This window comes from Arthrobacter sp. UYCu512, from assembly GCF_040547075.1.
Classification (GTDB): domain Bacteria; phylum Actinomycetota; class Actinomycetes; order Actinomycetales; family Micrococcaceae; genus Arthrobacter.
In genome coordinates, this window is sequence record NZ_JBEPPA010000011.1 from 57,672 (window position 1) to 114,431 (window position 56,760).

Here is a 56,760-nt window from a genome sequence, read left to right on the forward strand (position 1 = left end):
CGCGGAAGCCGAAGCCAAGGGCCGCGCCGGCGTCGCCATAGCCGCCCGGACCGAACCCCTGCAGACCCGGGTGGGCATTGGGGACGACTACTTCGCCACCGCCGGCCGCTGGGTCGAAGCCGACTTCGCGGTCCGCAACGCCGCTGGCGAAGCCTCGCAGCTGACAGTCGTCAGCGCCTACGTGCACTCCGGCGAGGCCGGGACCCCAAAGCAGGACGACAAGTTCCGGTTCCTTGACGTGATGCTCAACCGGCTTCCCGAGCTGGGCAAACACAGCGACCACGCCCTCGTGGTGGGCGACCTCAACGTCGGCCACACGCAACTGGACATTCGAAACTGGAAGGGCAACGTCAAACGTGCCGGCTTCCTGCCGGAGGAACGGGCGTACTTCGACCGGTTCTTCGGCGCGGACATCGGCTGGAAGGATGTCCACAGGGGCCTGGCGGGCAACGTAGACGGCCCCTACACTTGGTGGTCGCAACGGGGACAGGCCTTCGACAACAACACCGGCTGGCGCATTGACTACCACATGGCCACGCCCGCTCTCGCGGCGGCCGCAGTCTCAGCCGTTGTTGACCGTGCACCGTCCTGGGACACCCGCTTCTCCGACCACGCCCCGCTGGTAGTGGACTACCGGCTCTAGTCTTAAGGCCCCACGAATGACTTCTCCCTCCACTGTGACCCCGGTCGACGATGCTGCCGCCGAAACCGCCGCCCCTGCCTCCGCCGCCCCCACTACCGGGGTCCGGCAGCGCATCCTCTCCGGCATGCAGCCTTCGGCAGATTCCCTGCACCTGGGCAATTACCTCGGCGCCCTGGTGAATTGGGTCCGGATGCAGGATGAGTTCGACGCTATCTTCTTCATCCCGGACCTGCACGCAATCACGGTTCCGCAGGACCCGGCCGAGCTGGCCCACCGCACCCGGGTCACGGCCGCGCAGTACATCGCCGGCGGCGTGGACGTGGACAAGTGCACGCTCTTCGTTCAGTCCCAGGTACCCGAGCACGCCCAGCTGGCCTGGGTGCTGAACTGCATCACCGGCTTCGGCGAGGCCTCCCGGATGACCCAGTTCAAGGACAAGGCCTCACGGCACGGCTCGGACCAGGCCAGCGTCGGCCTGTTCACCTACCCGGTCCTGCAGGCCGCGGATATCCTCCTCTACCAGCCGCACGGTGTGCCGGTAGGAGAGGACCAGCGGCAGCACGTGGAACTCAGCCGCGACCTGGCCCAGCGCTTCAATTCCCGCTTCGGCGAGACCTTCAACGTTCCGGCGCCCTTCATCCAGAAGGAATCGGCGAAAATCTACGACCTGCAAAACCCCACAGCCAAGATGTCCAAGTCGGCCGAATCACCAGCCGGGCTAATCAACCTGCTGGATGAGCCCAAGGTCATCGCCAAGCGGATCAAATCCGCGGTCACGGACGCGGAGACGGAGATCCGGTTCGACCGCGAGGCCAAGCCCGGGGTTTCGAACCTCCTGACCATCTACTCGGCGATCACCGGGCAAAGTGTGGATGCCCTTGTCGCTGCGTACCAGGGCAAAATGTACGGCCACCTGAAGGTCGACCTCGCCGAGGTGGTGGCAGATCGACTCACCCCCATCCGGGACCGGGCGAACGAATTGCTGGATGACCCCGCGGAGCTGGACCGGCTGCTGGCACTCGGCGCCGACAAGGCCCGAGAGATTGCCTCGGTCACCCTGCGCGACGTGTACGCCAAGGTGGGGTTCCTGCCCTACGCCGGAGCCCAGGGAGTCCGCTAGCGCAATGTCCTCCGTCAGCAGAGTCACCGCCAGCGAGCCGGCACGTGCCACGGCGCGTGCCGGCAGCGGCACGGGTTCCGGGAGCCAGGACGCCGAGGGCAATGGACACCGCGGCGAGGGCATCAGTATCGGGGTGATCCTGGGGTTTCCGGAGGCTATCGCCGAGGAACTTCAGCGCTGGCGGGCGTCCTTCGGTGACCCCATGGCGGGTGTCATCCCGGCACACATCACGCTGGTGACGACCACCACGACCCGGGACTGGGACGCGACCCGGAACCATGTCCGGGCCATCGCGAGCAGGCAGGAGCCCTTCCACGTGACCATCGCCGGGACGGGCTCCTTCCGGCCGGTGTCCCCGGTGGTCTTCCTGAACGTCGAGGATGGATTCGGCGATTGCGTTAGCCTGCACGAGCGGCTTCAGGCAGGTCCGTTGGAGCGGGAGCTGCCATTCGAGTACCACCCGCACGTTACTGTGGCCCATGACGTCGCGCCGGAAAGCCTTGATGAGGCCGAAACGGCGCTCAAGGATTACCGGGCGACGTTCCCGGTCGCTAGCATGGGACTCTACGAACACGACCAGAACGGTATCTGGCAGCTACGGGAAGAACTGGACTTTGGGACCGAATTCGACATCGACCGAGGCGAGGACGGGGCCCCAGACGCCCGCTGAACCACCCCTTCCGACCGATCTGGCCGGGCTACGGCTGGAAGTCATCCGCAAGAGGCTCGAGTGGGGCAAGGCGCGGCGCTCCGGCGGCGGGACGGCGGCGCTGCTGGCAATGCTGCCGTGGCTGATCGCCCGGCTCAACACCCTTCGCCCGCTGCGTGCGTTCCAGCACTACAACCGCCAGCACGGGCCGCTGATGAGCGCCGGCATCGGGTTCCGGATGTTCTTCTCCATCACCGGTCTGCTGGCCACCGGCTTCTCCCTCGCGGGCCTGTTCCTAAGCGGACAGCCCGCGCTGCTGGACCAAATCATCAAGAGTGTGGCCACAGCCGCACCGGGCCTGCTGCAGGTCGACGGCGGCGAGGGCCTGGTGGATCCCAAGAAACTGCTGAACCCCTCCGGCCTCGGCTGGACTGCTGTGATCGCCGCCGGGGTGACCGTTTTCACCGCCCTGGGCTGGATCAGCGGCATTCGCGACGGCGTGCGCGGCATGATGGGATGGGGTCCCCGCACTATCAACCCGGTCCTGCAAATACTGCGCGACGCGGGCATCCTGCTGCTGCTCGGAGTGGCCCTTGTGATCAGCTCGGCGGCCTCGCTGGTTTTCGGCACCGCTGCCGACTGGGTGGCCGAGCAGCTGAGCCTCGATCCGCTGATCGCCTGGCCGCTGACGACGTCCGTAACGATTGTGGTGCCGCTGCTGCTGGGTTGGGGCACCGCCTTGATTATGTTCCGGCTGGCCGCGGGGCTTAAAGCGGCCCGGCGCTCACTGCTGGAAGGGACCCTCATCGCAGCGGCCGGCACCACAGTGCTGCAGATCTTCAGCACCCAGCTACTGGCCAGCGCGGGAAAGAACCCCATCCTGGCGCCCTTCGCCATCATCATCGGCCTGCTCATCTGGTTCAACCTGGTCAGCCAGGTGTACGTTGTCAGCGCCGCATGGGTGTCGGTCCGGGAGAAGGACCTCAAGCTGCAGCCGGCCAGCACCAGGACCGGGTGGGGCGCCCGCCGGGTCCAGCCGGGCAAGACGCCCGTGGACCCCGGGGAAACCCGCCGCCCGGTCCCGGCTACGAGGTGGCGTCGAGGTACTGGTCGGCCCAGGCTGAAATAATCCGCGCCGCCCGCGCCGCCTGGCCCTTGCCGGTCAGGAGGTGGTCGCTTCCCTCCAGCGACACGAAGCTGCGCGGGTGGCGGGCCGTCTGGAAGATGGTGCTTGCGTTTTCGATGCCCACGGTGTTGTCGGTGGGGGAGTGCAGCACCATCAGCGGTTTGTGCAGCTGCCGGATGCAGTCCGTCAGGTCCGCCTGTTCCAGGTCCTCCACAAAATGCCGGCGGATCTCCACCCGTTTGCCGCCCAGGTCCACTTCGGCACTGCCCTCGTTGAGGATCCGGTCCAGCGCCGAGTCAAAGACGTGTGCCACATGCTTGGGCGAGAACGGGGCGCCCACTGTGGCAACGGCGTCGAGTTCCGGGATCTCCCGCGCGGCCGCCAGCACAGCGGCCCCGCCAAAGGAATGACCCACCAGCAGCGACACCGGACGGCCCGCCAGGCGCATAAACTCGGCCGCCTTGACGGTGTCCGCCACCTTGTGGCTAAAGGATCCCTCCGACCATAAGCCTGCGGATTCGCCCAGGCCCAGGTTGTCGAAGCGGAGCATGCCCACCCCGTTGTCCGCCAGCTCCTTGCACATCCTCGACGCCGAGGGGCTGTCCTTGCCCAGCGTAAAGCCGTGCGAGAACACACCCCAGCCTTTCACCGCGCCGTCGGGGACATCAATGATGCCGGAGAGGGTTTCCCCGGTGGAACCTTGGAAGGAGACCTTTTCGGAGCGGGACACGGGAACCTTTCGATGGTGGGGCCGACGACGACGGCGCCCCCAACCGCAAAGGTGGGAGGCGCCGTCGTCGTTTGTGCTGTGAAGCGGTTGCTAGATCTTGCGGGACAGGATTGCCTGCTTGACCTCGGCGATTGCCTGCGTGACCTGGATGCCGCGCGGGCATGCCTCGGTGCAGTTGAAGGTGGTGCGGCAACGCCACACACCTTCCTTGTCGTTGAGGATCTCCAGACGCATGTCGCCTGCGTCATCCCGGGAATCGAAGATGAAGCGGTGCGCGTTGACGATCGCTGCCGGGCCGAAGTACTGGCCGTCGGTCCAGAAAACCGGGCAGGACGAGGTGCACGCGGCGCAGAGGATGCACTTGGTCGTGTCATCGAACCGTTCGCGGTCCTCGGCCGACTGCAGGCGTTCCTTGGTGGGCTCATGGCCGCGGTTGATCAGGAACGGCATCACCTCGCGGAAGGACTGGAAGAACGGTTCCATGTCCACAATCAGGTCCTTTTCCACCGGAAGACCCTTGATCGGCTCGACGGTGATGGGCTTGGAGGTATCCAGGTCCTTCAGCAGCGTTTTGCAGGCAAGGCGGTTGCGGCCGTTGATGCGCATGGCATCGGAGCCGCAGACACCGTGTGCACAGGAGCGGCGGAAGGAGACGCTGCCGTCGATTTCCCACTTCACCTTGTGCAGGGCGTCCAGGACGCGGTCCGTGCCGTACATGGTGACGTGGAAGTCGTCCCAGGTGGACTCGTCGGAGACCTCCGGGTTGTAGCGGCGCACCCGCAGGTGGACGTCGAAGGACGGAATGTCTCCGCCGCCGCCGATGTGGGCGGGCAGTTCGATCTTGGAAGCTGGCTCAGCGAGTTCAGCGGTCATCTTAGTACTTCCTCACCATCGGCTCGTAGCGCGTAAAGACCACCGGTTTGGTGGAGAGACGGATGCCCGCAATAGCCTCCGCGGAACCATCCGCCGGAGCATGCTCATCCTTGTACGCCATGGAGTGTTTCATGAATTTTTCGTCGTCGCGCTCGGGGAAGTCCTCGCGGAAGTGGCCGCCGCGGGATTCCTCGCGGTGCAGGGCCGCCACGGTCATAACCTTGGCCAGTTCCAGCAGGAAGCCCAACTCCACGGCTTCGAGGAGGTCCAGGTTAAAGCGTTTGCCCTTGTCCTGGACACTGATCCGCTGGTACCGCTCCTCGAAGGACGCAATGTCAGACAAGACCTGGTTCAGGGTCTCTGCGGTGCGGAACACCTGCATGTTGGCGTCCATCGTGTCCTGCAGTTCCTTGCGGATCGCAGCAACCTTCTCAGTGCCGTCAGCGGTGCGGACGTGGTTGAGCAGGTCCAGTGTGTAGGCCTCCGGGTCGCCGGGAAGATCAACGAAATCGGCGGTCTTGGCGTACTCGGCGGCGGCAATGCCGGCGCGCTTGCCGAAGACGTTGATGTCCAGCAGCGAGTTGGTGCCCAGGCGGTTGGAGCCGTGCACCGAGACGCAGGCGACCTCGCCGGCCGCGTAAAGGCCCGGGACAACGGTGTTGTTGTCCTGGAGCACTTCGGCGCTGATATTGGTGGGAATGCCGCCCATGGCGTAGTGCGCCGTCGGGAAGACCGGTACCGGCTCCGTGTACGGCTCGACACCGAGGTAGGTGCGGGCGAACTCGGTGATGTCCGGCAGCTTGGCGTCGATATGTGCCGGCTCAAGGTGCGTCAGGTCCAGCAGGACGTAGTCCTTGTTCGGGCCGCAACCGCGTCCCTCACGGACTTCGTTGGCCATGGAGCGGGCCACGATGTCGCGGGGTGCGAGGTCTTTGATGGTGGGGGCATAGCGCTCCATAAAGCGCTCACCTTCGGAGTTGCGCAGAATCGCTCCTTCGCCGCGGGCGGCCTCGGAGAGGAGGATGCCCAGGCCGGCGAGGCCTGTCGGGTGGAACTGGAAGAACTCCATGTCCTCCAGCGGGATGCCGCTGCGGAAGGCAATGCCCATGCCGTCACCGGTGAGGGTGTGGGCATTGGAGGTGGTTTTAAAGACTTTGCCCGCGCCGCCCGTGGCGAAAACCACCGACTTGGCCTGGAAGACATGCAGTTCACCGGAGGCAAGGTCGTAGGACACAACGCCGGAAACGCGCTTTTGCTTGTACGGCGTGCCGTCTTCGCGGACAGCGTCTTCCTCGACGGTCAGGAGGTCAAGGACGTAGTACTCGTTGTAGAACTCAACGTTGTGCTTGACGCAGTTCTGGTACAGGGTCTGCAGGATCATGTGGCCGGTGCGGTCAGCGGCGTAGCAGGCGCGGCGGACCGGAGCCTTGCCGTGATCGCGGGTGTGGCCGCCGAAACGGCGCTGGTCAATCCGGCCTTCGGGCGTGCGGTTGAACGGCAGGCCCATCTTTTCCAGGTCCAGGACGGCGTCGATTGCTTCTTTGGCCATCACCTCGGCCGCGTCCTGGTCAACCAGGTAGTCGCCGCCCTTGATCGTGTCAAAGGTGTGCCATTCCCAGTTGTCTTCCTCGACGTTCGCCAGGGCTGCGCACATGCCGCCCTGCGCCGCACCGGTGTGGGAGCGGGTGGGGTACAGCTTGGTCAGTACCGCTGTTCGGGCGCGCTGACCGGATTCGATCGCCGCGCGCATCCCGGCGCCACCGGCACCGACGATGACGACGTCGTACTTATGGACCTGCATACCAGACGCTCTTTCTCTCAAAATTCGCTTACAACACCGGCCGGCGGAGCCGGGCCGGTGACATCTCGTGGACCTGCCGTACCTGCACCGGGCAGGGACGGGTCGGTTGCCGCTGGGGCCGCGCCGTTAGGGCGCCGGGCAGAAGCCGCCGGGCAGCTGGACACCGTTGACCACAGGGCACGGATCAAAGGTGAAGATGACCAGGGTGCCCAGGATGATGATGGCGGTGGTGGCGGCGTACAGCACGATCTTCAGCCACAGTCGTGTGGCGTCCTTTTCGGCGTAGTCGTTGATGATGGTCCGCACACCGTTGGTGCCGTGCAGCATGGCCAGCCACAGCATCGCCAGGTCCCAGATCTGCCAGAACGGGTCAGCCCATTTACCGGCCACAAAACCGAAGTCGATCGCGTGGATTCCCTCGCCCACCATCAGGTTGACAAAAAGGTGGCCGAAGATCAGCACAACCAGGACAACGCCGGAAAGCCGCATAAAGAGCCAGGCGATCATTTCGAAGTTGCCTTTTGAACTGCCGTTGCGGCGGTACTGCGGCGCAATCCGGTTGCTGCCGACCTTTGGGCTGCGCGGGCTCTGAATCTGCGTTGCACTCATGGCTAGTGGCCTCCAAGGGCGAGGGACAGGTGGCGGATGGAGAAGCCAACCATAACGACTGCCCAGAGGATGAGCACCGTCCATAGCATCTGGCGCTGGTACTTGGCGCCCTTCTTCCAGAAATCGACGGCGATGACCCGCAGGCCGTTAAAGGCGTGGAAGACGATCGCTGCGACGAGGCCCGTTTCACCCAGGGCCATCAGGGGGTTCTTGTAGGCACCGATCACGGCGGTGTAGGCCTCGGGGGATACACGCACCAATGAGGTGTCCAGTACATGGACCAACAAGAAGAAAAAAATCACTACACCAGTTATGCGGTGTCCAACCCAGGACCACATGCCTTCACGGCCGCGGTACAAGGTGCCAGCTGGTTTTGTCGGCACTGAATAAACCTCCCTGCAACACAGCGGCGCTGGCATGGGATCCACGCGGGGGGAACGCCTGCTGCGAGAGCACTCGTAAGCTCAAGCCTAAATCTAGGCTTCGCTCGCAGCTTATTCAATTCAGCCACCCGCTGGTGACGTCGCCCATCGGGGTTTTGGTCCGCTTTTGAGACGAACGGCACATTCCGCGCGGGAGTGAGGCGGGAGTGAGGCAGAAGTGTGGGCGGGGCCCGGACTGCTTCGGATCAGTGCCCGCAGCGGTGCCCGTTGCCTGCTCCGGCGCCGGTTCAGGGCTCTGTGCGCCGGTGTCGGCTAAAGTAGCCGTGATGACTACAGACAAAGTGACAAGCCAGGACGCGCTGCAGGGTACGGCTCAGGGCCCGGCCCTGAGCCGGTTTATTGCGGTGATTCCGGCAGGCGGAGTGGGGACCCGCCTCTGGCCCCTGTCACGAGCGGCAGCCCCCAAGTTCCTTCATGACCTCACGGGCTCGGGCAGCACGCTGCTGAGATCGACGTACGACCGGCTGGAGCCGCTCGCCGGCAAGCACATGCTTGTGGTAACCGGGAAGGCGCACCGGGATGCAGTCTGCCGGCAGTTGCCCGAGATCGATGACGCGGACCTGGTGCTGGAGAGCGAGCCGAAGGACTCCGGCGCCGCCATCGGGCTGGCCGCCGCAATCCTGCACGAACGCGATCCGGACACCATCATGGGCTCCTTCGCCGCGGACCAGGTGATCAGCCCCGACGAGCTGTTCCATGCAGCCGTGCGGGAAGCCATCCATGCGGCCGCGGCCGGCAAGATCGTTACCATCGGCATTAAGCCAACCCACCCCTCCACTGGCTTCGGTTACATCCGGTCGGGCAAAAACCTCGGCGTCGACGGGGCCCCCAGTGCCCAGGCCGTTGTTGAGTTCGTGGAGAAGCCCAGCGAAGAGGTTGCCCAGGAGTACCTCGACAGCGGCGACTACGTCTGGAACGCCGGGATGTTTGTGGCTCCCGTCGCGCTGATGCTCAAACACCTCGAAGCCAACCAGCCCGAGCTCTACGCCGGCGTGCAGGAAATCGCCAAGGCCTGGGACACCCCGCAGCGCGACGAGGTCCAGGCCCGGGTCTGGCCCACCCTGCCCAAGATCGCCATTGACTACGCCGTGGCCGAACCGGCAGCCGCCGCGGGCGACGTCGCCGTCGTTCCCGGTACTTTCCGCTGGGACGACGTCGGTGACTTCGCCTCGGTGGGCCGGCTCAACAGCGCCAAAGAAGTTAAGGACGTGACAGTGATCGGTGAGGGCGCCCGCGTCTTCACCGAGGACGCCAGCGGTGTGGTGGTCTCCGACACCAAGCGTGTGATCGCCCTGATCGGGATCAAGGACGTGGTGGTGGTTGACACCCCGGATGCCCTGCTCGTGATGCACAAAGAGCATTCGCAGCGGGTCAAGCAGGCCGTTGATGCGCTCAAGGCCAGCGGCGACACGGACGTCCTCTAGCCTCGGGATCCGTAACGCACCGGCCGCGATGCAGCTATTTTATCTGCGCTCGCTAGAGTTATTGGGTGCGTAACTACTCTACTGAAGCTGAACCCACCACACTGGTGGGGCCGTGGCTCGAGCCTCTCCTGCCGGAGCTGATCGCCTTCCGCCGGGACCTGCATGCGCACCCCGAGCTTTCGTTCAAGGAGTTCCGCACCACGGACAAGCTGGCGCAGCGACTCGAGCAAGCTGGCCTCAAGCCGCGGCGCCTCGCCGGAACGGGCCTGACGGTGGACATCGGGGAGGGCCCGATCGCCACGGCCCTGCGCGGTGATATTGATGCCCTCCCCATCATCGAAGAGACGGGGCTTGCCTTCGCCTCGAAGAACCACGGTGTCACCCACGCCTGCGGCCATGATGTGCACACTGCCACCATGCTCGGCGCGGCGTTGGTCCTGCAGCGGATGCACCAGGAGTCGCCGCTGCGCGGCACCGTGCGGATCATTTTCCAGCCGGCCGAGGAAACCATGCCCGGCGGTGCGCAGAGCTGTATCGAGCAAGGCGTCCTGGAAGGGGTCCCCCGGATCCTGGCCTTGCATTGTGATCCCCGGATTGAGGTGGGCAAGATCGGCACCCGGATCGGCGCCATCACCTCCGCCTCGGACACGATCAAGATCGAACTGACCGGCCGTGGCGGCCACACTTCACGGCCGCACCTGACCGAGGAACTCGTCTTTGCCCTGGCACAGATCGCCGTTAACGTCCCGGCGGTGCTTTCCCGCCGGGTTGACGTGCGCAGCGGGGTGTCAGTGGTCTGGGGCCATATCTCGGCCGGTTCCGCGCCCAACGCAATCCCGGCCAGCGGCTACATGGCCGGCACCATGCGCTGCCTGGACCGCGACGCCTGGCACAGTGCCGGCGAGATCCTCGACGAGGTCATCCAGCAGATCGCGGCACCGTACGGCGTTGATGTGCACCTGGAACACACCCGAGGCGTGCCTCCCGTGGTGAACTCCGAACACGAAACCGCACTGATTGAAGCCGCGGCCCGTGCCGAAATCGGCGAAGGCGCAGTCGTCCTGACGCCCCAGTCCATGGGCGGTGAAGACTTTGCCTGGTTCCTGGCCGACCTTCCCGGCGCCATGATGCGGCTCGGCACCAAGACCCCCGGCGGCGAGGAGTACGATCTGCACCGCGGTGACTACATCCTGGATGAACGTGCCCTGGGCCTGGGTGTTAAGGTGCTTACGGCCGCTGCGCTGCGAACCCTGCGCGACCTCTAGCCGGCAGGCTTCCAAAGCCGGAGGTGGACACCTCGTTCCGGGCCGGGTAGATCGGCGGGAGCGAATGGCCACCAGGCCGGTTGAACGCAGTTAGCTTTCCCGTATTTGAATTGCGCACAATTGAGTTGTGCACAATTGAATTGTGGAGTATGTTTATTTCATGAGCGAAACACAGCACTCCGCGGACGCGGGCAGCCAGACCGCCGCACCCGACGCCGCTGGAATCGACGCTCCGCGCTTGAACCGCCAGGTGTGTTTCGCCATGTATTCCGCAACACGGGCCACGACGGCGGCGTATCGGCCGATGCTCGAAGAGCTTGGCCTGACCTACCCGCAGTACCTCGTCATGATGGTGCTGTGGGAAGCGCAGCCGCGCAGCGTGCGCGAGTTGGGGGCCGAGCTCGCACTTGATTCGGGAACGCTCTCGCCGCTGCTGAAGCGGCTTGAAGCCCTTGGCCTGGTGCGGCGTCTGCGCTCTTCGGCCGATGAGCGCCGCGTGGAGGTCTTCCTCACCGCTGACGGCGCTGCCCTGAGCGCGAAAGCCGCGGAAATCCCGCAGCGGCTCGCGGCGGCCGCCGGCCTGTCGGCTGTTGAACTCGACCAATTGCGTGACACCTTGGGCCGGCTCACCGCCGCACTGCAGGCACCCCGCTAGCCCGCACAATTTTTCCCGAATTTCCCGCCAACAGATTGGACCGCGCATGAAGACTCTATACACCGCCGAGGCGCTGGCCTCGGGCGAAGGCCGCGACGGCACCGCCGTCACCAAGGACGGCAAACTTAACGTCGCGCTGGCAAGCCCGGTGGAACTGGGCGGCAGCGGCGAGGGCACCAACCCCGAGCAGCTCTTTGCCGCCGGCTACGCAGCCTGCTTCCACTCCGCGCTGCGGCTCGTTGGCCGCCAGCAGCACGCCGACCTCACAGACTCCGCCGTCGCCGCGAAGATCCACCTGGGCGCGCTGGCCGATGGAGCCGGCTACGGCATCGCCGCAGAACTCGAGATCGCCCTGCCCGCCGTGGACCGGGCCACCGCCGAGGCCCTCGTGGCCAAGGCGCACGAAGTCTGCCCCTATTCCAATGCCACCCGTGGCAACATCACTGTCGACATCAACATCATGGAGGTAGCCGCATGAGCACCGACACCGAAACCACAGTCCTTCCCGCCGCCACGCGGGAGATCCAGCTGGCATCCCGGCCGCACGGCCGTCCCGTACCGGAGAATTTCCGCATCGCCGAGACGGCGCTGCCCGAACTGCAGGACGGCCAGGTCCTGGTCCGCAACCTCTTTATCTCCGTGGACCCCTACATGCGCGGCCGGATGAATGACGTCAAGTCCTACTCGGCGCCCTTTGCCTTGGACGTCGCGATGGAAGGCGGCGCCGTGGGCGAAGTAATTGCCTCCCGCTCCGCGGACCGTAAGGTGGGCGACGCCGTCGTCCATTCACTGGGATGGCGTGAATACGCCGTGCTCGACGCCGGAGCCACCTCGCCGGCCCGCACGGACCTGGCACCCGCCTCCGCGTTCCTCGGCGCGCTGGGGATGACCGGCCTGACGGCGTACGCGGGCCTGCTCAAGGTGGCCGATTTCAAGGCCGGCGACGCCGTTTTCGTCTCCGGCGCGGCCGGTGCCGTCGGCTCGCTGGTGGGACAGATTGCCAAGGCCATGGGCGCTTCCCGCGTGATCGGCAGCGCTGGGTCCCCGGAAAAGGTGGCCCGCCTGCTCGAACTCGGCTTCGATGCCGCCTTCAATTACCACGACGGACCCGTTGTTGACCAGCTCACCGCCGCCGCAGGCGAAGCGGGCATCGATGTGTACTTCGACAACGTCGGCGGCGAACACCTCGAAGCAGCCCTGAGTGTGCTCAACGTCGGTGGCCGGGTCGCCATGTGCGGCGCCATCGCGCAGTACAACTCAACCGAGCCCGCGACGGCCCCGCGCAACCTTATGCTCGCCATCGGCAAGCAGCTGACCCTCAAGGGCTTCCTGGTCGGCGGCTACTGGCAGCACATGAGCGAGTTTGTCCAGACCATGTCCGGTTGGATCGCGGACGGCACTGTCAGCTACGACGAGACCATCGTGGACGGACTCGAGAACGCACCGCAGGCCTTTATGGACCTCCTCGATGGTGCCAACACCGGCAAGATGCTGGTCCGGCTCTAACCGCACACCCCGCCTGCCCGCAGGCCGCAAGCCCCGCACCGGAATCCACCCGGTGCGGGGCTTTTTGTCTACCGCTTGGTAACAAGTTCTCAACAATCTGGGAAATCCCTGTGAACTGCGGTACACGGACGTGTTAGAGGACACTAAAGTTGCTTTCATCAGTGCGCTTCGGCGCAGTGCTGCGAAATCCATCAGTGAAAACAGCGTTTCAGCGGCAACCCCGCCAACAGACACTCATTGAGCTTCCGTCGTAGCGCCTACTCTTTTCTCCTGGAGGAAAATTGAAGAACTCTCTGCGTGCAACCTTCAAGCGCGGTTCGGTGGCAGGAGTCGCCACCGCCGGCGCGGCTGCGCTGCTACTCACCGGTTGCGGGGCCGCACCGACAGCCAGCAGCAGTGCCTCCGCCTCGGCCAGCAACTACACCGGCTGCATCGTGTCCGACTCGGGCGGATTCGACGACCAGTCATTCAACCAGTCCTCCTACGAGGGGCTGAAGAAGGCCGAGAAGGATCTGGGCATCAAGGTCAACCAGGCCGAGTCCAAGACCAATAACGACTTCGAGCCCAACCTGCGGGCAATGGTCACGGCCGGCTGCGACCTGACAGTCACTGTCGGCTTCCTGCTCGGCGACGCCACCAAGGCCCAGGCCACGGCGAACCCGGACAAACACTTCGCCATTATCGACTTCGGCTATGACACCCCGATCAGCAACGTCAAGCCGATCATTTATGACACGGCCCAGGCCGCCTTCCTGGCGGGCTACCTCGCAGCCGGCACCACCAAGACCGGAACGGTCGCCACCTTCGGCGGTATCAAGATCCCCACCGTCACCATCTTTATGGACGGCTATGCCGACGGCGTCAAGTACTACAACGAGAAAAACGGCAAGACCGTGAAAGTGCTCGGCTGGGACAAGGCCAAGCAGGACGGTTCCTTCACCGGTGACTTCGAAAAGCAGGACAAGGGCAAGCAGTTCACCCAGAACTTCCTGGACCAGGGCGCTGACATCGTGATGCCCGTCGCCGGTCCGGTTGGCAAGGGTGCCGGCGCGGCCCTGAAGGAAGCCAAGGCAGCAGGCAAGGACGTTAAGCTCATCTGGGTTGACTCCGACGGCTTCCTCACGGCACCGGACTACAAGGACATTATGCTTTCCTCCGTGATGAAGCAGATGGGCGAGGCTGTCGAGACCGTTGTGAAGGAAGACAAGGACGGCAAGTTCACCAACACGCCGTACGTTGGCACCCTCGCGAACGACGGCGTGCAGCTGGCGCCGTTCCACGACCAGGACTCCGCGGTCCCGGCCGAAGTGAAGACCCAGCTGGAGCAGATCAAAAAGGATATCGCCGACGGCAAGCTGAAGGTTGAATCCGCAGCCAGCCCGAAGCTCTAGCTTCCGCCGCTAAGCGCCACGGCCCGTCCGGTCATCACCGCACGGGCTGTGGCGCTTTTCGTTGAGCGGACCGGCTCCGCCTCCGGCTGCAGGCACTAGGCTGATCCTGCGGCCCCATCATCCGTCCGGGCCACGACTGCCGGATACTTCTAGATTGGTCAGAGTTTTGAAACTTGAACTCAAGGGGATCACCAAACGCTTCGGCTCCCTGGTAGCCAACGACCACATTGACGTGGTGGTTGAGCCCGGGCAGATTCATTGTCTGCTCGGCGAAAACGGCGCGGGCAAGTCCACGCTGATGAATGTCCTGTACGGTCTGTACGAGCCGACCGAGGGCCAGATCCTGGTCGACGGCAAACCCGTCACCTTCCGCGGCCCGGGCGACGCCATGGCCGCCGGCATCGGGATGGTCCACCAGCACTTTATGCTCGTTCCGGTCTTTACGGTCGCGGAAAACGTCGCCCTGGGAGCGGAAACCACCACGGCCGGGGGGTTCCTGAACCTGGATGACACCCGGCGGAAGATCCGGGAAATCTCGGACCGGTACGGCTTTGACGTCGACCCCGATGCCCTGGTGGAGGACCTCCCGGTGGGGGTGCAGCAGCGCGTAGAAATCATCAAGGCACTCGTCCGCGACGCCAGGGTCCTGATTCTCGATGAACCCACTGCCGTACTGACCCCGCAGGACACCGATGAGCTGCTGGACATTATGCGCCAGCTCAAGAGCCACGGCACATCGATTGTCTTCATCTCGCACAAGCTTCGTGAAGTCAAAGCCGTCTCGGACACCATCACTGTGATCCGGCGGGGCAAGGTCGTTGGTACCGCCGATCCCGGCGCCTCGACGACGGAACTTGCTTCCATGATGGTGGGCCGGGCCGTGAACCTGACCCTGGACAAGGCCCCGGCGAAGCCCCAGGAGACGACCTTCCAGGTGACGGACCTCACGGTGATTGCGCCCAGCGGCCAGCACGTGGTGGACGGCATCAGCTTCGACATCGCCCGCGGTGAGATCCTCGCCATCGCCGGCGTCCAGGGCAATGGGCAGACCGAACTGACCGAGGCCATCCTGGGCCTCCAGGACCGGGTCCATGGCTCCATCCTGCTCGACGGTGCGGAACTTATTGGCCGCAGCGTCAAGGAAGTCCTCAACGCCGGGGTCGGCTTCGTGCCGGAAGACCGCAACGTTGACGGCCTGATCGGCACCTTCTCGATTGCCGAAAACCTGATTCTTGACCGATACGACCAGGCCCCGTTCGCCAAAGGCATCAGCATGCGGCCGGCCAAGGTCCTGGAGAACGCCAAGGGCCGGATCGAGGAGTTTGACGTGCGCACTCCCTCGGGTTCGCTCGCGGCTGGCACCTTGTCCGGCGGAAACCAGCAGAAAGTGGTGATGGCCCGGGAACTCTCCCGGCCGCTGCGGCTCTTCATCGCCTCCCAGCCCACCCGCGGCGTGGACGTCGGGTCCATCGAGTTCCTGCATAAGCGCATCGTGGCCGAGCGCGACGTTGGCACGCCCGTGATGATCGTCTCCACCGAACTCGATGAAGTCATCGACCTCGCGGACCGGATCGCAGTGCTCTACAAGGGCAAAATCGTCGGGATTGTCCCGTCCGGCACCGGCCGCGACGTCCTTGGCCTGATGATGGCCGGGCTCTCCCCGCAGGACGCACACGCCGATTCCGCGGGTAAGCCCGCACCCGGCGGGCCCGCAGAGAGCCCCGCCGCACCCCCAGCAAAGAACCAGGCGCCCGCCGCGCCGACCGTGCCCGAGTCCGGCTCCGGCGCCGTAGGAGACGACCATGAGTGAAAACAACGAGCCTCGACGCTCGAGCGAACCGGATCCGGACCTGAATCCGGAACCCCTCGACGCCCCGGAAACCGGGCCGGCCGCTGTGGCCGAAACGAAGACCGGGGCCCCCGCAGATGACGCAGCCCTGGCCACATCCCTGGACACAGCCGGCGGTGCAATGCGGCCATCGGCGGTTCCCGTCTCGGCCCAGAGCGGCTCCCTTGCAGCTGCGGGGGACTCGGATTCGGTGCTGCGCCAGATCTTCACCGGAAACGGCATTGTGACAGCACTGGCTGTCCTCCTTGCCTTGATTCTTGGGGGACTGCTTATTGCCAGCACCGACAAGGAGGTCGCGGCGACGTCGAGCTACTTCTTTGCCCGCCCGGCCGACTTCCTCGCCGCCGTCTGGTCAGCCGCGACAAGTTCCTACGTCGCGCTCTTCCAGGGCTCGGTATTCAACCCGCGGGGCAGCGGCTTGGGCGGACAGTTCGCCCCGCTGCTGGAAACCCTCACCATCGCCACTCCGCTGATCACCGCCGGCCTCGGTGTCGCCCTGGCATTCCGCGCGGGACTCTTTAACATCGGCGCGCAGGGCCAGATCATCATGGCCGGCATCGTGGCCGCCTGGGTCGGTTTCGAGCTGGAGCTGCCGGTGGGCCTTCACCTGCTGCTTGTGGTGCTTGCCGGCGTCGTTGGCGGCGCCGTCTGGGGCGGCCTGGTCGGCGTGCTTAAAGCGCGGACCGGGGCCCATGAGGTCATCGTGACCATCATGTTCAACTACATTGCCCTGTACCTGGTGCGCTACCTCCTGGACACACCGGCGTTCCAGCGTCCCGGGGAAACCACACCTATCTCACCGCTGCTGGACCCGTCGGCCGTATATCCGCAGCTTTTCGGCAGCCAGTACCGGCTGCACCTTGGCTTCCTGCTGGCCATCGCGGCAACGGTGTTCGTCTGGTGGCTGCTGAACCGCTCGACCATCGGTTTCGAGTTCCGCGCGGTGGGAGCCAACCCAAATGCGGCCCTCACCGCAGGCATCAACGTCCCGCGCGCCACCATCCTGGTGATGGCGATCGCCGGCGGCCTCGCCGGACTGGCCGGCGTCGCGCAGGTAGCGGGAACCGAAAAAGTACTCACCGACGGTGTAGCGGCGACCTACGGCTTTGACGCCATTACCGTCGCACTGCTGGGACGTTCGACGCCGTGGGGCACCTTCGCCGCCGGTGTGCTGTTCGGCGCCTTCCGCGCCGGTGCGGTCCAGATGCAGATCCAGACCGGAACCCCGATAGACATTGTGCTGGTGGTGCAGTCGCTCATTGTGCTGTTCATCGCGGCGCCACCCCTGGTCCGGGCCGTTTTTGGGCTCAACCCGCGCAAAAAGAAGGCCGTATCCGCCGGCAAGTCCCAGCAGGCAGCAGCCACCGGAGGTGCAGCATGAGCACAACAACAACGTCCCCCGTCCCGGGAGAACCCCGTAAGCAAGAGCAGGACCGCCCGCGTCCAGAGGCGAACAGGAAGCCGACGGTCTCCGCCAAACCGGTCACCTGGAAGCTGCCCGTGACGCTGCTGGTCCTGGCCGTCATCGCATTCGTCTTTTTTGGCCTGCTGGGCCCGCACGAGACGGCAAAATTCGGCATCTCCTCCGGCGGGGATTTCTTCCAGCTGCCGGCTATCGAGGCGCCGGCCTACCTCACCGGGCTGGTGCTGTCCGTGATCCTGCTGGCCCTGGCCGGCTACGCGATGTTCCTCAAGACAAAAATCCAGCGGCCCCCGCGCTGGCTGCCTGTCCTGTTCACGGTCCTGTTCGTGGTGGCCTTCCTGGTCTGGGTGGTCGGCGGCGCCCGGACCCCCAGCATCTCGCTGGCGGGCCTGATCGCCGGATCCGTGACCCTCGCCGTACCGATTGTCTTCGGCTCCCTGTCAGGGGTGCTGTGCGAACGAGCCGGCGTTGTGAACATCGCCATTGAAGGCCAGTTGCTTGGCGGTGCCTTCACCGCCGCTATCGTTGCCAGCCTGACCGGCAGCCCGTACCTGGGTCTGCTCGCGGCAGCCGTGGCCGGAGCCCTCGTCTCGATGGTGCTGGCAGTGTTCAGCATCAAGTACGTGGTCAACCAGATCATCGTCGGTGTGGTGCTCAACGTCCTGATCTCGGGCCTCACGGGCTTTCTGTTCAGCACCGTGATGCAGGCGGACAAGGAAATGTTTAACTCGCCGGGGCGGCTTCCCATCATCGAAATTCCGGGGCTGTCCAGCATCCCGGTCCTCGGACCCATCCTCTTCAAGCAGTCCGTTGTTGGCTACCTGATGTACGTGGCCGTGATCGTGGTGTGGATTGCGCTGTTCAAGACCAAGTGGGGCCTGCGGGTCCGCGCCGTCGGCGAACACCCGCAGGCTGCCGACACCCTGGGCATCAACGTCAACGCAACCCGGTTCTGGAACGTCACGCTCGGCGGCGCTGTAGCCGGTATCGGTGGATCGTTCTTCACGCTGGTGGCGATCGACAGCTTCACGAAGGAGATCTCCGGTGGCCGCGGCTTTATTGCCCTCGCGGCGATGATCCTGGGGCGCTGGAATCCGTTGGGGGCGTTCTTCGCAGCGCTGCTGTTTGGTTTCGCCGACAACCTGCAGAGCATTGTGACGATCATCGGCACCCCGGTGCCGAGCCAGTTTATGGCAATGCTGCCCTACCTCGTAACCGTGTTTGCGGTCGCCGGACTCGTTGGCCGGTCCCGGCCGCCGGCGGCCGACGGCATACCGTATGTGAAGGGTTGACGATGGAGTGCACCAACGTTGACTGGGCGGCCCTCAAGGCCGCCGCGGTCACCGCGATGGCCAATGCCTACGCGCCGTATTCGAAGTTCGCGGTCGGGGCAGCAGCCCTCACCGCGGACGGCCGGATTGTGAGCGGCTGCAACGTCGAAAATGCCAGCTACGGGCTGACGCTGTGTGCCGAGTGCGCCCTCGTCGGTAATTTGCAGATGACCGGCGGCGGCCTGCTCCGTGCCTTCTACTGCGTCGACGCCGGCGGCAACGTGCTGATGCCGTGCGGTCGCTGCCGGCAGTTGCTCTATGAATTCAGGGCTCCCGACATGGAGCTTATGACCACGCAGGGAATCAAGACCATGGGCCAGGTCCTTCCCGATGCTTTTGGCCCCCAACACCTGGAGGAACCCCGGTGACACCACCGAACATGACCGAATCGTTTGACGCCGTCGACATCATCCGCATCAAGCGTGACAAGGGTGTGCTCAGTCCCGCCCAAATTGACTGGACGATCGACGCGTACACCCGCGGTGCGATCGCCGACGAGCAGATGGCCGCCTTGAACATGGCAATCCTGCTTAACGGCATGGACCGGGCCGAGATTTCACGCTGGACCGCGGCGATGATCGCTTCCGGTGAACGGATGGACTTCTCCAGCCTGCGCCGGCCCGACGGCAGCGTAAAGCCCACCTCCGACAAGCACTCCACCGGCGGCGTCGGAGATAAGATCACCCTGCCGCTGGCACCCCTGGTGGCGGTCTTCGGCGTTGCTGTCCCGCAGCTGTCCGGTCGCGGCCTGGGCCACACCGGCGGCACCCTGGACAAGCTCGAGTCGATCCCGGGTTGGCGCGCCGCGCTGAGCAACGAGGAAATGCTGGCGCAGCTCCAGGACGTCGGAGCCGTCATCTGCGCAGCCGGGGCCGGGCTGGCTCCGGCGGATAAGAAGCTCTACGCCCTGCGGGACGTCACGGGCACCGTCGAGGCCATCCCGCTGATCGCGTCGTCGATCATGAGCAAAAAAATCGCGGAGGGCACCGGATCCTTGGTGCTGGACGTCAAGGTCGGCAGCGGCGCGTTTATGAAAAACGAGGCGCGCGCCCGCGAACTCGCCGAGACCATGGTGGCCCTGGGCAAGGACGCCGGTGTTAACACAGTGGCCCTGCTGACCAACATGAACACACCGCTGGGCCTCACCGCCGGCAACGCGATCGAGGTCGAGGAATCGGTGGAGGTCCTTGCCGGCGGCGGACCGGAGGACGTTGTGGAACTCACGGTCCGGCTGGCGGAGGAGATGCTCGCCTGCGCAGGCGTCCACGACGCCGATCCCCGGGCGGCGCTGAAGGACGGCCGGGCGATGGACGTCTGGAACCGCATGATCGAGGCGCAGGGCGGCGACCCGCGGGCAACCCTCCCGGTGGCCAGGGAATCCGAAGTGCTCTACGCGCCCGCCGACGGCGTGCTGGTGGAGCTCGACGCGATGGCCGTCGGAGTCGCAGCCTGGCGCCTTGGTGCCGGACGCGCGCGCAAGGAGGACCAGGTCCAGGCCGGTGCCGGGGTGCGGATGCACGCCAAACCCGGCGCGACGGTCAAAGCCGGCGAACCGCTGATGACGCTGCTGACGGATACCCCGGAGAAGTTCGAACGGGCCAGGGAAGCCCTCGAACATGCCGTGGTGATTGCCCCGGAAGGCTCCCGCCCGGCGCAGCAGCTCATCATCGACCGCATCGCCTAGCCGCCGGTTTGCCCTATCGGCGGTGGGCCGAACCCTCGGGTTTGGCCGCCACAAGTGATAGGGCAAGCCGGCAGTACACTTGCACAACAGCAGTCCTCCCGTTGTTTGTTAGGAAACCGTGCAGGCAATCAACGACTTCATCCTTGCCGCCGCAGGCCAACCCTGGGTGCTCCTCCTGGTGTTTGTGTGCTGCGTGATTGACGGCTTCTTCCCGCCTGTTCCCAGCGAATCCGTGGTCGTCGGACTGGCCTCGGTGGCGGCCAGCGCCGGTGTTCCCAACGCGTTGCTGCTCGCCGCGACGGCGGCCGCGGGCGCGTTCCTCGGGGACAACATCGCCTACCTGATCGGCCGCAACACCGGCACGCAGCGCTGGGCCTGGTCGCGCGGGCATCGTATGCAGCGTGCGTTCCGCTGGGCCGGCACCGAGCTGCGCAAACGGCCCGCCTCCCTGGTCCTGGTGGCGCGGTTCGTCCCGATCGGCCGGGTGGCGGTCAACCTGACGGCCGGCGCCACCGGGTTCCCGCGTCCGCGCTTTGTTGGGTTGACGGTGCTCTCCGCGGTGCTCTGGGCCTTGTACTCGGTCGCAACGGGACTGTTTTTTGGCCAATGGTTTGCGGAGAACCACCTGCTCGGGGTCATCGTCGCCGTGATTTGCGCGATCGGCCTGGGCATCCTGGTGGACGTCCTCATCCGCAGGCTCCGCGGAACCCTTCCCGTGGAGCCCGGACTGCCGGCCCCGCCTGCCGGGTCCCAAACGACTGAGCGCTGAAACCGGGAGATTCATCCGCCGGGAACGTAGCGTATCCGTTTCCGACATGGGACACTGAAGAGCGCTTTTCACCACTTTCCTAGGAGCAACGCCCGCGTGGAATTTATCAATGAGGCAATTCTCCATGCCGCGGGTCAATGGTGGATTTTTCCAATTCTGACGATCTTCTGCTTCATTGACGGATTTGTGCCGATACTGCCGAGCGAAACCCTGATCGTCGCCCTGGGCGCCCTTTCCGTGACCTCCGGGCAGCCGAACATGTGGTTTGTGATGGCAGCGGCCGCCGTCGGCGCTATTGCCGGCGACAACACGGCCTACCTGCTGGGACGGCACGTCGGCGTCGAGCGCTTCCGCTGGATGCGCAGGCCCAAGGTCCAGCGGGCGCTGAACTGGGCCCGCTACGAACTGGACAAACGTGGCGCCATGCTGATCTTCACGGCCCGCTACATTCCGGTCGGACGCGTGGCGGTCAACTGGATTGCCGGTACCACCGCCTACCCGCGCCGGCGGTTCGTCATCCTGGACATCTGCGCCTCAGTCACCTGGGTCGCGTATTCGGCCGGTGTTGGCATCCTCGCCGGCAACTGGGTCCATGAACACCCCCTGCTGGGCGTCGGCATCGCCATCGCCTTCGCCATTGTGCTGGGCATTGTCGTCGACCACCTCCTGACCTGGCTGCACCGCTGGCGCGACGCCCGGGGCGCCGCCACGGCAGCCGGCCGATCCGCCAACGCTGAAGCCAAGACCGGACCCGCCCCGGCAGGCGCCGCCCGCTCGCCGGGCCAGGCTTCCGGCACTGCACCGGCGCCCAAGACCCGGGAGACACCGGCGGACGTCGAAGCCTGATTCCTGGCTCCGGGCCCGGCTGGTATTGCACGGCATCGGACCCTAAGGTTGGAACGTGACTGAGATAATTCTTGACGCTGCCCCTGACCTCGACTTTGACCTGAAGGGCCTCCCCAAGGTTTCCCTTCACGACCACCTGGACGGCGGACTCCGTCCGGCCACCATCATTGAACTTGCCGAGGCCGCGGGACACACCCTGCCCTCCACCGATCCTGTCGCCCTGGGGGAGTGGTTCCGCGAATCCGCGGACTCCGGCTCCCTGGTCCGCTACCTGGAGACCTTCGACCACACCATCGCCGTGATGCAGACCAAGGCCGGACTCTTCCGCGTCGCCCAGGAATTCGTCGAAGACCTCGCCGACGACGGTGTTGTCTACGGTGAAGTGCGCTGGGCCCCCGAACAGCACCTCCAGCAGGGCCTGAGCCTGGACGAGGCCGTCGAAGCCGTGCAGGCCGGCCTGGAGGCCGGTGTGGACGCCGTCGCCGAGACCGGCCGCGACATCCAGGTCGGCCAGCTCATCACCGCCATGCGCCATGCCGACCGCGGCCAGGAAATCGCGGAACTGGCGGTCCGCCACCGCAACAACGGTGCCGTCGGCTTCGACATCGCCGGCGCCGAAGACGGCTTCCTGCCATCCCGGTTCAAGGACGCCTTCACCTACCTTGCCCAGCACAACTTCCCGGCGACGGTGCACGCCGGGGAAGCCGCCGGCCTTGAAAGCATCCAATCGGCGCTGGTCGACGGCCGCGCTCTGCGCTTGGGCCACGGCGTCCGGATCGCCGAGGACGTTACCGTTGAATTCGAAGCAGACGACGATGCCGACGGTGCCGGGGACGAGCTCGATGACAACATCGGCATGGTGACCTTGGGTGACCTGGCCAGCTGGGTCCGCGACCGCGGCATCGCCCTGGAGATCTGCCCTTCCTCCAACCTGCAGACCGGCGCCGTCGCAGGGTTCGGCGAGGGCATCGAAAGCCACCCGCTGGACATGCTTTACCAGCTCGGCTTCAACGTCACCATCAACACCGACAACCGGCTGATGAGCGGCGTGACGCTCACGGACGAGTTCGAGCTGCTGGTCGAGACTTTCGACTACGACCTCGATGACCTGCTGGAACTGACGCTGAACGCGGCCGAGGCCGCTTTCCTGCCGCTGGAGGAGAAGGAAGCCCTCGTCGAGTACATCAACGAGGCTTACGCCGACCTTGGCTAGCCTGGAGGACGCCGCGCGCCCGCCGCTGGGCGGGCCCGCGGCAGCCGGGGTCCGCGGAACGGCCGGTGCTGTCGAAACGCTGGCGGCGACGATTGGCGCGCTGCGCGCCCACTGCCCCTGGATGGCTGCCCTCACCCATGAATCCCTCGTGGAGTACCTGCTTGAGGAGGCCTTCGAGGTGGCCGAAACCATCGAGACGGCCGGTGGCGACGCTGAGCTGAAAGCCGAACTTGGCGACGTCCTGCTTCAGGTGGTCCTCCATGCCCGGCTCGCCCAGGAACGCGGCGCCTTCGACCTCGACGACGTGGCCCGCGGACTCACGGCCAAAATGGTCCGGCGCAACCCGCATGTATTCCGCCGGGACGGTTCGCTGCAGGAGTCCTTTCCGGCCACGGTTGAGGAAATCGTCCGAACCTGGGACGCGGTTAAGCGCTCGGAACGGCTCGTCCCCGCCGGCGCCGCCAGCCCGGAAGCCAACGGAGCCCTCGGCGGTGTCCCCGCAGCCCTTCCCGCGCTGGCACGGGCGCAAAAACTCCAGGACCGCGCCGAACGGTCCGGCTTCCCGCCGTCAACCGGGCCGGTAGGGATAGCGGTTCCGCCCTCGGAAGAGCAACTCGGGGACCTGCTGTTCGCAATCGCGGCCGCCGCCCGGGCCCGGGGCCTGGACGCCGAACGGGCCCTCCGCGGTGCCAACCGCCGCTTCCAGGACGGCCAACACCCGCCGCGGTCACCCTAATCGGCCAAAATGACGTCCGCCGCCGGATAGCTTTCTGTAACTTATCCCACTCTCGACTAGGCTGGTAGCGACGAGGACGTCGGTTTTTCAGCTTGATTCCCAGCCTAATATCCCATCAGATTCCCAGCAGATCGCTTCACCCAAAGGAGCCTATCCATGGCGCTTATCGATGCCATCCACGCCCGCGAGATCCTCGATTCCCGTGGCAACCCCACCGTAGAAGTTGAAGTCCTGCTCTCGGACGGCCAGATCGGCCGTGCAGCAGTTCCCTCCGGAGCCTCCACCGGCGAGCACGAAGCCGTTGAACTCCGCGACGGGGACAAAGGCCGGTACCTCGGCAAGGGCGTCCAGAAGGCCGTCGACGCGGTCATCGACCAGATCGCCCCGGCCCTGATCGGTTTAGACGCCACTGACCAGCGCAGCATCGACCAGTCGATGATTGACCTGGACGGAACCGCCAACAAGAGCAAGCTCGGCGCCAACGCCATCCTGGGCGTATCCCTGGCCGTCGCCAACGCCGCCGCCGCCTCCGCTGACCTGCCGCTGTACAAGTACCTCGGCGGACCGAACGCCCACGTCCTGCCCGTGCCGCTGATGAACATCCTCAACGGCGGCTCGCACGCCGACTCCGACGTCGACATCCAGGAATTCATGGTTGTCCCGCTCGGCGCCGAGACCTTCTCCGAAGGACTGCGCTGGGGCGTGGAGGTCTACCACGCGCTCAAAGCGGTCCTGCAGGCAAAGGGCCTGTCCACCGGCCTCGGCGACGAGGGCGGCTTTGCGCCCAACCTGCCCTCCAACCGGGCTGCCCTGGACCTCATCCAGGAAGCCATCCGGAACGCCGGCTACACCCCGGGCCAGGACATTGCACTCGCCCTGGACGTCGCCTCTTCCGAGTTCTTCACGGACGGCGCCTACCAGTTCGAAGGCAAATCCCTTAGCTCTACGGAGATGAGCGCCTACTACGCCGAGCTCGTGGCCGACTACCCGCTGGTCTCCATCGAGGATCCGCTGGACGAAAACGACTGGGAAGGCTGGAAGACCCTCACCGACGCCATCGGCGACAAGGTCCAGATCGTCGGTGACGATCTCTTCGTCACCAACCCCGAACGCCTGCAGACCGGCATCGATTCGGCAACCGCCAACTCGCTGCTGGTGAAGGTCAACCAGATCGGTTCCCTGACCGAAACCCTGGATGCCGTTTCCCTCGCGCAGCGCGCCGGGTACACCACCATCACCTCACACCGCTCCGGCGAGACCGAGGACACCACAATCGCCGACATCGCCGTTGCCACCAACGCGGGGCAGATCAAAACCGGGGCTCCGGCGCGGTCCGAGCGTGTCGCCAAGTACAACCAGCTGCTGCGGATCGAAGAGGAACTCGACGACGCCGCACGCTACGCCGGCCGCAGCGCTTTCCCGCGTTTCAAGGGCTAATAACCGCAGGAACACAAAACCGGTGGCTATGGTTGAAAGACCATGGCTACCGGTTTGTTTTTGAGACCGGCCTCGTGGCACCGTACGAGCGGAGCAGCACCCCGGCCCCTCGCCTGTGCCCCGGGCCGCGGGACCCAGCACTGAATGCAGCAAGCCAGCCGGGGGAGAACCTGGCATTACAGGAGTGAGATGGCTACCCGCCGACCCAAGGTTCCCCGGGCCACGCCCGCGGCCCCGAAGTCTCCGGCCACCGGCGACGTCATCGAGGCTGATTTCGGCGGCTCCCGCGGATCAGCGGGCCACGAGGGCAGCAACGCCGCGGCGGATGGGCGCGGTTCCGGCCGCACCGCGGGCCAGCACGCCGGCACTGCACCCTCGACACGGCAGGCCGGCGCTGCACGCCGTACACCTGCCCCGCGCAACGCTGTGCCCGGAGCGGCCACGAGCGGCACGGGCACGTCCAAGGCCGGTGCCGAAGCCGGCGGAGAACACCTCGACCCCGTGCCGGCGAAAGCCTTCTCCGGACGCATGCTGGCGCTTTTGGTCGTGATGATTGCCATCACGATCATGCTGGCGCCCACGGTCAAGATCTTCATTGAAAAACGAGGCGAAATAGCCGAACTCCAGGCGGACATCTCCGCCAAGCAGTCGCAGCAAAATGAGCTTAAACGCCAGGTCTCGCGGTGGCAGGATCCGAACTATGTAAAGCAACAGGCCCGGGACCGCATTAACATGGTTATGCCCGGCGAAACGGGCTACTGGGTCTTCGGCAGCGATTTACCTGCCGGGGCGGGCAGTGGCGCGGCCGGGGCACAATCCCAACAAGACCCGGCCGAGCTGCCTTGGGTCGATTCCCTCTGGGACTCGATCCGGCGCTCGGCAACAGACTAAAAAAAGCGGCGCCCGCCGCAGGATCGTCGGACCGACAATCCAGACAGGGCAGGAAGGTGCCGCGCCCGTGGACGAGAACCGAGTGGACCAGACCCCGACTGCAGTGAATCCGGGATCCCCTGAGACGGCCCGGTCCGTGGCGGAAACCGGCCGGCCCTCGGCCCGTGACCTCGATGTCCTGAGCCGGCAGTTGGGACGCCCGGTGCGTGACGTCGTGGAGATCCCGGCCCGCTGCGTCTGCGGCAACCCGCTAGTGGCGGCCACGTCCCCACGGCTGAGCAACGGCACACCCTTCCCCACGACCTTCTACCTCACCCACCCGGTCATCACGTCCGCGGTCTCGCGGCTTGAAGCTGCCGGCCTGATGAACGAGATGAACGAACGGCTCGTGGCGGACGCGGAACTGGCCTTGGACTACCGGGCTGCCCACCGGGCCTACCTCGCATCCCGTGCGGAGATCGGCGCCAGGTCCGGAATCGGTCCCGTGCCCGAAATTGACGGCATCTCCGCCGGTGGTATGCCCACCCGCGTCAAATGCCTGCACGTCCTGGTGGGCCAGTCGCTCGCAGCCGGACCGGGTGTGAATCCGCTCGGCGACGAGGCCATCGCGGCCATCAGCGAATGGTGGACACAGGAGCGCTGCTACTGCGACGGCGCCTGGCACACCGGCGGCGAGGCCCCCTCCCAGGACCTGAGCAGGCACGGCCCGCAGGGGCTGCCGGCGATCGTCGGCCGGCCGGCCCCGGTCCGCAAGGCACGTCCCGAGGACCCCGGCATCACGCCCGGGACCGGAACCGGGACCGGAACCGCCGGAGCCGGCAAATGACCCGCGTCGCCGCCATCGACTGCGGCACCAACTCGATCCGGTTGCTGATCGCGGATGTGGACACGGCCGGCCCGGCACCCCGGCTGAACGACGTTGTACGCGAAATGCGCGTCGTCAGGCTCGGCCAGGGCGTGGACGCCACCGGCGAACTCTCCCGGGAGGCCCTCGACCGGACCTTCGCCGCCGCCGGCGACTATGCCGAGCAGATCCGCCGGCACGCGGCCACCAAAGTCCGTTTTGTGGCGACTTCGGCCACCCGCGATGCCCGCAACCGGCAGGTCTTCGTTGATGGCATCCGCGGGCTCCTGGCCGTCGAACCTGAGGTCATCAGCGGGGACAGCGAGGCCGCCCTGTCCTTCGCGGGCGCGAGCAGCGTCCTGCCCTCCCGGGGCGCGGATCCCGTCCTTGTGGTGGACCTCGGCGGGGGCAGTACCGAGTTTGTGCTGGGCAACGCCGGCGGTGTTATTGCCGCCAGGAGCGTTGACATTGGCTGTGTGCGGCTGACCGAACGCCACCTGCGCAGCGACCCGCCCACGGCAGCAGAGATCGCCGCTGCGGAGGCAGACGTCGACGCTGCCCTCGATGAGGCCGCCGGTGCAGTCCCGCTGGACCAAACTGCCGCCGTCGTTGGGGTGGCCGGTTCCATCACCACCATCACCGCCCATGCGCTCGCGCTGGATGAGTACTCCTCCGCTGCGATCCACGGCACCGAACTTTCGCTCGACGTTATACGCCGGGCCTGCACCGAACTGCTGGAGATGTCACGTGCGGACCGGGCCGTCCTGCCCTACATGCACCCGGGCCGGGTAGATGTCATCGGCGCGGGTGCCCTCGTCTGGCGGCGCGCTGTGGATCGGCTGGCCGCGGTAACCCAGGGCAGGGTCGGGACGGCAGTGACCAGCGAACACGATATTCTTGATGGAATTGCCTTGAGTATCAGCTAAGCGGCCGCTTGGCTTGACTGCGTTGGCCGGACGCGCCACCCGGCCTCACACCGTCCCCGCATCCCGCCCGGCGTTCCGCGCCGCCACCACACCGCAGCGCCCAAAGCTGACCCGCCGATAGGACCCGAATGACCAGAGCAACAGCCCGGCCCCGCCGGACCGCCTCCGCGTTGATGGCCGTGGCCCTTGCCGGCGGCGCCTTGGCTGCCACCCTGACGGCTGCCCCTGCCGCGCACGCCGACCCCTGGCGCGACAAGGAATACTGGCTGGCAGAATCCGGCATCACCAAGGCCTGGGAAGTTTCCAGGGGCGCCAACGTCAAGGTTGCCGTGATTGACAGCGGCGTGGATGGTAAACACCCAGATCTGGCCGGGGTGCTTGCCGGCGGCGTCGACATCTCCGGCGCCGGCAGTCCTGACGGCCAGAAGAGCATCGGCGCGAAGCCCGAGCACGGAACCCTGGTCGCGACCATGCTGGCGGGCCGGGGACATCAGCCTGCCGGTGCAACTGCCACACCCAGTGCCGGCCCCGGCCCGTCCGTCGCGCCGGACGGCATCGTGGGGGTCGCGCCCGAAGCGCAGTTGCTCTCCGTCTCCACCTGGCTCGGATCGCCGAACCCCGGCGGTAAGACCGACCAGGACCAGATACCCCAGGCCGTCCGCTGGGCGGTCGATAACGGCGCCCGCGTCATCAATATCTCCCTTGGCAGCACCTCGCCCGAGTGGCCGCAGAGCTGGGACGCGGCATTCCTGTACGCCGAACAGAAGGACGTGGTGATTGTTGCCGCTGCGGGTAACCGCGGGGGCGGAAACGTCCAGGTCGGTGCGCCGGCCACCATCCCGGGCGTGCTGACTGTCGCCGGGCTGGACCGCAAGGGAATTGCCAGTATTGACTCCTCATCCCAGGGCATCAGCATCGGCGTTGCGGCGCCCGCGGAAAACCTGATCGGAGGCTTGCCCGGCGGCGGCTACGCAGAGTGGGCCGGCACCTCGGGTGCTACCCCGATCGTGGCCGGGGTCGCGGCGCTGATCCGCTCCAAATGGCCGGACATGACGGCCAGCCAGGTCATCAACAGAATAGTCACCACCGCCAAGGACGCCGGCGCTCCGGGGAAGGATCCGTTATACGGGTTCGGGATCCTCGACGCCGAGGCGGCACTCAAGGCCGACGTGCCGGACACCAAAATCAATCCACTGGGCACGATTTCGGACTGGATCCGGGTCCACCGGCGGGGAAACCTGCCGACGGCGCCCGCGCCGGCACCGGCCGCGCCCTCCAGCGCGGCGCCCACCCTGCCGGAACCCACCGTCCCCGTCGCGGAGCGCCCGTCCGAGCTCGATGCTGCCGTGCCGGCCATGGTGGTGCTGGGCTTCGGCGGGCTTTTCCTCTGCATCCTGGCCGCCGCAGCCTTCCAGCTCCGCCGTGGCGCCCGGACGGCCGGCCAGGGAAGCCCCGACGGCCCGGCCGCCGCCGATACCGGTGTGCTCGATTCGGTGGATTCCAACGGAAAACCATAGTTAGTGAAGTTTTTCACAAAGTACGGTATTCTTGGGGAATGGCACTCTCCCCTCAGCTCCAGGACCGTCCCAGGGTACTCGTCGTCGGCGGCGGATACGTCGGCCTGTACGTAGCCCTCAAACTGCAGAAGAAGATCGCTAACGCCGGTGGCATTGTCACCGTGGTTGATCCACTGCCGTACATGACCTATCAGCCCTTCCTCCCCGAGGTTGCCGGCGGAAACATCGAGGCACGGCACGCCGTCGTCTCGCACCGCCAGCACCTCAAGCAGACCGAGCTCATTCAGGGCCGCGTCACCTCGATCGACCATGAAAACCGCACGGCAGTGATCGCCCCGGCTGACGGCGGCGAGAACTTCGAGATTCCCTACTTCGACGTTGTGGTGGCCGCCGGTGCTATCACCCGCACCTTCCCGATCAAGGGACTTGCGGACAAGGGCATCGGCCTCAAGACCATTGAGGAAGCCGTCGCCCTGCGCAACAAGGTCCTGGACCGGATCGAAGCCGGCTCGTTGATGACCGATCCCGCCGAACGCGCCCGCGCCCTGACCTTCGTGGTTGTCGGCGGCGGCTTCGCCGGCATCGAGTGCATTACCGAAATGGAAGACCTCGCCCGCGCCGCGGTCAAGAACAACTCCCGCATCAGCCAGGAGGAAGTCCGCTTCGTCCTGGTCGAGGCCATGGGACGCATTATGCCTGAGGTCACCGCCAGCCAGGCGGACTGGGTGGTTGAGCACCTGCGCAGCCGCGGCATCGAAGTCCTGCTTAACACCTCGCTGGACAACGCCGAGGGTTCCCTGAAGCTGATCAACCTTCCGGACAAGACGGCGGCCCAGGAATTCCAGGCCGACACCCTCGTCTGGACCGCCGGCGTGCAGGCCAACCCCATGGTCCGCTCCACCGACTTCCCGCTCGAACCCCGCGGCCGCGTCCGTGTCCTCGCGGACCTGCGCATCGCCGGGGACGAAGGCATCATCGAGAACGCCTGGGCCGCCGGCGACGTCGCGGCAGTGCCGGACCTTACGGGCAGCGGCCTGCCGGACGGTACCTGCGTCCCGAACGCACAGCACGCGCTGCGCCAGGCCAAGCGCCTGGCCAAGAACCTGTGGGCTTCCCGCTGGGACAAGCCGCTCACGGACTACAAACACAAAAACCTGGGCGCCGTCGCCGGTTTCGGCGAATGGAAGGGTGTTGCAAACATCAACCTTCTGGGCCGGATCGGACTCAAGGGACCGCTTGCCTGGCTGGCACACCGTGGTTACCACGGATTCGCCATGCCCACCGTTGAGCGCAAGGTCCGGGTGATCTTCGGTTGGATCCTGGCTTTCTTTATGGGCCGCGACACGACCCAGCTGATCGACTTGGACAACCCCCGCGGCGCATTCGTCGCTGCGGCAACGCCCGCACCCAAGCCGGCCTCGGCTCCCGCCCCTGAGAAGCCGGCAGCAGAGGCCAGCCCGGCCAGCAGCAAGGAAAGTGTGTCGGCTGACGCCAAGTAGCCAGCACCTGCCGTCGACGGCGGCCGTTCCCCTGCGGGGCGCGGCCGCCGCCGTCGTTAACCGGAAGGTCGCCCGTAGGTCCACCTGGGAAGGGTGCGGGCCGGCCGGCGTCGGGCCAACCCCGGCGGGGTGGGCCCCTAGACTGGCTCCATGACAGCCGCAACGGACCTCCACACCCTGCTCGCCACGATGCGCCCGGAACTGCGCGGAGGCGAGTTCGTCTACACCCTCTGGCCGCACGGACGGCCGCTTGAAGGGACGATCGAAGCCGCCGTTCGTGAGGCGGAAGGAATGACCGTTGTCCTGCCGCGCAAGGACGCTGACACCCTCGGACTGTCCTACGACTTCGTCGGCGCCTGGATCACCCTCCAGGTACATTCCTCGCTTGACGCCATCGGCCTGACGGCAGCCGTCAGCACCGCCCTCACGGACGCAAAAATCAGCTGCAATGTCCTCGCCGGCTTCCATCACGACCACATCCTGGTCCCCGTCGCAGATGCCGACCGGGCGCTGGAGGCGCTGCACGAACTGGCCGCCGCGCACGGCGAGCACACGCCTGCCCCGGAGCTGGTGCTCCGCACAGGGCGGCCCGCGGACCGGTCCGCCATCCTCGCCCTCACCGCCGCCGCCTTCGTCGTCTCCCCGGTCAGCGGCCTGCCGGCCGACGGCGGGCCCGGGGAAGTCCGTTTGGTGGGTGCGCTCTTTGACTGTGCCGAATTCCTGCCGGAGTTCAGCATCGTTGCGGAGCTCGACGGCGCCGTCGTGGGGCACGTGATCAGCACCCGCGGGCGCGCAGGCGAACTGGACCTGCTGGGACTGGGGCCGATCGGTGTGCTGCCGAGACTGCAGCGCCACGGCATTGGCAGCGCGCTGATGCAGGAGACCATTGCCCGGGCCAACGCTGCGGGGGAGCGGGGCATCGCGCTGCTCGGCGACCCGGAATACTACTCGCGCTTTGGCTTTGTGCCATCGACATCCCTCGGGGTTGAGCCACCCTGTGCAGCCTGGGGTCCGCACTTCCAGTTGCTGCCGCTGGCACTCTGGCCGGGCGGGGTGAGCGGAAGCTTCCACTACGCCGAGGCGTTTGGCATCGCTGAGACCAGCGCCCGGCGGGCTATTATGGACCGGGCGCCCCAGTAGCCCAATTGGCAGAGGCAGCGGACTTAAAATCCGCGTGTTGTGGGTTCGAGTCCCACCTGGGGCACACGTTATGGCACCTGCCGATTCCTGGCCAGATTTCCTCTATGCAACGAGTGTTATAAGGATGTGACCGTAGTCACTTTGGATCGGGCCGGAAGTGCACTAGCTTGAAGGTAAATCAGGAACACCTGATCTTTCGCATCAAAGGCCGTTCGCACCTTTAGATCGAGGAGATTGTAAATGACTTCACTCCCCCAGGCGGCACCCCGCATCGCTAAGCTGACCGCGCTTAGCATCGGCGTTGCCCTTCTGGCTACGGCTTGTGGTGGCTCGTCCACCCCGTCGTCGTCCGGATCCGGAACCGCTTCGGCCAACGCCGCTGCAGGCATCGCGTGCCCCGCACCGAGCGCCACTGCCGGCGCCAAGTCGACCGCCGCAGCCGGCGGGGCCGTTCCGGCCTCCACGACCACCACCGAAACCGCTCTTAAGCTTGGATCGCTCCTGCCGACAACGGGGTCGCTGGCGTTCCTCGGCCCGCCCGAAATCGCTGGCGTCAACCTTGGTATCAAGGAAGTCAATGACGCCGGGGGTGTGCTGGGCAAGCCCGTTGAAATCATCCACCGCGACTCCGGTGACACCAAAACCGATATCGCCACGCAGTCCACCAGCGCCCTGCTCGGACAGGGTGTCAGCGCAGTCATTGGTGCCGCTTCCTCGGGTGTCTCCAAGACCGTCATCAACCAGATCACCGGCGCAGGCGTCATCCAGTTCTCGCCGGCAAATACCTCCCCGGACTTCACCGCCTGGGATGACAAGGGTCTGTTCTGGCGCACCGCCCCGTCGGACGTTCTCCAGGGCAAGGTCCTCGGCAACTACATGGCGACCTGTGGCGCCCAGACCGTTGGCATGATCGTCCTGAACGACGCGTACGGGACCGGCCTGGCCAAGAACGTACAGTCCGCTTTTGAGGCAGCCGGCGGCAAGGTTGTTGCCCAGGAACTCTTCAACGAAGGCGATTCGCAGTTCAGCAGCCAGGTGGACAAGGTGCTTGCGGCCAAGCCGGATGCCATCGCCCTGATCACCTTTGACCAGGCCAAGAGCATTGTTCCGCTGATGACGGGCAAGGGCGTCAAGCCCACCCAGATGTTCATGGTGGACGGCAACATGTCCGACTACAGCAAGGACTTCCAGGCAGGCACCCTGAAGGGCGCCCAGGGCACCATCCCGGGCACCTTCGCCAAGGACGACTTCAAGAAGAAGCTGCTGGCCATCGATCCCGCGCTGAAGGACTACAGCTATTCAGGCGAGTCCTACGATGCCGTGAACCTGATCGCACTGGCAGCAGAGGAAGCCAAGAGCACCAAGGGAACTGACATCGCGGCGCACCTGAAGGACGTGTCTGAAGGCGGCGAAAAGTGCAACGACTTCCCCTCCTGCGTCACCCTGCTGCGCAACGGCAAGGACATCGACTACGACGGCCAGTCCGGCCCCGTAACGTTCTCCGACGCCGGCGACCCGACAGAGGCCTACATCGGCATCTACGAGTTCCAGGATGACAACACCTACAAGCCGGTCAAGGAAGAATTCGGCAAGCTGTAAGCTCGCCCTTCCCTAGCCGCAAAAGGCCCCCGCCCAATGGGCGGGGGCCTATTGTATGCCCGGGAGGAAGGCTGCCAACAATGCCGCCCGGCGTGGCGATGCTGCCCGGCGTGGCGCCGCTGCCGCCGTTGCGCCGGGACGCCGGCGGCCGCACCCGTTGCCCCGGCGGGGACCCGGCGGCCGCAGCCGTTGCGCCGGCGTGGCGCCGCCGCCGTTGCGCGGGGACTGGCGGCCGCACCCGGTACCCGGCGGTCGCATCCGGGACCGGGGATCCCGCCGGTCCCGTGAGTGCGGAGCTGGCGGCGCCGGGCGCGCAGAAGGGCCGCCACCGGTTGGTGACGGCCCCTGCTGTTGCTGCGGAGTTGCGGAGAACTACTCGACGGTGTCGGCGAGCGTACCCAGGTACAGCTGGATGACCTTGGGGTCCTTCATCAGTTCCCGGCCGGTGCCGGTGTACGCGTCCTTGCCCTGGTCCAGGACGTAGCCGCGGTCACAGATCTGCAGGCAGCGCCGGGCGTTCTGTTCGACCATAATGACCGAGACGCCCGCACGGTTGATTTCGTGGACCCGGAGGAAGGTCTCGTCCTGTTTGACCGGGGAAAGGCCGGCGGAGGGCTCGTCAAGCAGCAGCACTGCCGGGTCCATCATCAGGGCCCGGCCCATCGCCACCATCTGGCGTTCACCGCCGGAGAGTGATCCCGCGCGCTGGGCCCGCCGCTTGCCAAGTTCCGGGAACAGGCCGGTGACGAAGTCGAAGCGCTCGGCAAAGTCCTTGGGCCGCTGGAACATGCCCATCTGGAGGTTCTCCTCGATGGTCAGCGCCGCGAACACGTTGTTGTTCTGCGGCACAAACCCGATGCCCCGGCTGACGAGCTTGTTGGCCTTAAGCCCGGTGATGTCCTGGCCGCGGACCACAACGGAACCGGAGTGGACCTTCACCAGGCCGAACATCGCCTTCAGGAGTGTGGACTTGCCGGCTCCGTTGGGGCCGATGATGCCGATGAGCTCGCCCTTGCGGGCCTCGATACTGCAGCCATTGAGGATATTAACGCCGGGGATGTAGCCCGCCACCAGGTCGGTGACCTTGACGACCGAATCCTCGTCGTGGACTGGCGTAGCGGCGGGGGCCGCACTGGTGGCGCTCATTGGGTGTCCTTTTCTGTGCTGTTCGGCTCATCTGCGCTGCGCCTGCCGTGCGCGGCACCGTTGCCGTCCGCCGGCGCGTCCGTTTCGGAACCGACGATATCCAGGGAGATGATGCCGGCGTTGTCGGTGCCCACAATCGACTCCTCGTCGGCCCCCAGTTCGGCCGCGAGCTCTTTGATGCCTTCCGAATCGCCGAGATCCACGTCGTGGTGGGCGCCCAGGTAGGCGTCGATCACGGCGGGGTTCTTCATTACGTCGGCAGGCGGACCTTCGGCTACGATCCGGCCCTCGGCCATCACCACCACCCAGTCGGCGATGTGCCGGACCATGTGCATGTCGTGTTCAACAAACAACACGGTCATGCCCTCAGCCTTGAGGTTCTTGATGTGGTCCAGGAGCGACTGGGTCAGCGCGGGGTTGACGCCGGCCATCGGTTCGTCAAGCATCACGAGCTTGGGCCTGACCATCAGCGAACGGGCCATTTCCAGGAGCTTGCGCTGGCCGCCGGAAAGTGACGCGGCATAGTCGTCCTTTTTGGCGTCCAGCTTGAACTTCCGCAGCAGCACGTCGGCGTCGGCGGTAATCTGCTTTTCCTGGCCGCCCCAGATTCCTTTGAACAGGGCCTTGGAAAGTCGTTCACCGGACTGGTTGGAGGCACCAAGACGCATATTTTCCATCACCGTCAGCTTGCCCATCACCTTGGTCAGCTGGAAGGTGCGGACCATGCCCATCCGGGCCACCTTGTAGGAGGAGACGCCGGCCAGACTGTTGCCTTCGAACTGCCACTTGCCCGTGTTGGGTGTGTCGAAGCCGGTCAGCAGGTTAAACAGCGTGGTCTTGCCGGCGCCGTTGGGCCCGATGAGTGCGGTGATTTTGTGCCGGGGGATCTCGAGGTACTCGACGTCGACGGCGTTGATGCCGCCGAAGCTGCGGGTGACGTTTTCGGCCACCACGATCGGGTCGCGCTTTTTGCAGCCCGGAGCAGTCTCCCCGGCCGCGATCGGCCGCGAATCCGTCATGTAGTCGATTTCTTCCGGGTTATCCGCGGGACGGGGTGTATCGCTCTGCGTGCTCATGCGAAAGCCAGCTCCTTTTTGTTGCCGAGGACACCCTGGGGCCTGAAGATCATCAACAGCATCAGCGCGACACCCACAAGGATGTACCGCAGCTGCCCGGCCTGGACCGTGTTGAGCCAGGTGACGGCGCCGGATTCGATCAGGCCATACAGGATGCCTTGTGTGAGGGACAGGACGACCCAGAAGATCATGGCGCCAATCACCGGCCCCAGCACCGTGCCCAGGCCGCCAAGCAGCAGGCAGGTGTAGAGGAAGAACGTCAGTTCGGTCCCGTAGTTCGCCGGCTGGACTGCGCCGCGGGGGAGGGTGAAGATCATGCCTGCGAGGGCGCCGAGGACGCCGCCGATGATCAAAGCCTGCATCTTGTAGGCGTACACGTTCTTGCCCAGCGAACGGACAGCATTTTCGTCCTCGCGGATGCCCTTAAGGACTCGGCCCCAGGGGCTGCGCATCAGCAGCCAGATCACCAGGCAGAGAAGGGCCACCACGGTCCAGGCGACAACCCGGATGAAGAAGTCGCGGTTGTTCATCCCCAGGTAGGAACCTTCGGGGAAAGGGTTCATGGCATAGAAGTCGCCTTCGAAAGCGGCGAGGCCGTTGGCCGAACCGGTGACGGCGGTCAGCTGGTTGGTTGTGACAATGTAGCGGACGATTTCCGCCGCCGCGATTGTCACGATGGCCAAGTAGTCGGCCCGCAGCCGGAGGGTGGGGATACCGAGGAGCAGGGCGAAGATGGCTGAACACACCACGGCGATGAGGAGCCCGACGAAGAACGGGGCGCCGAAGGTCAGGGTGGAGATGGCGAAACCGTAGGCGCCCACCGCCATAAAGCCGGCTTGACCGAAGTTGAGCAGGCCTGAGTAGCCAAAGTGAACCGCAAGGCCGAGGGTTGCGAGGGCGTATGCCGCCGTCGTCGGGCTGAACAGTTCACCGGCAGCACTGGAAAATATGAATCCGAAGTCCATGGCTGTCTCCTAACCCACGCGCTCGCGCCGGCCCAAGATGCCTTGGGGCCGGAACAGAAGGACAATAATCATAATGAACAGTGCTCCCACGTATTTGAGGTCGGCGGCGAGGCCGAACACGGTGGTCAGCTCCACAAAGATACCGACGATGATGGATCCGATCAGGGCGCCCCATACCGTGCCAAGGCCACCCAGGGTGACGCCGGCGAAGATGAGCAGCAGGATCTGCGATCCCATATCGAAGGTGACGCCGGGCCGGTAGTAGGCCCACAGGATGCCGCCGAGAGAGGCCAGCATGCCGCCGGTGACCCAGACAATCCGGATCACAGAGTCGACGTCGATGCCCGAAGCCGCCGCCAGCGCCGGGTTGTCGGCGACCGCGCGGGTGGCTTTGCCGAGCCGGGTCTTGAGCAGGATGATCCCGAGCAGCGCGATCACCACGGCGCTGATCACAAGGGACCACAGGTTGTTGGGGGAAATGGAGATCAACCCGATCTGGATCTCCGTGCTCTGTGCGTACGGCAGCTGCTGGGTGGCGCCGCCGAAGAAGAACTGGATGACGTAGCGCACGGCCAGGGCGAGGCCGATGCTGACGATCATCATGGGCACCAGGCCGGTGCCCCGGCGGCGCAGCGGCTTCCACAGGCCAGCGTCCTGGAAGTAGCCAAAGAGGCCGCCGCCGAGCAGCGCGAGCACAACGGCCAGCCAGAACGGGAGGTTCATGGCGTTGAAAGCGAACACCAGGACGGCGCCGAGGGTGACCATTTCGCCGTGTGCGAAGTTGGTCAGCCCGGTAGTGCCGAAAATCAGCGACAGACCCACCGATGCGAGGGCCAGCAGAAGTCCGAAACTCAGGCCCGCCACCAGGCGGTTGACCAGGTTCTTGCCAAAGTCCTGCTGTTGGACGACGATGCCTTCACCGAAGGCGAAGATCACCGAAAGGTTCGACGTCTGGCTAAAGGTGACCTGGCGGGGGTTCTCCTGGCCGGCTGCGAGCTTGCGGCCGTCCGGGAGGGTGGATTCGTTGAGTTTGACCTCATAGGTTCCCTGCTTCGGGACACCAATGGACCACGAACCGTTTTCCGCGGATTTCGTCGACCCGGTGAAGCCGTCGCCGGTGGCACTGATTTCTACGCCGACAAGCGGGGTGCGGTCGTCGCCGCGCAGGAATCCGCTGATGTTGTTGGTAAACGTCCCGGTCGGTTGAGACGTGGTTGCCGACGGTGATGGTGCCGGTGCGGGGCTCGTGGCCTGCGATGCCGGCGCGACGATCAGCAGCAGTGCGGCGACGGCGGCAAAAACGGCCCCCACAGCTTTCAGCAATCTGCCGCGCCGTCTTTGCGACAGGCCTCTCGGTGTGCTTCTCAAAATGAAAACCTCCACATGGGGTGGTGTGGGTTGCGCCATTGCAACCGATGCGAACAGTCAAGGTGACGGAAGGTAAAACCTGGTGCGATGCGGTCGAGATGTCCAGCTTGTGATATCCGTCACCCTATTTGGCCCATGTTACAGCCCGTCCGGGGCAATGAATGCCCTCCGGAGCAGGCAGAACGTCGCGATCAGGTAACAACCGTGAAGCATCGGCGACGGGGTGGTTTACCCGGCCTAAAGTAAACTTTTGTTGATCTGGAGTATGCCTAAACAGTCGTCGGTCGACGGTGCCCGCGGCCCGCGGCCCGGCGGCAGGGAGGTCACAGTCGGGTTGCAGCCAAGCGCTGGCGGGAACTAACGCTGCCCGTCAGCGGTTGGAATTGGTAGCGTGTACTTAGCTGACACGAACAGTTCACCACCGGATCACCACACCCCTTTATATGGAGGACAGCTTCAATGGCACTTGGCGGAAACCCAGTCTTCAACGGAAAGAACTTCCGTGGAGCAACCCAGGCACCGCCTGCCCCGCAGGCGTTCGGGCAGGGCGCCCACGGCCGGTCCGGCTGGAACGCGTCCCCCCAGGCGATGACGCAGGACCAGCTCCAGGACATGTACAACCGGCCCGCCGCCGGCCCCGCGGACACGGGCCGGATGAGCTATGACGATGTCATCATAAAGACCGCTGTCTGCCTTGGCGCCGTGATCGCCGGCGCCGCAGTCACGCTCGTGGTGGCGGAGGGCTTGGCCTATACGCTGATGATCGCCGGTGCGCTGGGCGGTTTTGTCCTCGCCCTTGTCAACACCTTCAAGAAGCAGCCCTCACCGGCGCTGATCCTCGCCTACGCGGGACTCGAGGGGTTGTTCCTCGGTGGCCTGACGCGGATCCTCGACGGGATGTTCCCGGGTGTCGGACTGCAAGCCGTGATCGGCACTCTCTCCGTGTTCGCTGTGACCCTGGTGCTCTTCAGGAGCGGCAAGGTTCGGGCCACACCGAAGGCCATGCGCTTTTTTATGATTGCCTTGATTGGCTACGCCGTCTTCGCGCTCATCAACATGGTGATGATGTGGACCGGCGCGGTCCAGGAGCCGTTTGGGCTCCGGACCAGCGTGGAGATCTTCGGCATTCCCCTCGGTGTTTTTATCGGCGTGCTGGCGATCGGTCTGGCCGCGTTCTCGCTGATCATGGACTTCACCAGCATTGAAGCCGGCGTCCGCAGCGGCGCCCCGCAGCGCTTCTCCTGGACCGCCGCCTTCGGCCTCACTGTGACGCTGGTATGGCTGTACGTGGAGATCATCCGGCTGCTGGCGATCCTGCGCGGCAACGACTAACAGAGTCAGGCCACACCGGCCGCCGTGAGCTCAGAAAGCGGGCCCAGCCAGTTCACTTGGCGGGGCCCGCTTTTGTGCGCCGGGGCCGCTTTTTGTGCGCCGGGCCCGAGGGCATCAGCTGAGCCGCTCCAGCACCACGGCCATGCCCTGGCCGCCGCCAACACAGAGCGTGGCCAGACCCAGCTGGGCATCCCGCTCCCTGAGCCCGTTCAACAGGGTGGTGATCATTCGGGCGCCGGTCATACCAAACGGATGCCCCAACGCGATGGCGCCGCCGTTGACGTTGAGTTTGCTGTGGTCGATGCCAAGCTCCTTGGCGCTGGCGAGGACCTGGACGGCGAAGGCCTCGTTGAGTTCCACGAGGTCGATATCCCCGATGCCCAGCCCGGCGAGCTGCAGAGCCCGCCTGCTGGCCTCTACCGGGCCCAGTCCCATCAGCTCGGGGGACAGGGCGCTGACGCCGGTGGAGAGAATCCGGGCCAGCGGCGTCAGCCCGAGTTCGGCGGCCCGACGGTCGCTCATGACCACGAGGGCGGCGGCCCCGTCGTTCAGCGGGCAGGCGTTCCCGGCAGTAACGGTGCCACCAGCGCGGAACACCGGCTGCAGTGCGCTGACCGAGCCAAGGGTCACCGCAGCCCGGGGGGAGTCGTCCCGGTCGATCACGGTGCCGTCCCTGCGCGTGTAGGGGGTGATTTCGCGGGCATAGAATCCGGCGGCGATGGCTGCCTCGGTGCGGTTTTGGCTCAGCACGGCCCAGTCGTCCTGGTCGGCCCGGCTGATGCCGTACGTCGTGGCGACGTTCTCGGCGGTCTGGCCCATGGCGATGTAGATGTCCGGCATCCGCCCGCCCAGCCGCGGATCCGTCCACGGTGTATTCGATGCGGCCCGCGCAGCCGTGCGTTGGCGGGCCGCATCGAAGAGCGGGTTATGTGTGCTTGCGTCCGTCTCGCCGGCGCCGGCCCAGTCCCGGTACCGTGAGACCGCTTCGACTCCCGCCGCCACAAATGCCCGGCCTTCGCCGGCCTTGATGGCGTGGAAGGCCATGCGGAGCGTTTGCAGGCTGGAGGCGCAGAACCGGTTGACTGTGGCGGCCGGGACGTTGTCCAGCCCGGCCAGGATGGTGACCACCCTGGCCATATTGGAACCCGCTTCGCCGCTGGGCTCAGCACAGCCAAGATAGAGATCGTCCAGGCCCTGGCCGGTGGCATCAGCGGCGTCGAACGATGGAATCCGGGCCAGTGCCGCGGCGACCATGGCGGAAGCGATGTCGTCGGGCCGCTCATCTTTCAGCGAGCCTTTAAAAGCGCGTCCGATGGGGCTTCTGGCAGTGGAAACAATGACTGCTTCTGGCATGCGCCCAGCCTACGCTCCGGTCAGGCCAGGCGCAGGGCTCCTGCGGCGGGACGCACGGTAAAGATGTCCGGCGGTGCAAAACCGGCAGCGCCGAAGGCCTGTTCGACGGCGGCACGGACCTGCCGTTGGGCCGCCACCGGGGTGAGCGCAATCGCTGAGCCGCCGAAGCCGCCACCGGTCATCCTGGCGCCGAGGGCGCCGGCCGAACGGGCGGCGTGCACCGCGAGATCCAGCTCGGAGCAGGAGATCTCGAAGTCGTCGCGCATCGAGGCGTGGGACGCATCCAGCACCGGCCCGATCGCGGCCGGCCCGGCGCTGCCGAGCAGCTCGAGGATCTGCAGCACACGGTTGTTTTCCGTCACAACGTGCCGCACCCGACGGAACGTCTTGTCGTCCAGAAGTCCAGCAGCTTCCGCCAGGTCCTCGAGTTCGACGTCGCGAAGGGCCTGTACCCCGAGGACCTCCGAGCCGAGTTCGCAGGCGGCCCGCCGGGCGGCATAGCCGCCGGCGGAGTGGGAATGCGACACCTTGGTGTCGATCACAAGCGTGACCAGCCCGGCGCTTTCGGCATCGAAGGGCACGAGCCGGAAGCTCCGGTCCCGGCAGTCCAGGAACACGGCCTGCCCGGCCGCGCCGCGCAAGGAGGCGGTCTGGTCCATGATGCCGGTCGGCGCGCCGACAAAGTCGTTCTCCGCTTGCCGGGTGGCCAGCACCATCTCGTCCACACCCAGCCCGGCAGCAGTAAGTTCATTCAGCGCCGTAATGACGGCGCATTCAATGGCATGGGACGAGGACAGCCCGGCCCCCCGGGGTACGTCCGAGGCCAGGAGGATGTCCAGGCCCGGGACCGGGAGCCCGCGCTGCTGCAGTGCCCAGAGCACACCGAGTGGATACTTCGTCCAGCCTCGGGCCGTGCCGCGGTCCAGGGCGCCGGCGTCCGCCGTCGTCATTCCCTGGTTGCCGAACGTGGACAGCAGCCGGAGGGTCGAATCGGGCCGGATCCGGACGGCCACCCGGGCTGCCTTGTCGATCGCAAACGGCAGCACGAACCCCTCGTTGTAATCGGTGTGCTCGCCGATCAGGTTGACCCGGCCCGGGGCCTGCCAGACGCCGTCGGGGGCCACCCCGAACGCGCTGTGGAACCGGGCCGCCAGTTCGCCAGTGCCCGGCGGCCGGGTCATGGCTGTGCGGCTAACGTGATGCGGCTCATGGGTCCACGCTATACGGATTGCCGGGCCGGTCTGTACGGTGGTGCGCATGGATCAGACGAGCTTCCTTCCCCACAACGAATCCGCGGCAGGCGGCGGCAGGGCGCGGCGTTATGCCTCCGGCAGGCAATACGAGCTGCGGCGCGGTGACGCCCTGGCCGTGGTGACCGAACTGGCAGCCGGCCTTCGGGTCTACAGCCGCGGCGGCACCCAGTTGACCGAGAGCTACGGCGAGGCCGAGATTCCGCCCGGTGCCACCGGCATCACCCTGGCGCCCTGGGCCAACCGGGTGGAAGACGGGCTGTGGTACCTCAACGGCAAAAAACAACAGCTCGACATCACCGAGGTCTCGCGCAACAACGCCAGCCACGGGCTGCTGCGCAACACCGCTTACATGCTGGTGGAGGAATCGGAGTTCTCGGTCACCCTCGAAGCAGTGATCTTTCCCCAGCACGGCTATCCATTCCTGCTCCGCCACCGGGTCCGCTACGAACTCGCCGGGGACCTGGGCCTGGTGGTGCGGCAGAGCCTCGTCAACGACTCGCAGGAACCGGCCCCCTTTGTCCTGGGCGCGCACCCCTATCTCCGGTTGGGGGAGCTGCCCAGCGAGGAGCTCACGCTCACGGTCCGCGCCCGCACCAGGCTCGTGACGGACGGCCGGCTCATTCCGCGCAGCACCGAACCGGCCAGCGGGGACTTTGACCTGCGTGCCGGACGGCCCGTCGCGGCACTGGATATCGATGCTGCCTACACGGATCTGGAGTTCGACGGCGGCATCGCCCGCCACACGCTCAGCGCGCCGGACGGCCAAAGTGTGACCCTCTGGCAGGAGGCCAACTGCGGCTACGTCCATGTTTTTGTCACTACCGAATTTCCCGGCCGGACCAAAGCGGTGGCCCTTGAACCCATGACCGGGCCGGCCAATGCCTTTAACAGCGGCGACGGTCTCCGCTGGCTGGACCCGGGGGAACCGTTCACGATGACGTGGGGCATCAGCGCGGACCTCAAGCGCTGAGCGGGCTCCGGGTTTCCCATCCGGGCGGCGCTGGTGAATCATTGGGCTATGACGCCAGCTGACGATGCCGCCTTGCCGAACCGGCCGACCACACACGGCCCGGCCGCACCGCTGCGGTCCGTCACGGACCGGGAAATCGACGAGGACATCCCGTACGGCGTGCGGATCGCGGCGTCCTGGTCCTGGCGGCTCTTGCTCATCATTGTTGTGGCCGGTGCCCTCGTGTGGCTGCTGGGCAGGATCAGTTTTCTGGTGATTCCGGTGATGGTTGCGGCCCTCCTCGCCGGGCTGCTGGCCCCGGTCAAGGACCTGCTCCGGAGAAGCCACGTCCCGAACGGCCTCGCCGTCGCCTTCACCGTCCTGGGCTTTATCGGTGTGATCGGCGGTTCCCTGGCACTCGTCGGCCGGCAGCTCACGTCCGGTTTCGCCGAACTGTGGAGTCAGGCCCTGACCGGAGTCCAAAAAGTCCAGGTCTGGCTCGCGGACGGCCCGCTGCACCTGACGGCGGCCCAGATCGACCAGTACCTGCAGGACGGCACCGCCGCCTTGCAGAACAACAGCAGCAGCATCCTCAACGGCGCTCTGTCCTTCGGCAGCACCGCCGGGCATTTCGCTGCCGGAATGGTCCTGGCGCTTTTTATCCTCATCTTCTTCCTGCTGGAAGGGGACCGCATCTGGGCCTTCCTTGTCCGGCTGCTGCCCAGGCAGGCCCGCCCCGCGACGGACGGTGCCGGGCGGGTGGGCTGGTCCTCGATGGTGAGCTACGCGCGGATCCAGATGTTCGTGGCCTTTGTGGACGCGGTGGGGATCGGTGTGGGTGCGGCAGTTATCGGTGTGCCGCTGGCGTTGCCGCTGGGCGTGCTGGTGTTCCTGGGCTCCTTTATCCCGATTATCGGCGCCCTCGTGACCGGCGCCGTTGCCGTCCTGCTGGCCCTCGTCGCCAACGGCTGGGTCAACGCCTTGATTATGCTGGGCATCGTCCTGCTGGTCCAGCAACTGGAGAGCCACATCCTGCAGCCGCTGGTTATGGGCAAGGCTGTATCGCTGCACCCGGTGGCCGTGATCCTCGCCGTCGCCGCAGGCTCCTATCTCGCCGGGATTCCCGGAGCCCTGTTCTCCGTTCCCATCCTCGCCGTAGCAAACTCGTCGATTCGCTACATTGCGGGCAGAACGTGGGAACATAAAAGTGCGTCGGCCACCGCGGGCCAGCAGGGCTTCCCTGTTCCTGCAGCCGGCGCCGATACCACCGTGAGGGACGCCCGGCTGCCGGGCGCAGCCGCCGGTCGCGGCGACGATGCCGGTACTGAGCCAACAGAAGGAGACTAGTTCGTGAACACCCTGGAGAGCCTGCCCGTCACGCTGGACGATGTCCTGGAGGCGCAGAAGCTGCTCGACGGGATCATTACGCGGACGCCCGTTGAATCCTCCCGCGCCCTGGGCGGGATGGTCGGCGGCGAGGTGTTCCTCAAGTGTGAGAACCTGCAGCGGGCCGGTTCCTTTAAAGTCCGTGGTGCCTACGTCCGGATGGCCAAACTCTCCCCGGCGGAGAAGAAGCGCGGCGTGGTGGCGGCCTCGGCCGGCAACCACGCCCAGGGCGTGGCCGTTGCCGCCAAGAGCCTGGGCATCAATGCCCGCATCTACATGCCGCTCGGCGTCGCGTTGCCCAAGCTCGCCGCGACCCGCAGCCACGGGGCCGAAGTGGTCCTGCACGGCCATAATGTTGACGAGGCCCTCGCCGAAGCCAAACGCTATGCGGACGAGACCGGCGCAGTTTTCGTCCACCCCTTTGACGACGTCGACATCGTCGCCGGGCAGGGCACCGTGGGGCTGGAAATCCTGGAACAGCTGCCCCAGGTCGACACCATCCTGATGGGCGTCGGCGGCGGCGGGCTGCTCGCCGGGGTGGCCGTGGCCGTAAAGGCCAGGGCCAAGGAACTCGGCCGGGAGATCAGGATCATCGGCGTCCAGGCCGAGAACGCCGCCGCCTACCCGCCGTCGCTCGCCGCGGACGCCCTAGTCCCGCTCAAACGCGTGTCCACGATGGCCGACGGCATCGCCGTCGGCCGGCCGGGCCAGCTGCCCTTCAGCATCATCAGGGAACTTGTCGACGACGTCGTCACCGTCAGCGAGGACGCCCTCGCCCGGGCGCTGATCTTCCTGCTCGAACGGGCCAAAATGGTGGTGGAGCCGGCCGGGGCCGTCGGGGTTGCTGCCCTGATGGAAGGAAAGATCGAAAATCCCGGCACCGTGGCCGTGGTGCTCTCCGGCGGGAACATCGATCCGATGCTGATGCTCAAGGTCATCCAGCGCGGGCTCTCCGCCGCCGGCCGGTACATGACCGTCCGGATGATGCTTGACGACCGTCCCGGCTCACTGGCGACGATCGCCCGGATCATCGCCGAGAACGACGCCAACGTGACGGGTCTGGACCACACCCGGGTGGGCGGTTCGATCAGTATGGGCGATGTGTCCATCACGGTGAACCTGGAAACAAAGGGCCACGAGCACGGCGAGAAAGTCCTCGCGGCGCTGCGGGCCGAAGGCTTCCAACCGATCGTTGTGCATTAGGGGACCACTGTGCTTAACTCCACCAGCGGCAGGCCGCGTGCCGGCGACACCACAGCCGGGCGTGCCCGCACGGGATTGCTGGTCGTGGGTTCCTTTGTGCTGGTGCTCTACGTCATCGAGATCATCAACACCCTGCTGCAGCATTCGCTCAATGGCGTGTTCGGCCTGCGGCCGCGCAGCCCCGACGGGATCCTGGACATCCTGACGTTCCCGCTGCTGCACGCGAACCTGGCGCACCTGTTCTCCAACACACTTCCGTTGATCATCTTCGGTTTCCTGGTGTTGCTCTCAGGGCTGCGGGTGTTTTTTACCACACTGGCGCTGAGCTGGCTGGCCTCGGGCGCGGCGGTGTGGCTGATCGGCGGCTTGCGCGTCACGGTTGGGGCGTCGGGCCTGGTTTTCGGGCTCCTCGCGTTTTTGCTGGTGCGCGGCTTTTTCAACCGCAACTGGTGGCAGATCCTGCTCTCGGTGGTGCTCTTCCTGAGCTACGGCGGCATCCTGTTCGGTGTACTGCCCACTGTGACGGCGTTCATCTCCTGGCAGGCGCACCTGGGCGGCGCAATCGGCGGAGTACTCGCAGCCCTGCTTTTGCGTTCGCCCCGGGCCGCTACCCGCGCGAACTAGCGGCAACCTGGCAACGAACGACGCCGGCCCTCCCGTGGGGGAGGGCCGGCGTCGTTTGCTGCTGGCAGTTCATGGCAGGTCAGCCGGCGTACGGCTTGGCGGAGATGATCTCCACCGTGATGTCCTTGCCGTTCGGGGCGGTGTAGCTGAGCTTGTCGCCCTCCTTGTGGCCGACGATGGCAGCGCCCAGGGGGGACTTCTCACTGAAGACGTCAAGATCCGAGTCACCCGCGATCTCCCGTGAGCCGAGCAGGAACGACTCCTCATCGCCGGCGATTTTGGCAACAACAATCATGCCGGGCTCGACGATTCCGTCATCGGCAGGGGATTCGCCCACATGGGCGTCCCGGAGCAACGCGGTCAGCTGGCGGATGCGGGCTTCGATCTTGCCCTGCTCCTCCTTGGCCGCGTGGTAGCCGCCGTTTTCCTTGAGGTCGCCTTCCTGGCGGGCGGCCTCAATCTTCTGGACGATTTCCGCCCGGCCGGGGCCGGAGAGGTGGTCCAGCTCTGCCTTCAGGCGGTCAAAAGCTTCCTGGGTAAGCCAAGCTGCAGTTGCGCTGTTGGTGGTAGACACGGACTTCTCCTTTATGGTCAAACAAGCAAAGACCCCGCCACGGTGGCCACTTTTAGGACGCAGTAACCAGCTCAGCGGGGCAAAGGTATTGATCCATTGTAGTCAATCCCTTGGATAAACCAAAGATTGCTGCGGCCTGGATCACACCGTGTTCCCGAACCGAGTCCGTACGTTGCGCTATTTGCTTGCGTCAGGGATCCAGCAAGTGTCCACGAGGCCGGAGACGGCCTGGGACTCGGTGCGCACAGTGGCGCGGTGGGAGGTGGTGCGCCCGCCGTCGGTTCCCGCGTCGGCGGCATTGGGGGCAATGTCCACGACCTTCCAGCCGACGACGGCGAACTTGGCATCCAGCGTTTTGACAGCGCATTTCGCTGCCGTGCCCGGTTCCTTGGTGACCTGAAAATCGACCTCCGCGACCGTGGCGTCCGGGGTGCTGTAGCCGATGTCCTTGGAGGTGACGCTCGCTGTCGCGTTGGACGCCGCGACCCATGCCAAAAAGGCCAGCCCGACCGCGAGGGCCAGCACGAGGATGGCGCGTTTTGCCTTGCGGCTCAGCGCCGGCTTTTGACCACCGTAACGATTGGCTAGGCTGGGAGATACCGGCGCGGGCGCGGCAGGCTGATCCTTGGAAGTCACTGCTTCAGTTTAGTGTGGATCGGGCGCGCTGTTCACCGTGGCGCCGATCCGGCTTGTTGTGCCCGCCAATATTCCTGTCCCTGAAGATGAAAGAGGAGCCGTCCACGATGACAGCGTCCACCACCTCGTCAGCGCCGCTCCGGCTGTTGGCCGTCCATGCGCATCCCGACGACGAATCCAGCAAGGGTGCCGCCACGATGGCCATGTACGCCGCAGCCGGCGTTGACGTCCTGGTGGCCACCTGCACGGACGGCTCGCGCGGTGACATCCAGAATCCGGCCATGGCGGCCATGCCGCACCCCAAACGCGATATGGCCGGAGCCCGCAACCTGGAGATGGCGCGTGCCGCCGCGGTACTGGGAGTCCGCCAGCGCTGGCTCGGTTTCGTCGACTCCGGGTTGCCCGAAGGTGATCCGCTCCCGCCGTTGCCGGTTGGCTCTTTCGCGACGCTGCCGCTGGAACAGGCGGCAGCGCCCCTCGTCCGGCTGGTCCGCAGCTTCAAGCCCCAAGTCATCCTGAGCTACGACGAGAACGGTGGCTACCCGCACCCGGACCACATTATGGCCCACCGTGTTGCCGTCGAGGCCTTCGAAGCCGCAGGTGACCCGGCCCGCTACCCGGAGGCCGGCGCAGCCTGGGCGCCGAGCAAGCTCTACTACGACCGTGCGTTCAGCCCCGAACGTTTCCATGCCCTGCATGTGGCGCTGGAGGAAACCGGTCTCCAGTCGCCCTACGCCGAGCGCATCGCTGCCTGGCTCGAAGCCGACGCGGAAGGCCACACCCCGCCGGCGCCCACCCATCCGACGACCACCCAGATCGAGTGCGGGGATTTCTTCGAAGCCCGCGACGACGCGCTCCGTGCCCACCGCACCCAGGTTGACCCGGAAGGCTTCTTCTTCGCCGTCACACCGGCAATGCAGCGCCGGGTCTGGCCCTGGGAGGACTACTCGCTGATCCAATCCCGGGTTAGCTCGGAACTGCCGGAAAAGGACTTCTTCGCCGGGCTAAGATAGAGCTAAAGGGCTTTTCTATGACGTGTAGAAGACGTCGTGGAAGCCGTTCCAACGCAGCTCCGCGTCCCGCCCCGCCGGACCGCCAACCAGCCCCACAGAAGGTCCTCACCGTGCATCCCTTGCTTATCGCCCTGGCAACCTCCCCGGCTCCCGCCCCGTCGCCGTCACTGCGTGAGGGCCTCTCCCAGGATCAGGTCACGCCCGGCCTGCTCGGGTTCCTCCTGACGGCCTTTATCGTGGTGCTGACAGCGCTCCTGATTGTGGACATGGTCCGGCGGATCCGCCGGGTCCGGTACCGCGCCCAGGTGGAGGAGGAACGCATGGCCGCCGCCGGAGCAGCCGCCAACGACGGAGCTGCGAAGACCCCCGCAGCCCGTGAATCCGGCCGGCCCGCGGACAGCCCGGAGACCACCGGCAAGGCAGAACCCGGAAACCACTGACGACTCCCCAGCCGCGGTCCGGCACCGTAGGGTGGCGCCGTCGTCGAAGACAGCTTGCGCACCTCCCCGGTGCCGCGGGGCGTGGATGCGGACTCTAGCTCAGCACGGCTATGGCAATGGCGATGTAGTGCGCAGCGAAAGCAAAAACCGTGAGTGCGTGGAAGAGCTCGTGGAAACCGAAGTGTTCATAGCTGAAGTTCGGCTTTTTCATCGCGTAGAAGACGGCGCCGGTGATGTAGAGGGCACCGCCGGCACAAATCAGCACGGCAGCGGCGACATTGGCGGTAAAAAAGTCCGGCAGGTAGAACAGCGCGCCGCAGCCCAGTGCAATGTAGATCGGCACGTACAGCCACCGCGGCGCGTCCGTCCACAGCAAGCGGAACAGCACGCCCAGGATGGCCCCGGTCCAGATCACCCACAGCAGCACTTCGGCTTTGGGCCGGTCCAGGAGCGCCCAGGCGAGCGGCGTGTAGCTGCCGGCGATGACCAGCATGATGTTGGTATGGTCCAGCCGCTTCAACACGATCTTTACGCCCGCTGACCAGTTCCCGCGGTGGTAGATGGCGCTGATGCCGAACAACAGGACACCGGTGAAGGCGTAGACCGCGGACGCAATCCTCAGGTCCGGCGTCGGTGCCAGCAGCACCAGGACCAGGCCCGCTGCCAGTGCCAGCGGAGCCGTCACGGTGTGGATCCAGCCGCGCCACTTGGGTTTGATCATCAGGAGTTCGGCCAGTCGCACGGCAGCGTCGTCCATCGGGCCGGTCCCGCGCTCCGCAGGCTCATCCGGCCGGGGCTCGGGACTGTTGCTTTCCATGCCGCAATAATAAACTACGGCGCAGTAAGTTACCTTCGAGTAACAAGATGCCCGGTGCAGAATCGTCACGTTCATGCGCCACGGCCGGCACCGCGGCAGGTAGCCTAGGTTGTGCACTGACGTCGTACTTCAAGGAAGCCAGGTGAAACTCCGGATGGAAATGCCCGGGTTCCTCTATGGCTTCTATGAGCGCAAGTTACAGCGCTCCCTGGACCCGGAACGCATCCCCCGGCACATCGGCGTCATGGTGGACGGCAACCGCCGCTGGGCGCGGCAGTTCAACGCTCCAACCAGCCAGGGACACCAGGCCGGTGCCGACAAGATCCACGAGTTCCTCGGCTGGTGCCAGGAACTGGGCGTCAAGGTGGTCACCCTGTACATGCTGTCCACTGACAACATGAGCCGTTCCGGCGAAGAACTGGACCTGCTGATGGGGATCATTGCCAACACGCTGGACAGGCTGGACGGGGACGCCGAGATTTCGGTCCACGCCATGGGTGCACCGGAATTGCTCCCCGATTACCTCGCCGCCCGGCTCAACCGGCTCACGGCCCGTACCCCGGCGCGCGAGAAGCTGCACGTCAATGTTGCCGTCGGCTACGGCGGACGCCGTGAAATCGTCGATGCCGTCCGGGAACTGCTGCACGACGCCGTCGGACGCGGTGCGGACATCGGGAAACTCTCCGAGGAACTCAGTGTTGATGACATCTCACGTTTCCTCTATACCCGCGGCCAGCCCGATCCGGACCTCGTGATCCGGACCTCCGGGGAGCAGCGGCTATCAGGGTTCCTGATGTGGCAAAGTGCTTACAGCGAGTTCTATTTCTGCGAAGCCCTGTGGCCGGCCTTCCGGAAAGTGGACTTCCTGCGGGCCCTGCGCGACTACGCCGGCAGGCAACGGCGCTACGGCTCCTGACGCGTCATCCCGTGTTCACCCGATGGCAACAGGAATCGCCGGGGAATGGACAACCAAACGCCGCCCGCGGGACGTACGTTAATCCCATCAGCAGGCAAGCCGCCGGCTGATCGGGGAGGCCAGTACATGGAGCGGAAGTTCGCACCGGGTGTATGGGAGGCCGTGTCCGGCCTCAAGGCCGAGCCGCCTCACCACTAACAATTCCGGGCATACGCCCCGGGGCTGGAGTCGATGTGGCTATTTCTGAACAACTGCCCGACGTTGCGAGCGACCAGGGACAGAAAGCTACCTCTCGCGCCAAGCGAGCCACCGCAGAGACCGGTACAGGGCAGAGCGCCGCTGGAGCCGGTCTTGCTGTTTCCGGGGAAGGAACAGCACAACCGGAACCGGCCCGGAGCTTCGTGATCGACACCTCGGTGCTGCTCTCTGACCCGCGGGCCCTGCTGCGCTTCGCGGAACACGAAGTGATTCTGCCGATAGTCGTCATCACCGAACTGGAAGGCAAGCGCCACGATCCCGAGCTCGGCTATTTCGCCCGCAAGGCGCTCCGGCTCCTCGATGACCTGCGGGTCCAGCACGGCGGACTCGACCGACCCATCCCGCTCGGCCACGACGGCGGCACGCTGATGGTGGAGCTGAACCACATTTCATCCGAGGTGCTCCCGGCCGGCTTCCGCGGCGGGGACAACGACAGCCGGATCCTCGCCGTCGCCAAGAACCTTGCCAACGAAGGCCGGGACGTCACTGTGGTGTCCAAAGACCTCCCAATGCGTGTCAAAGCGTCGGCCATGGGCCTGCAGGCCGACGAGTACCGCAATGAACTCGTTAAGGACTCCGGCTGGACCGGCGTCGCGGAAATTGATGCCAGCGAGCAGGACGTCTCGACGCTCTACGGCCACGAGCCCGTCTTCATCCCGGAAGCCGCGGAGCTGCCGACCAACACCGGCCTGGTGCTGCTCTCGCCGCGGGGCTCTGCCCTGGGCCGGGTAGGGGCTGACAAACAGGTCCGGCTGGTGCGGGGTGACCGGGACGTCTTCGGGCTGCACGGGCGGTCAGCCGAACAGCGGCTGGCGATCGACCTGCTGATGGACCCCGCGGTCGGTATTGTGTCCCTCGGCGGCCGGGCCGGCACCGGGAAGTCGGCGCTGGCCCTGTGCGCGGGGCTTGAGGCGGTCCTGGAGCGCCAGGAACACCGCAAGGTGATTGTCTTCCGTCCGCTCTACGCCGTGGGCGGCCAGGAGCTTGGCTACCTGCCCGGTTCCGAAGCGGAGAAAATGAACCCGTGGGCGCAGGCCGTCTTTGACACGCTCGGGGCACTGGTCAGCCAGGAAGTCGTGGAGGAAGTGATGGACCGCGGCATGCTCGAAGTGATGCCGTTGACCCACATCCGCGGGCGTTCGCTGCATGACGCGTTTGTGATCGTGGATGAGGCCCAGTCGCTCGAGAAGAACGTGCTGCTGACAGTGATGAGCCGGATCGGGCAGAACTCCAAGATTGTCCTCACCCACGACGTCGCCCAGCGCGACAACCTCCGGGTCGGCCGGCACGACGGCGTGGCCGCCGTCGTCGAGACACTCAAGGGACACCCGCTCTTCGGCCACGTCACCCTCACCCGTTCGGAGCGCTCGCCGATCGCCGCGTTGGTGACCGAACTGCTCGAAGGGGCGGAGATCTAAGTCCTCGGTCTTTGGCTCGCCTGTGCGGGGGGCCGTGGCTGGGTTCGCCGGGCCGCGGCACCTTCGCCGTCGCTTAGACACGACGGTTGCCGCCCGCTTCGGTCGCTGGGCTGCGGTGTTCCGCTAAGGAGCGCATCGCCGACCAAAGCGAAGCGAAGGTCGCCCAGCGACCGCAGCGGAGCGACGGGAGGTGTCTAAGCGACGGCGGGACGCCGCTGCCACGCTTCTGCTAGCTCTGGATCCCCAGGTACTTCGCCGTGGGTTCGTGGCCTTGGACCTGCAGCGTCCAGTCGGGGCGGTTGAACGTGGCGGGGGTGAGACGGACCTTCTGGGTTTCCTGGCGCCGGCCTCCCCAGGCGGCGCGCGCAACGCCGTTGAGTTCGTAGCCGAGGGAACGGGAGACGCCGAGGGACTGCTGGTTCCAGAGGGCCGCTTCGGATTCCGCGACCTCCGCGCCGAGCCAGTCGAAGGCGTAGAGGGCTACCGCGGCCCGCATCTCCTTGCCAAGCCCCCTGCCCTGCGCGCCCTGCTTCAACCAGGAACCGGTGCTCACCGTCTTAAGGGTGGCGAAATCCTTGGCCTCGATGTCCTGGCAGCCGATGAATTCGCCGTCGAGCCAGATGCCCAGCAGCAGGGTCCATTCCTGCGGGGACATGTTTCCGCGGCACCGCCAGTACCACTGGGCCATGTTCCGGCCGAGCTCCTCGGCCGGAGCCTCCGCCCACGGGTTGCTGAAGGGGCTGCGGCCCGGTTCGTGGATGCCGGTCAAGGCAGCCTGCGCAGCCGCGGGGATCTCCTCGTCCCGGATCGGCCGCAACACCAGCCGGGGTGTGGTCAGGGTGAGGCCGAAGGGCGGCCAGAAGCGGGCGAGTTCAGTCATCCGGGAAGCCTAGCCGCGCCGCGCGCACCCGGCCAGTCATACGCGCCGTCAGCCGGCCGGGATTTCCCAACTAATGTGCCTGCGGACATCCGTCAGGTTCATGGACTCGGCGAGGAACAGGTCATCGAGCATGTACTCGTCCACGGCAAGGATCCGGAGCCAATGCCCATACCCGTCCGGTTCGTGGCCGGGCCCGCCAACTTCCAGCCAGCGGCTCGCCACACAGACGCCCGTGCCGGCGTCGATCCTTACCAGGGTGCGCCCTGGCCGGCACAGCGGCGCCCCGGGGTCGCCGGGACGGTAGCCGGGGTTCGGGGTTACGGTGCATTCCAGTGCTGGGCGGCCCTCGTGCATCACGTCCTTGATGGTGCCAAGCTCCACGGCGTTGGCCGCGGGAAACTCCAACGGCACCGGGGCGTTGCCTGCCAGTTCCACCGGGTCGAGGGCTGCGGCGAATCGGCCGTTGCCGAAGCCTGGCTCGCCGTAGGCGGCTTCGGGGCGGCGCCGGACCAGGCCGCGGTCATCGTAGACCGGGGTAACGAGGTGGGGCGGCAGCAGCCAGGTCTTCCTGGTCGAGCTGACGTAGAACACGTCACGGGAATCATTGATCCCGGTGGTGCTTTGCAGGACCAGCCCGTCCGCGGACTCCAGCCGCAGGGCTCCGGGGCGGCGCAGCCACGCACGCACCAGGCCCTGGGGATTGCCGTTAAGGGATGCGGCGGAACCGTCGGCGAGAGGACGGTCCACGTACTCGAAGCGCAGGGACTGCCACCGCCATGGCGAGGAACGGCACAGGTTACGGAACGCGGCAGCCTGCTCCCCGGGGTCCCCGGGGCCGCTTGGCCCGCGCGCGTACGAACTTTCCCATCCGGCCATATCCACAGTTTACGCGCGTGCCCGGCCACGGCAGCGGAATTTCCCGTAGCATCCGAGGATGATCCAACGACTCGGCGGGCTGGGGGAAGTGGCGCCGCTGGCCTTCTGGCTGATGCTGCTGGCGTGCCTCTTCCTGGCGGTGACAGCCGTCCGGCTCGCCGTCATCGACGTCAGGCACCATCTGCTACCGGACCGGATCGTGTTTCCGGCCTACGCGGTCGCCGCTGCGCTGCTGCTGGGTTCGGTGGCCGCCCATGCGGCGGCGGGCGCCCCCGCGCTGGCGGCGGTGCCGGACGGCGGTGCCGGACTCTTCGGGCTGCCCGGACTGCGTGTGGTGGCCGGGGGAGCGGCGCTGTGGGTTTTCTACTTCCTGCTCCGGGCCGTGTATCCGCCGGGGATGGGATTTGGCGACGTTAAGCTCGCCGGGGTACTCGGAATGTATCTGGGGTTCCTCGGCTGGCAGCACGTTTTTGCCGGGACCTTCGCTGCGTTCCTGCTCGGCGGACTATGGAGCCTGGCGCTGATCGTTTCGCGGCGCGGGACGGTCAAATCGAGCATTCCCTTCGGACCGTTTATGCTGGCCGGCACCGCGGCGGCCATGCTGCTCCTGCCTGCCGGCTAAGGCGGGGACTACAGCGTCCGCTGGCTAGGCTGGGGGTATGGCTACCCCCGACTTCATTCTCAAGCTTCGCGGCAGGATCGGCCATGAGAGCCTCTGGATTCCCGGAGCCCGGGCCGTTGTGTTCGACGACGACGGCAGGGTCCTCCTCGGCCAGCGGGCGGACAACGGCAAATGGGGACTGATCACCGGGATTCTGGAGCCCGGGGAAGAGGCTGCCGCGGGCATACTGCGGGAAATCCTGGAGGAGACCGGCGTCGTGGCCGCGGCTGAACGGCTTGTCTCGGTGGACTCCGTCGGGCCCACCACCTATCCGAACGGCGACGTCTGCCACTTCCTGACCCTGGTGTTCCGGTGCCGCTACATTTCCGGGGATGCGCGTGTCAACGACGACGAGTCCCTCGCCGTGGACTGGTTCCGGCCGGAGGATTTTCCCGAGTTGCCGCCCGGGCATCTGGAGAGCATCAAACGTGCCGCACCAGCGGCCGGGGACGCGCACTTCCGGCGCTGACAGCCGCCGGCCCGGCACGCACGCAGGGACGCCGCAACCCAAAGGGGTACGGCGTCCCGGCAAGCTAAGCTCCGGCGTCTAGCGGTCCAGGCTGTGCAGTTCCGCTGCCGGTGCCGCATCAGTTTGACCCGCAACGGCTTTGGTCCCGGCCCGGCGTTCGGCCTCCAAACGGTCTGCTTCCTCGCCGCCCACTGCTTCGCCCCGGGCTACCATGCCGGCGGTGTCAGCGAGCGGGATCTGCCGCAGCGTCAGCGCCAGCGCCAGGGCGATCGCGAGGAACGGCAGCAGGTACCAAAACACCGGGGCCAGCGAATCGGCGTAGGCGTTGACGATGGCGTCCTTGAGCTGGGCCGGGAGCTGGCTCAGGGCCTGCGGATCGAGGGTCCGGGTGGACTGTGAGGCCTCTTCGGCCGAGGCGCCTGCCCCGGTGAATGCCCGGGCCAGTGACTCCGAGAGCCGGGCTGTGAAGATGGAACCGAAGACGGCCACACCCAGCGAGGCTCCCACTTCGCGGAAGTAATTGTTGGTGCTGGTTGCCGTGCCGATCTGTTCAGCGGGCACGGAGTTCTGCACCACCAGCACTATCACCTGCATGATGGAGCCCAGGCCCGCACCGAAGATGAACAGCTGGACGCAGATGATCCAGATGGGGGTCGCCGCCGTGAGCGTGGTCAGCCACAGCATTGCGGCAATGGTCAGGACAGCGCCGAGGATCGGGAACATCTTGTACTTGCCGGTCTTGGAGATCCTGATGCCGGAGAAGATGGCCATGCCCATCAGCCCCACCATCATCGGAAGCATCAGCAGCCCGGATTCCGCGGCGGAGGTGCCGGAGGACATCTGCAGGAACGTGGGGACAAACGCGATCGCGGCAAACATGCCCAGGCCAAGGGTAAAACCGATCGCCGTGGAGTTCACGAAGATCCGGTTTTTGAACAGGCTCAGCGGGATGATGGGGTCCTCGGCCTTGCGCTCCACGAGGACAAATGCCACGGCTGCCAGCACGGTGCCGGCACCAAAGGCCCAGGTCAGCGGGGAATCCCAGCCTTCATCTTTTTTGCCGCCGAAATCGGTGAAGAAGATCAGGCAAGTGGTGGCCGCGGACAGCAGGAGTACGCCCAGAATGTCGATCCGCTTTTCGGCCTTCTTGTTCGGCAGGGTCAGTGTGAACCACGCGATGGTAAAAGCCGCGATACCGATCGGGATGT

At 65.9% G+C, this 56,760-nt stretch carries 55 protein-coding genes and 1 tRNA gene (2 of these 56 running past the window's edge); 39 read left to right on the top strand and 17 right to left on the bottom strand.

Annotated elements, in window-relative coordinates; translation table 11 throughout:
• The 4 genes in view from ABIB49_RS12995 to ABIB49_RS13010 are tightly spaced (at most 16 nt apart) and all read left to right on the top strand, a layout consistent with a single transcriptional unit that may run on beyond the window.
• Positions 1 to 643, top strand: partial view of an exodeoxyribonuclease III gene (locus ABIB49_RS12995; RefSeq protein ID WP_226774036.1) — the 3' portion only. The gene continues 191 nt to the left of window position 1, outside the view; only the last 643 of its 834 coding nucleotides appear in the window; the start codon falls outside the window, past its left edge; its stop codon occupies positions 641 to 643.
• A gap of 16 nt (positions 644 to 659) precedes the next feature.
• A complete protein-coding gene (gene trpS, locus ABIB49_RS13000; protein ID WP_283479769.1) occupies positions 660 to 1,763 on the top strand; it encodes a tryptophan--tRNA ligase in 1,104 nt (367 codons plus the stop codon).
• Between the two features lie 4 nt (positions 1,764 to 1,767).
• Positions 1,768 to 2,433, top strand: a complete 666-nt coding sequence (locus ABIB49_RS13005; RefSeq protein ID WP_283479771.1) for a 2'-5' RNA ligase family protein — start codon at positions 1,768 to 1,770, stop codon at positions 2,431 to 2,433.
• A complete protein-coding gene (locus tag ABIB49_RS13010) occupies positions 2,378 to 3,541 on the top strand; it encodes a YihY/virulence factor BrkB family protein (RefSeq protein ID WP_282359100.1) in 1,164 nt (387 codons plus the stop codon). Before ABIB49_RS13005 ends, ABIB49_RS13010 begins: the two co-directional genes overlap by 56 nt.
• Here the strand turns inward: ABIB49_RS13010 and ABIB49_RS13015 are convergent.
• The 5 genes from ABIB49_RS13015 to sdhC form a co-directional block, all read right to left on the bottom strand.
• The gene (locus ABIB49_RS13015; protein ID WP_226774032.1) at positions 3,498 to 4,268 is read right to left on the bottom strand and encodes an alpha/beta hydrolase family protein; all 771 of its coding nucleotides are present in this window, start codon (positions 4,266 to 4,268) and stop codon (positions 3,498 to 3,500) included. The two genes, ABIB49_RS13010 and ABIB49_RS13015, sit on opposite strands and share 44 nt — an antisense overlap.
• 90 nt (positions 4,269 to 4,358) lie before the next feature.
• Positions 4,359 to 5,141 (bottom strand): succinate dehydrogenase iron-sulfur subunit, encoded by a 783-nt coding sequence (locus ABIB49_RS13020; protein ID WP_226774031.1) that lies wholly within the window; start codon positions 5,139 to 5,141, stop codon positions 4,359 to 4,361.
• Between the two features lies 1 nt (position 5,142).
• Positions 5,143 to 6,942 (bottom strand): succinate dehydrogenase flavoprotein subunit, encoded by a 1,800-nt coding sequence (gene sdhA, locus ABIB49_RS13025; RefSeq protein ID WP_282359101.1) that lies wholly within the window; start codon positions 6,940 to 6,942, stop codon positions 5,143 to 5,145.
• Positions 6,943 to 7,068: 126 nt separating this feature from the next.
• A complete protein-coding gene (locus tag ABIB49_RS13030) occupies positions 7,069 to 7,551 on the bottom strand; it encodes a succinate dehydrogenase hydrophobic membrane anchor subunit (RefSeq protein WP_226774029.1) in 483 nt (160 codons plus the stop codon).
• Positions 7,552 to 7,553: 2 nt separating this feature from the next.
• Complete coding sequence (gene sdhC, locus ABIB49_RS13035; protein ID WP_226774028.1) at positions 7,554 to 7,934, bottom strand: succinate dehydrogenase, cytochrome b556 subunit; 381 nt, start codon at positions 7,932 to 7,934, stop codon at positions 7,554 to 7,556.
• 326 nt (positions 7,935 to 8,260) lie between these two features.
• Between sdhC and ABIB49_RS13040 the strand changes: the two genes are divergently transcribed.
• From ABIB49_RS13040 to ABIB49_RS13155, 24 genes are all read left to right on the top strand, one after another.
• Positions 8,261 to 9,418, top strand: coding sequence for a mannose-1-phosphate guanylyltransferase (locus tag ABIB49_RS13040; RefSeq protein ID WP_226775059.1), 1,158 nt, complete (start codon positions 8,261 to 8,263; stop codon positions 9,416 to 9,418).
• 65 nt (positions 9,419 to 9,483) lie between these two features.
• Entirely contained in the window at positions 9,484 to 10,683 is a 1,200-nt protein-coding gene (locus ABIB49_RS13045) for an amidohydrolase (RefSeq protein WP_226775058.1), read from the top strand.
• Positions 10,684 to 10,945: 262 nt separating this feature from the next.
• Complete coding sequence (locus ABIB49_RS13050) at positions 10,946 to 11,338, top strand: MarR family winged helix-turn-helix transcriptional regulator (RefSeq protein WP_226775063.1); 393 nt, start codon at positions 10,946 to 10,948, stop codon at positions 11,336 to 11,338.
• A gap of 46 nt (positions 11,339 to 11,384) precedes the next feature.
• The gene (locus ABIB49_RS13055) at positions 11,385 to 11,816 is read left to right on the top strand and encodes an organic hydroperoxide resistance protein (protein ID WP_226775057.1); all 432 of its coding nucleotides are present in this window, start codon (positions 11,385 to 11,387) and stop codon (positions 11,814 to 11,816) included.
• Positions 11,813 to 12,844, top strand: coding sequence for an NADP-dependent oxidoreductase (locus ABIB49_RS13060; RefSeq protein WP_226775056.1), 1,032 nt, complete (start codon positions 11,813 to 11,815; stop codon positions 12,842 to 12,844). The genes ABIB49_RS13055 and ABIB49_RS13060 overlap by 4 nt, the downstream gene beginning before the upstream one ends.
• A 281-nt stretch (positions 12,845 to 13,125) precedes the next feature.
• Positions 13,126 to 14,235 carry a BMP family lipoprotein gene (locus tag ABIB49_RS13065; protein ID WP_226775055.1) on the top strand — a complete coding sequence of 370 codons (1,110 nt, stop codon included), beginning with the start codon at positions 13,126 to 13,128 and terminating at the stop codon, positions 14,233 to 14,235.
• A gap of 166 nt (positions 14,236 to 14,401) precedes the next feature.
• Positions 14,402 to 16,045 (top strand): ABC transporter ATP-binding protein, encoded by a 1,644-nt coding sequence (locus tag ABIB49_RS13070; RefSeq protein ID WP_282359113.1) that lies wholly within the window; start codon positions 14,402 to 14,404, stop codon positions 16,043 to 16,045.
• Positions 16,038 to 17,465, top strand: a complete 1,428-nt coding sequence (locus ABIB49_RS13075) for an ABC transporter permease (protein ID WP_282359114.1) — start codon at positions 16,038 to 16,040, stop codon at positions 17,463 to 17,465. Before ABIB49_RS13070 ends, ABIB49_RS13075 begins: the two co-directional genes overlap by 8 nt.
• Entirely contained in the window at positions 17,462 to 18,799 is a 1,338-nt protein-coding gene (locus tag ABIB49_RS13080; RefSeq protein WP_226775052.1) for an ABC transporter permease, read from the top strand. The genes ABIB49_RS13075 and ABIB49_RS13080 overlap by 4 nt, the downstream gene beginning before the upstream one ends.
• 2 nt (positions 18,800 to 18,801) lie before the next feature.
• Positions 18,802 to 19,206, top strand: coding sequence for a cytidine deaminase (locus ABIB49_RS13085; RefSeq protein ID WP_226775051.1), 405 nt, complete (start codon positions 18,802 to 18,804; stop codon positions 19,204 to 19,206).
• Positions 19,207 to 19,217: 11 nt separating this feature from the next.
• Positions 19,218 to 20,522: a thymidine phosphorylase gene (locus ABIB49_RS13090; protein WP_226775062.1), complete on the top strand. Its 1,305-nt coding sequence runs from the start codon at positions 19,218 to 19,220 to the stop codon at positions 20,520 to 20,522.
• 118 nt (positions 20,523 to 20,640) lie between these two features.
• Positions 20,641 to 21,291 (top strand): DedA family protein, encoded by a 651-nt coding sequence (locus ABIB49_RS13095; RefSeq protein ID WP_282359118.1) that lies wholly within the window; start codon positions 20,641 to 20,643, stop codon positions 21,289 to 21,291.
• A 96-nt stretch (positions 21,292 to 21,387) separates the two neighbouring features.
• Positions 21,388 to 22,137: a DedA family protein gene (locus ABIB49_RS13100; RefSeq protein WP_282359119.1), complete on the top strand. Its 750-nt coding sequence runs from the start codon at positions 21,388 to 21,390 to the stop codon at positions 22,135 to 22,137.
• Between the two features lie 55 nt (positions 22,138 to 22,192).
• Positions 22,193 to 23,350: an adenosine deaminase gene (locus ABIB49_RS13105; RefSeq protein ID WP_226775048.1), complete on the top strand. Its 1,158-nt coding sequence runs from the start codon at positions 22,193 to 22,195 to the stop codon at positions 23,348 to 23,350.
• A gap of 121 nt (positions 23,351 to 23,471) precedes the next feature.
• Positions 23,472 to 24,086 (top strand): MazG nucleotide pyrophosphohydrolase domain-containing protein, encoded by a 615-nt coding sequence (locus tag ABIB49_RS13110; protein WP_253033636.1) that lies wholly within the window; start codon positions 23,472 to 23,474, stop codon positions 24,084 to 24,086.
• Between the two features lie 156 nt (positions 24,087 to 24,242).
• Entirely contained in the window at positions 24,243 to 25,523 is a 1,281-nt protein-coding gene (gene eno / locus ABIB49_RS13115) for a phosphopyruvate hydratase (RefSeq protein ID WP_282359123.1), read from the top strand.
• Between the two features lie 189 nt (positions 25,524 to 25,712).
• Positions 25,713 to 26,414 carry an FtsB family cell division protein gene (locus ABIB49_RS13120; RefSeq protein ID WP_282359126.1) on the top strand — a complete coding sequence of 234 codons (702 nt, stop codon included), beginning with the start codon at positions 25,713 to 25,715 and terminating at the stop codon, positions 26,412 to 26,414.
• A 103-nt stretch (positions 26,415 to 26,517) separates the two neighbouring features.
• A complete protein-coding gene (locus ABIB49_RS13125) occupies positions 26,518 to 27,240 on the top strand; it encodes a DUF501 domain-containing protein (RefSeq protein ID WP_502913809.1) in 723 nt (240 codons plus the stop codon).
• Complete coding sequence (locus ABIB49_RS13130; protein WP_282359127.1) at positions 27,237 to 28,184, top strand: Ppx/GppA phosphatase family protein; 948 nt, start codon at positions 27,237 to 27,239, stop codon at positions 28,182 to 28,184. Before ABIB49_RS13125 ends, ABIB49_RS13130 begins: the two co-directional genes overlap by 4 nt.
• Positions 28,185 to 28,312: 128 nt before the next feature.
• Positions 28,313 to 29,701: a S8 family serine peptidase gene (locus tag ABIB49_RS13135; RefSeq protein WP_282359128.1), complete on the top strand. Its 1,389-nt coding sequence runs from the start codon at positions 28,313 to 28,315 to the stop codon at positions 29,699 to 29,701.
• A 38-nt stretch (positions 29,702 to 29,739) separates the two neighbouring features.
• Complete coding sequence (locus ABIB49_RS13140; RefSeq protein ID WP_282359131.1) at positions 29,740 to 31,200, top strand: NAD(P)/FAD-dependent oxidoreductase; 1,461 nt, start codon at positions 29,740 to 29,742, stop codon at positions 31,198 to 31,200.
• Positions 31,201 to 31,350: 150 nt separating this feature from the next.
• A complete protein-coding gene (locus ABIB49_RS13145; protein WP_282359133.1) occupies positions 31,351 to 32,340 on the top strand; it encodes an N-acetyltransferase in 990 nt (329 codons plus the stop codon).
• Positions 32,331 to 32,404, top strand: a tRNA-Leu gene (locus tag ABIB49_RS13150). The genes ABIB49_RS13145 and ABIB49_RS13150 overlap by 10 nt, the downstream gene beginning before the upstream one ends.
• 176 nt (positions 32,405 to 32,580) lie before the next feature.
• Positions 32,581 to 33,939: an ABC transporter substrate-binding protein gene (locus ABIB49_RS13155; protein WP_226775041.1), complete on the top strand. Its 1,359-nt coding sequence runs from the start codon at positions 32,581 to 32,583 to the stop codon at positions 33,937 to 33,939.
• 372 nt (positions 33,940 to 34,311) lie between these two features.
• Here ABIB49_RS13155 and ABIB49_RS13160 read toward each other — a convergent pair whose 3' ends face one another.
• From ABIB49_RS13160 to ABIB49_RS13175, 4 genes are read right to left on the bottom strand one after another with little or no spacing between them, the layout of a single operon-like run.
• Positions 34,312 to 35,085, bottom strand: coding sequence for an ABC transporter ATP-binding protein (locus ABIB49_RS13160; RefSeq protein ID WP_226775040.1), 774 nt, complete (start codon positions 35,083 to 35,085; stop codon positions 34,312 to 34,314).
• Positions 35,082 to 36,161, bottom strand: coding sequence for an ABC transporter ATP-binding protein (locus tag ABIB49_RS13165; protein WP_282359136.1), 1,080 nt, complete (start codon positions 36,159 to 36,161; stop codon positions 35,082 to 35,084). Before ABIB49_RS13165 ends, ABIB49_RS13160 begins: the two co-directional genes overlap by 4 nt.
• On the bottom strand, positions 36,158 to 37,126 hold the full coding sequence (locus ABIB49_RS13170) for a branched-chain amino acid ABC transporter permease (RefSeq protein ID WP_226775038.1): 969 nt from the start codon (positions 37,124 to 37,126) through the stop codon (positions 36,158 to 36,160). Before ABIB49_RS13170 ends, ABIB49_RS13165 begins: the two co-directional genes overlap by 4 nt.
• Before the next feature lie 9 nt (positions 37,127 to 37,135).
• Positions 37,136 to 38,437: a branched-chain amino acid ABC transporter permease gene (locus tag ABIB49_RS13175; protein ID WP_226775037.1), complete on the bottom strand. Its 1,302-nt coding sequence runs from the start codon at positions 38,435 to 38,437 to the stop codon at positions 37,136 to 37,138.
• Between the two features lie 516 nt (positions 38,438 to 38,953).
• Here ABIB49_RS13175 and ABIB49_RS13180 point away from each other — a divergent pair.
• Positions 38,954 to 39,826 (top strand): Bax inhibitor-1/YccA family protein, encoded by an 873-nt coding sequence (locus ABIB49_RS13180; protein WP_282359139.1) that lies wholly within the window; start codon positions 38,954 to 38,956, stop codon positions 39,824 to 39,826.
• Between the two features lie 114 nt (positions 39,827 to 39,940).
• Here the strand turns inward: ABIB49_RS13180 and ABIB49_RS13185 are convergent, their stop codons facing one another.
• Both ABIB49_RS13185 and galK read right to left on the bottom strand, forming a co-directional pair.
• Complete coding sequence (locus tag ABIB49_RS13185) at positions 39,941 to 41,179, bottom strand: acetyl-CoA C-acetyltransferase (RefSeq protein WP_354157150.1); 1,239 nt, start codon at positions 41,177 to 41,179, stop codon at positions 39,941 to 39,943.
• A gap of 20 nt (positions 41,180 to 41,199) precedes the next feature.
• Positions 41,200 to 42,360, bottom strand: a complete 1,161-nt coding sequence (galK, locus tag ABIB49_RS13190; protein WP_354157158.1) for a galactokinase — start codon at positions 42,358 to 42,360, stop codon at positions 41,200 to 41,202.
• 76 nt (positions 42,361 to 42,436) lie between these two features.
• Between galK and ABIB49_RS13195 the strand changes: the two genes are divergently transcribed.
• From ABIB49_RS13195 to ABIB49_RS13210, 4 genes are read left to right on the top strand one after another with little or no spacing between them, the layout of a single operon-like run.
• Positions 42,437 to 43,402: an aldose 1-epimerase family protein gene (locus ABIB49_RS13195; protein WP_354157151.1), complete on the top strand. Its 966-nt coding sequence runs from the start codon at positions 42,437 to 42,439 to the stop codon at positions 43,400 to 43,402.
• Positions 43,403 to 43,450: 48 nt separating this feature from the next.
• Positions 43,451 to 44,728 carry an AI-2E family transporter gene (locus ABIB49_RS13200; protein ID WP_282359145.1) on the top strand — a complete coding sequence of 426 codons (1,278 nt, stop codon included), beginning with the start codon at positions 43,451 to 43,453 and terminating at the stop codon, positions 44,726 to 44,728.
• Between the two features lie 3 nt (positions 44,729 to 44,731).
• Complete coding sequence (ilvA, locus tag ABIB49_RS13205; RefSeq protein WP_226773527.1) at positions 44,732 to 45,970, top strand: threonine ammonia-lyase; 1,239 nt, start codon at positions 44,732 to 44,734, stop codon at positions 45,968 to 45,970.
• A gap of 9 nt (positions 45,971 to 45,979) precedes the next feature.
• On the top strand, positions 45,980 to 46,594 hold the full coding sequence (locus ABIB49_RS13210; protein WP_282359147.1) for a rhomboid family intramembrane serine protease: 615 nt from the start codon (positions 45,980 to 45,982) through the stop codon (positions 46,592 to 46,594).
• 79 nt (positions 46,595 to 46,673) lie between these two features.
• Here the strand turns inward: ABIB49_RS13210 and greA are convergent, their stop codons facing one another.
• A complete protein-coding gene (gene greA / locus ABIB49_RS13215) occupies positions 46,674 to 47,168 on the bottom strand; it encodes a transcription elongation factor GreA (RefSeq protein WP_226773525.1) in 495 nt (164 codons plus the stop codon).
• A 177-nt stretch (positions 47,169 to 47,345) separates the two neighbouring features.
• Positions 47,346 to 47,804: a DUF4307 domain-containing protein gene (locus ABIB49_RS13220; protein WP_226773524.1), complete on the bottom strand. Its 459-nt coding sequence runs from the start codon at positions 47,802 to 47,804 to the stop codon at positions 47,346 to 47,348.
• Between the two features lie 107 nt (positions 47,805 to 47,911).
• On the opposite strand from ABIB49_RS13220, the gene mca reads away from it, so the two are divergent.
• Positions 47,912 to 48,817 (top strand): mycothiol conjugate amidase Mca, encoded by a 906-nt coding sequence (mca, locus tag ABIB49_RS13225; RefSeq protein ID WP_226773523.1) that lies wholly within the window; start codon positions 47,912 to 47,914, stop codon positions 48,815 to 48,817.
• Positions 48,818 to 48,927: 110 nt separating this feature from the next.
• Complete coding sequence (locus ABIB49_RS13230; RefSeq protein ID WP_282359152.1) at positions 48,928 to 49,257, top strand: hypothetical protein; 330 nt, start codon at positions 48,928 to 48,930, stop codon at positions 49,255 to 49,257.
• A 94-nt stretch (positions 49,258 to 49,351) separates the two neighbouring features.
• On the opposite strand, the gene trhA is transcribed toward ABIB49_RS13230, so the two are convergent.
• Complete coding sequence (gene trhA, locus ABIB49_RS13235) at positions 49,352 to 50,014, bottom strand: PAQR family membrane homeostasis protein TrhA (protein WP_354157159.1); 663 nt, start codon at positions 50,012 to 50,014, stop codon at positions 49,352 to 49,354.
• Between the two features lie 214 nt (positions 50,015 to 50,228).
• Between trhA and ABIB49_RS13240 the strand changes: the two genes are divergently transcribed.
• Together ABIB49_RS13240 and phoH2 are read left to right on the top strand one after the other, a co-directional pair.
• Positions 50,229 to 50,990 (top strand): isoprenyl transferase, encoded by a 762-nt coding sequence (locus ABIB49_RS13240; protein WP_226773529.1) that lies wholly within the window; start codon positions 50,229 to 50,231, stop codon positions 50,988 to 50,990.
• Between the two features lie 233 nt (positions 50,991 to 51,223).
• A complete protein-coding gene (phoH2, locus tag ABIB49_RS13245) occupies positions 51,224 to 52,666 on the top strand; it encodes an RNA 5'-3' helicase PhoH2 (RefSeq protein WP_226773521.1) in 1,443 nt (480 codons plus the stop codon).
• Positions 52,667 to 52,895: 229 nt separating this feature from the next.
• Here the strand turns inward: phoH2 and ABIB49_RS13250 are convergent, their stop codons facing one another.
• Both ABIB49_RS13250 and ABIB49_RS13255 read right to left on the bottom strand, forming a co-directional pair.
• Positions 52,896 to 53,546, bottom strand: a complete 651-nt coding sequence (locus ABIB49_RS13250; RefSeq protein ID WP_226773520.1) for a GNAT family N-acetyltransferase — start codon at positions 53,544 to 53,546, stop codon at positions 52,896 to 52,898.
• Between the two features lie 48 nt (positions 53,547 to 53,594).
• Positions 53,595 to 54,422 (bottom strand): hypothetical protein, encoded by an 828-nt coding sequence (locus ABIB49_RS13255; protein WP_226773519.1) that lies wholly within the window; start codon positions 54,420 to 54,422, stop codon positions 53,595 to 53,597.
• A gap of 58 nt (positions 54,423 to 54,480) precedes the next feature.
• Between ABIB49_RS13255 and ABIB49_RS13260 the strand changes: the two genes are divergently transcribed.
• A complete protein-coding gene (locus tag ABIB49_RS13260) occupies positions 54,481 to 55,044 on the top strand; it encodes a prepilin peptidase (protein WP_283479803.1) in 564 nt (187 codons plus the stop codon).
• A 37-nt stretch (positions 55,045 to 55,081) separates the two neighbouring features.
• Positions 55,082 to 55,552, top strand: coding sequence for an NUDIX hydrolase (locus ABIB49_RS13265; protein WP_283479805.1), 471 nt, complete (start codon positions 55,082 to 55,084; stop codon positions 55,550 to 55,552).
• 78 nt (positions 55,553 to 55,630) lie between these two features.
• Here ABIB49_RS13265 and ABIB49_RS13270 read toward each other — a convergent pair whose 3' ends face one another.
• Positions 55,631 to 56,760, bottom strand: the 3' portion of a protein-coding gene (locus tag ABIB49_RS13270; RefSeq protein WP_354157152.1) for an MDR family MFS transporter. 544 nt of this gene lie beyond the right edge of the window; only the last 1,130 of its 1,674 coding nucleotides appear in the window; its start codon lies off the right edge, out of view; it ends in the stop codon at positions 55,631 to 55,633.

What these genes read in the sequence shown, in the direction of transcription:
- ABIB49_RS13250 (WP_226773520.1), bottom strand. Translation starts at nt 53,546, where the DNA reads ATGACTGAACTCGCCCGCTTCTGGCCGCCCTTCGGCCTCACCCTGACC.
- ABIB49_RS13265 (WP_283479805.1), top strand. Translation starts at nt 55,082, where the DNA reads ATGGCTACCCCCGACTTCATTCTCAAGCTTCGCGGCAGGATCGGCCAT.
- ABIB49_RS13195 (WP_354157151.1), top strand. Translation starts at nt 42,437, where the DNA reads ATGGATCAGACGAGCTTCCTTCCCCACAACGAATCCGCGGCAGGCGGC.
- ABIB49_RS13050 (WP_226775063.1), top strand. Translation starts at nt 10,946, where the DNA reads ATGTATTCCGCAACACGGGCCACGACGGCGGCGTATCGGCCGATGCTC.
- ABIB49_RS13135 (WP_282359128.1), top strand. Translation starts at nt 28,313, where the DNA reads ATGACCAGAGCAACAGCCCGGCCCCGCCGGACCGCCTCCGCGTTGATG.
- ABIB49_RS13160 (WP_226775040.1), bottom strand. Translation starts at nt 35,085, where the DNA reads ATGAGCGCCACCAGTGCGGCCCCCGCCGCTACGCCAGTCCACGACGAG.
- ABIB49_RS13185 (WP_354157150.1), bottom strand. Translation starts at nt 41,179, where the DNA reads ATGCCAGAAGCAGTCATTGTTTCCACTGCCAGAAGCCCCATCGGACGC.
- ABIB49_RS13005 (WP_283479771.1), top strand. Translation starts at nt 1,768, where the DNA reads ATGTCCTCCGTCAGCAGAGTCACCGCCAGCGAGCCGGCACGTGCCACG.
- ABIB49_RS13040 (WP_226775059.1), top strand. Translation starts at nt 8,261, where the DNA reads ATGACTACAGACAAAGTGACAAGCCAGGACGCGCTGCAGGGTACGGCT.
- ABIB49_RS13090 (WP_226775062.1), top strand. Translation starts at nt 19,218, where the DNA reads ATGACCGAATCGTTTGACGCCGTCGACATCATCCGCATCAAGCGTGAC.
- ABIB49_RS13255 (WP_226773519.1), bottom strand. Translation starts at nt 54,422, where the DNA reads ATGGCCGGATGGGAAAGTTCGTACGCGCGCGGGCCAAGCGGCCCCGGG.
- ABIB49_RS13200 (WP_282359145.1), top strand. Translation starts at nt 43,451, where the DNA reads ATGACGCCAGCTGACGATGCCGCCTTGCCGAACCGGCCGACCACACAC.
- ABIB49_RS13110 (WP_253033636.1), top strand. Translation starts at nt 23,472, where the DNA reads ATGGCTGCCCTCACCCATGAATCCCTCGTGGAGTACCTGCTTGAGGAG.
- ABIB49_RS13020 (WP_226774031.1), bottom strand. Translation starts at nt 5,141, where the DNA reads ATGACCGCTGAACTCGCTGAGCCAGCTTCCAAGATCGAACTGCCCGCC.
- trpS (WP_283479769.1), top strand. Translation starts at nt 660, where the DNA reads ATGACTTCTCCCTCCACTGTGACCCCGGTCGACGATGCTGCCGCCGAA.
- ABIB49_RS13075 (WP_282359114.1), top strand. Translation starts at nt 16,038, where the DNA reads ATGAGTGAAAACAACGAGCCTCGACGCTCGAGCGAACCGGATCCGGAC.
- ABIB49_RS13080 (WP_226775052.1), top strand. Translation starts at nt 17,462, where the DNA reads ATGAGCACAACAACAACGTCCCCCGTCCCGGGAGAACCCCGTAAGCAA.
- ABIB49_RS13130 (WP_282359127.1), top strand. Translation starts at nt 27,237, where the DNA reads ATGACCCGCGTCGCCGCCATCGACTGCGGCACCAACTCGATCCGGTTG.
- mca (WP_226773523.1), top strand. Translation starts at nt 47,912, where the DNA reads ATGACAGCGTCCACCACCTCGTCAGCGCCGCTCCGGCTGTTGGCCGTC.
- ABIB49_RS13165 (WP_282359136.1), bottom strand. Translation starts at nt 36,161, where the DNA reads ATGAGCACGCAGAGCGATACACCCCGTCCCGCGGATAACCCGGAAGAA.
- ABIB49_RS13155 (WP_226775041.1), top strand. Translation starts at nt 32,581, where the DNA reads ATGACTTCACTCCCCCAGGCGGCACCCCGCATCGCTAAGCTGACCGCG.
- ABIB49_RS13240 (WP_226773529.1), top strand. Translation starts at nt 50,229, where the DNA reads ATGGAAATGCCCGGGTTCCTCTATGGCTTCTATGAGCGCAAGTTACAG.
- ABIB49_RS13030 (WP_226774029.1), bottom strand. Translation starts at nt 7,551, where the DNA reads ATGAGTGCAACGCAGATTCAGAGCCCGCGCAGCCCAAAGGTCGGCAGC.
- ABIB49_RS13145 (WP_282359133.1), top strand. Translation starts at nt 31,351, where the DNA reads ATGACAGCCGCAACGGACCTCCACACCCTGCTCGCCACGATGCGCCCG.
- ABIB49_RS13170 (WP_226775038.1), bottom strand. Translation starts at nt 37,126, where the DNA reads ATGGACTTCGGATTCATATTTTCCAGTGCTGCCGGTGAACTGTTCAGC.
- ABIB49_RS13060 (WP_226775056.1), top strand. Translation starts at nt 11,813, where the DNA reads ATGAGCACCGACACCGAAACCACAGTCCTTCCCGCCGCCACGCGGGAG.
- ABIB49_RS13260 (WP_283479803.1), top strand. Translation starts at nt 54,481, where the DNA reads ATGATCCAACGACTCGGCGGGCTGGGGGAAGTGGCGCCGCTGGCCTTC.
- trhA (WP_354157159.1), bottom strand. Translation starts at nt 50,014, where the DNA reads ATGGACGACGCTGCCGTGCGACTGGCCGAACTCCTGATGATCAAACCC.
- ABIB49_RS13180 (WP_282359139.1), top strand. Translation starts at nt 38,954, where the DNA reads ATGGCACTTGGCGGAAACCCAGTCTTCAACGGAAAGAACTTCCGTGGA.
- ABIB49_RS13085 (WP_226775051.1), top strand. Translation starts at nt 18,802, where the DNA reads ATGGAGTGCACCAACGTTGACTGGGCGGCCCTCAAGGCCGCCGCGGTC.
- ABIB49_RS13140 (WP_282359131.1), top strand. Translation starts at nt 29,740, where the DNA reads ATGGCACTCTCCCCTCAGCTCCAGGACCGTCCCAGGGTACTCGTCGTC.
- eno (WP_282359123.1), top strand. Translation starts at nt 24,243, where the DNA reads ATGGCGCTTATCGATGCCATCCACGCCCGCGAGATCCTCGATTCCCGT.
- galK (WP_354157158.1), bottom strand. Translation starts at nt 42,360, where the DNA reads ATGACCCGGCCGCCGGGCACTGGCGAACTGGCGGCCCGGTTCCACAGC.
- ABIB49_RS13055 (WP_226775057.1), top strand. Translation starts at nt 11,385, where the DNA reads ATGAAGACTCTATACACCGCCGAGGCGCTGGCCTCGGGCGAAGGCCGC.
- ABIB49_RS13120 (WP_282359126.1), top strand. Translation starts at nt 25,713, where the DNA reads ATGGCTACCCGCCGACCCAAGGTTCCCCGGGCCACGCCCGCGGCCCCG.
- sdhA (WP_282359101.1), bottom strand. Translation starts at nt 6,942, where the DNA reads ATGCAGGTCCATAAGTACGACGTCGTCATCGTCGGTGCCGGTGGCGCC.